This window comes from Bradyrhizobium japonicum USDA 6 (assembly GCF_000284375.1).
GTDB lineage: Bacteria > Pseudomonadota > Alphaproteobacteria > Rhizobiales > Xanthobacteraceae > Bradyrhizobium > Bradyrhizobium japonicum.
The window spans coordinates 2,259,798-2,316,214 of the sequence record NC_017249.1; the positions used below are offsets into that span (position 1 = coordinate 2,259,798).

The window sequence follows — 56,417 nt, forward strand, 5'->3', positions numbered from 1 at the left end:
CCTGATCGGCGAGAGCAGCGACGCCTCGCAACGCGCCAAGACGGCCGGCGAAGGCGCCCAGCAGATCTCCGGCATCATCTCGCGGGTCCAGCAGGGTTTTGCCTCGGTGGAAGCGGAGATCGACAGCGTCACGCGCGCCGCCACCTCCAATCTCGGCCATTGCGACACAGTCATCAGCGAGCTCAACGAACTCGCCAAGGGCGTCGACCTGTCCTCGCGCGATCTCAAGAACGCCGATCAGCGCGTGACAAAACTGCTCGACACGTCCGAAGCGCTGATCGCGATGATCGCCGACAGCGGCGTGGAGACATCGGATGCGCCGCTGATCCGCGTCGTCGTCGAGACCGCAAGGCGGATCTCGGACGAGTTCGAGGCCGCAATCGACCGCGGCGAGATCACGCTCGACCAGCTCCTGGACGAGAACTACCGGGAAATCCCCGGCACCGATCCCAAGCAATACAAGACCAGCTACGTCGACTTCACCGACCGCGTGCTGCCCGCCATCCAGGACCCGATCCAGAAGTCAGACCCCCGCATCGTGTTCTGCGTCGCCTGGGCCAAGGGCGGCTATCTGCCGACCCACAACCCGAACTACCGCCTGCCGCAGGGCAAGGACCCCGTCTGGAACAACGCCAATTGCCGCAACCGCCGCCTGTTCAGCGACCGCGCGGTGAAGAAGGTCGCGGCCAACACAAAACCGTTCCTGCTCCAGACCTATCGCCGCGACATGGGCGGCGGGCAGTTCGTGCTGATGAAGGACCTGTCCTCGCCGATCGTGATCCGCGGCAAGCACTGGGGCGCCTTCCGGATGGGATTTCGGCAGAGCTGACGCCCGCCGCGACGGCAGCCCTGGCGTCCCTGAATCAAAAATCCGGAAAACAACCCCATGCACAGTAGCCGGGGCGTGGGGAATCAATGGCTTGGATGCCTGATGAAGAGACTCACCTAGCGCGCCGACGGAGGTGCGTTCCCTCCCCCGCAAGGGGGGAACGGAGAGAGCTGCGCCTTGCCGCCGGCCGAGCCTGATCGGACTTCAACTCATCACGCTGCACGTGTTGAATGTGGCCATTGCTCCGTCGGGCAAAACAGGAGCATGATGTCATCATCACGCATGTCGGCCGTCCGGCCATTGGCCGTTGCAATTGATCCCGTGCCCGCGCGCGCTGCCGCCCGACTTTCCCAATCGCACGTATTTCATCATCGCATGAATTTTCGCATTCGCACGATCATCTGCGGCGATCAACGGTGCTGCGACGAAAATGCGTCAAAACATGACGCTTATCATATCAATTAGCCCAATTCCGTTGCAGCAATCGCCGCACAAATTCGTGAACGTCATGGCCTGACGCGCCGGCAGCGCAAATATGCATCGCCGGAAATTCTGGCGCTTCATCGTTTCGCATCGGTATGATTATTGTCGCGCACGAATTCGCCGACCTGATCGCCGCAAGCGATCAAGCGAGCAAGGGGATGCTTATGGCAACAACTCTCACCATCAACGGCGAAACCAAATCGTTCGACGCGCCACCGGAAATGCCGCTGCTGTGGGTGCTGCGCGACATACTCGGCATGACCGGCACCAAGTTCGGCTGCGGCGTCGCGCAATGCGGCGCCTGCACGGTGCATGTCGACGGCAAGGCGGTGCGGTCCTGCGTGCTGCCGGTCAGCGCGGTCGCAAACCGCGCCATCACCACCATCGAGGCCGTCGGCAACACGCCCTCGGGTGCGAAGGTGCAGAAGGCCTGGCTCGATGCCGAAGTGATCCAGTGCGGCTATTGCCAGTCAGGCCAGATCATGGCCGCGGCCGCACTGCTCGCGACAACGCCGCACCCTGATGATTCCGACATCGACGCCGCGATGGCCGGCAACATCTGCCGCTGCGGCACCTACGTGCGCATCCGCGAGGCCATCAAGCAAGCGGCCAACGGCCGGCAGTCGTGAGGTCCGCCATGAATGCACACAACAACGTCTCCCGCCGCACGCTTCTGACCGGCGGTCTCGCCACCGGTGTCCTGCTCGCCTTCCATCTGCCGCTGCGCGCCGCCGCCAACGAGCCGGTGCAGCGCGATGTGACCGACGGCAAGTTCGCGCCCAACGCCTTCATCCGGATCGACGAGACCGGCCGCACCATCCTGATGATGCCGCAGGTCGAGATGGGCCAGGGTACCTACACCTCGATCTCGGCCGTGATCGCCGAAGAGTTGGATGCCGACTGGAGCAAGGTCGAGGTCCAGCACGCCCCGCCGAACGACAAGCTCTATGCCAATCCGACCTTCGGTCTCCAGGTCACCGGCAACTCGAACTCGATTCGCGCCTGGTGGCTGCCGCTGCGCAAGGCCGGCGCCACCGCCCGCGCGATGCTGGTGCAGGCCGCGGCCAGCCAGTGGGGCGTCGATCCCGCAAGCTGCACGGCATCGAAGGGCGAGGTCGCGCATGCCGCGAGCGGGCGCAAGCTCGGCTATGGCACGCTGGCGCTTGCAGCCCAAGGCCAGACGCCGCCGAAGGATGTTGCCATCAAGGATCCCAAGGATTTCGTTCTCATCGGCCAGCCGCTGAAGCGGCTCGATACGCCTGACAAGGTCAATGGCAAGGCGCTCTACGGCATCGACGCGATCCTGCCCGGCATGAAGATTGCCGCGATCGCCAATTGCCCGGTGTTCGGCGGCAAGGTCGGCAAGGTCGACGACAGCGCCGCGGTGAAAGTCGCCGGCGTGCGCAAGATCGTCGTGCTCGACGACGCCGTTGCCGTGATCGGCGATCACATGTGGGCGGCGAAGAAAGGTCTCGAAGCGCTCAAGATCGAGTGGAACGAGGGGCCGAACGCCAAAATCAGCACCAGGGACATCTGGGACGACCTGCGCAAGGCCAGCGAGAAGGACGGGGCGGTCGCAAAATCCGACGGCGACATCGCCAAGGCTCTCGCCAGCGGCGACAGGTTCGAGGCGGCCTACGAGCTGCCGTTCCTCGCGCACGCCTCGATGGAGCCGATCAACGCCACCGTCCACGTCAGGCCGGATGCCTGCGAGATCTGGACCGGCACACAGATCATGACCCGCGTGCAGTCGGAGGCCGCCAAAGCCGCCGGCCTTCCCGTCGACAAGGTGATCGTCAACCAGCATTTGCTCGGCGGCGGTTTCGGCCGCAAGCTCGAGCCGGACATGGTGGTCGCGGCGGTCAAGATCGCCAAGCAGGTCGACTATCCCGTGAAGGTGGTGTGGACCCGCGAAGAGGACATCCAGCACGACGTCTATCGCCCGGTCTATCGCGACCAGATCACGGCATCGCTGGTCGACGGCAAGATCGCAGGCTGGAAGTACAAGGTCGCGGGCTCCGCCGTGCTGGCGCGCTGGCTGCCGCCGGCGTTCCAGAAGGGCATCGACATCGACGCGATCGACGCCGCCGTGGATGCGCCCTACGACTTCGCCAACTTCCATGTCGAATATGTCCGCGCCGAGCCGCCGGCGGTGCCGACCGGCTTCTGGCGTGGCGTCGGCCCGAACAACAACGTATTCGCAGTCGAATGCGCGATGGACGAGCTCGCGCGCAAGGCAGGCAAGGATCCGATCGAATTCCGGAAGTCCATGCTGACCAAGAACCCGCGCATGCTCGCGGTGCTCAGCCAGGTCGCCGAAAAATCCGGCTGGGGCCAGAAGCTGCCGCCGCGCGTCGGCCGCGGCATCTGCGTGCAGCCGTCCTTCGCAAGCTTCATCGCAACCGTGGTGGAAGCCGAGATCGACGACATCGGCGAGATCACGCTGCGCCGCATCACCTCGGTGGTCGACACCGGCATTGCGGTCAACCCCGACACGGTGAAGGCGCAGATCGAGGGCGGACTGATCTTCGGGCTCACCGCCGCGCTCTATGGCGAGATCACCATCGACAAGGGCCGCGTGCAGCAGTCGAACTTCCACGACTACCGCATGATGCGCATCAACGAGACGCCGAAGATCGAGGTCACCGTGGTCAAGAGCGGCGAGGCGCCCGGCGGCATCGGCGAAGCCGGCGTCAATGCCGGACCACCGGCGCTGCGCAACGCGATTTACGCCGCAACCGGCGTGGCGCTGCGGCGCCTGCCGATCGACCGGAAACTTCTGGCTGCGGGGAAGAAGGCATGAGCGGCAAGATGCGTATCCTCGCAAGCCTGGTCGTGATCGCCATCGTGGTGGCGGCGCTCGGCGTCTGGATCATCCGCGGGCCCGGCCCCCTCGACTTCGCCGGCGGCACCAAAGTGGCGCTGGCGGATTATCGCGCAGGCAAGCCGACCGGCGTACCGGCCAAGCTGGAGAAAGCGAGTCTGGTCGAGCGCGGCGAGTATCTCGCGAAGGCGGCCGACTGCATGGTCTGCCACACCAAGCCCGGCGAGAAGGAATATTCCGGCGGGCTCGGCTTCAAGCTGCCGTTCGGCACGCTCTATTCGACCAACATCACGCCGGACAAGGACACCGGCATCGGCAATTACAGCGACCAGGATTTCCTCAACGCGGTCCAGCGCGGCACGCGTCATGACGGCGCGCGGCTCTATCCGGCCATGCCCTACACGTCCTACACCTACATGACGGACGAGGACGTGCTGGCGGTGAAGGCGTATCTGTTCAGCCTGCCGGCGGTGCGCGCGAAAGCGCCCGACAACACGCTGTCGTTCCCGTTCAACCAGCGCTGGGCGATGATCTTCTGGTCGGCCGTGTTCAATCCGGACACGCGCTTCGCGCCGGATACCTCGAAGAGCCCGGAGTGGAACAGAGGTGCGTATCTCGCCGAAGCGCTGGCGCATTGCGGCGAGTGCCACACGCCGCGCAATCTCGGCTTTGCGCTCGACAACCGCAAGAAGTTCAGCGGCGCGATCACGGCGGGCTGGCGCGCCTTCAACATCTCCTCCGACAAGGCCACCGGCCTCGGCAATTGGCGCGACGAGGACCTGATCTCGTATCTGTCGCTCGGCCACGCACCGGGCCACGGCTCGGCCTCGGGTCCGATGGGCGAAGCGGTCGATCGCAGCTTCAGCCAGTTCGCCCCCGAAGACATCCGCGCGGTCGTCGCCTATCTGCGCAGCGTGCCGCCGGTGGCCTCGCCCGACCTGCCTGCCACCACGGCGCCGGCCGCGCCCGCCTCGCACAAGGACGGCGTCACGGCCGACGCACGCGGCAAGAAGGTGTTCGCCAGCGCCTGCGCCAGCTGCCACGGCTGGAGCGGCGAAAGCCCGGTCTCGCCGATGGCGACGCTGACCGGCACCTGGGCCGTCAACGACCCCGCCGCCACCAACGTCGCGCAGATCGTGCTGTCAGGCACCAAGCGACATACGCCCGACGGCGCGCTCTCGATGCCGGCCTTCGGCGATGCGTATAGCGACGACGAAATCGCGGCGGTGGCGAACTACGTCACGGCGCGGTTCGGCACCAAGGGCTCGAAGCTGACGGCGAAGGACGTCGCCGAGCTGCGGGAGCAGACGGCGGAGTAGGTGTCGCCGCGAACACCACTGCACCTTCTCCCCTTGTGGGGCTGTTGCGTAATTCGTCAATTGTGATTCCCTAGGGCAAAGCCTTGGAGGGTAGCGATGGCGGTCAAGCGGACGGGACAGCCGAGCTTTGTGGAAGCGCTGATGCCGAAGGGGGCCGGCGCCAATGCGGCGCTGGATCGGCTGGCTGGCCTGGTCAAGTGGTACCGGTTCGAGAAGCTGATCGGCCATTTGCGGGATGAAGGGAGCCCCGGTCGACCAGGCTATCCGGTGTTGGTGCTGTTTCGTGCTGTGCTGTTGCAGTCGCTGTATGGTCTTTCGGAGCGCGAACTCGAGGAAGCGCTGGGCGACCGGTTGTCGTTCAAGCGCTTCGTCGGTTTGAGCCTTGAGGATGCGACGCCCGACCACACGGTCCTGAACCGCTTCCGGAACCAGCTCGTTGAACAGGGCCTGCTGGAGAAGCTGTTTGGCGAATTGGATCGTCAGCTTGAGAATGCTGGCGTGATCCTCAAGCGCGGCACGATGCTGGATGCGACCTTGATCCAGGCAGTCTCGGCTCCGCCCAAGGAGGATCGCCCCTCAAACGACCCTGATGCCCGGTTTGCCAAACGGCAGGGCAAAAGCGGCTCGACCTTCGGTTACAAGGCCCATGTGGGTGTGGACGAAGGATCCGGCTTGATCCGCGCGGTGCTGACCACACCCGCTAACGTCAACGATACGACACCTGCGGACGCTTTGATCCGGGGCGATGAAGCTGCGGTGTGGGCCGATGCGGCTTACGACACCCATGCCCGACGGGCCCGGCTGAAGGCGGAGGGCAAGAAACCCCGCATCGCTCGTCGGCCCAACAGACATCATCCGGAACTGCCGCCCAGGCTCAAACGCTACAACCTCCTCATCGCGCGCCGCCGAGCCCAGGTCGAGACCACCTTCGCTACTCTCAAACGCCGCATGCGGCTGACCTGCATCCGCTACGTCGGTCTGATCAAGGCGACCGGGCAAGTCGTGCTCGCCGCGATCGCCTTCAACATGAGGCGGTGGGCCACAATCGCCGCGTGAGCCACCCTCCGAGGGCGACAACTACAGATCTTGGCAGGCAATTGCCGGGACCAAGGCCTTCGTTCCTGACGTCTTCAGCCTCAAGAGCTGATAACGCAACAGGCCCCCTGCGGGAGAGGGTGGCTCGGCGGCGAGACGGGTGAGGGGTATCTCTCTGCGAGTCCACTCTCACATGAGTGCGCCGACAGAGGCCCCTCATCCGGCGCCATAGCCGAAGCTTCGCTTCGGCGTTCCTAAGAACGGCGGCCGAAGGCCGCCTATGCCACCTTCTCCGACAAGGGGAGAAGGGCAGAGCCTGTGCGGTGAGCGCCGCGGACTACGGCGCCGCGCGCCGCGCCAGAAACCGCGTGATTGCCCCACCCAGCTTCGCGCTGTCCATTGGCTCCGCGAGCGACTCCCTCGCGGTCGCAACGACATCCTCCGGCGCCTTGCCGTCGCGCAGCTCGCAGCACACTTGCGCGAACCCCACGTCGAATTCCGGATGCGGCTGCACGGTCAGCGTGGTGCCGTTGGCGTAGAGCAGGCCGGCATGCGGGGTGAATTCGGACGAGAGGATCGTCAGCGCATCGATGGGCGGCTCGACCACCTGGTCCTGATGCGAGGCGGCGATCGCGACCGCTTCGCCTTCGACGACGCCGTTCTCGGGCAGCACCTGATAGACGTGCCGGCCGATGCCCCAGCCCTTCTCCGACTTCTGCACGGTGCCGCCGAGCGCCTGCGCGATCAGTTGATGGCCGAAGCAGACGCCGACCATCGGCGTCTTGTTGGCGTAAGCCGTGCGTACGAAATCTTCCAGCGGCGCGATCCAGTCGAGCCCGTCATAGACGCCGGCGGCAGCACCGGTGATCAGCACGGCCTCGAGCTTGCTCGGATCGGGCAGCGCATCGCCATTGGGGATGCTGACGACGTCCACCGTGGCCGTCGGGTCCTCGGCGCGGACCATGCGTTCGAACATGTCGGGAAACGAGCCATGCTGCTCGCGGTATTTCTGTGGGACTTGTCCGGTCTCGATGATGGTGATGCGTGCCATGTGCCCCCAAGGTCAAAAGATTGCGAAGCTCAGTCGCTTTCTGCCCCATGTTGCTGGTGTGGCGCTGTGCGCTCCAGCAGTGCGCTCTCTTTCCGGACCTCGTTGAGAAACGCCTTGGCAAGGCGCGACAGCGGTTCGGCTTCCGACCATAGCATATAGGCCACCGCATGCGTCGTGGGCGTGAACGGCCGCACCACGAGGCCGCTGCCGCCGTTCTGCCGCGGCGAGAACGGATCGACCACGGCGGCGCCGACGCCGGCGGCGGCGAGCACGCAGGCCGTGTTGCAGTAGCGCACCTCGACGGTCGGCTGGAACGGCGCGCCGGCGCGGGCAAAGCTGTCGCGCACGGCCTCACCGAGCCGCGTGCCGCGCTCGAGCCCGATGAAGGGCATGCCGGACAGATCGGCGGCCGAGATCACCGGCTTGTCGGCAAGCGGATGCCGCGGCGGCAGCACGCAGACCATCTCACCGGTATGCACCACCTCATGCGCGATGCCGGGATGATGCGTCAGCCCGAGCGCGAAGCCGAGCTCGGCGACGCGGCTGAGCACGCCTTCGATGATGCCTTCATAGCGCCGCACGTCGAAGAACACGCGCGTCTCCGGGCGGCGGCGAAGGAAGCTCGAGAGCGCCGACGGGATGATGCTGTAGGCCAGCGGCGGCGTCGCGACGAGAGCGAGATGGCCGGAGCGGTTCTCGCGCAGATCGCGGACGCGGTTCTCGAGCTTGGCGTGCAGCGCGAAGATCGCTTCGCTCTCCTTGTAGAGCGCCATCGCCTCCGCGGTCGGAAACAGCCGGTTGTTGACGCGCTCGAACAGCGCAAAGCCCGCCTGCGTCTCCATCGTCTTCAGCGCGTTGCTGACCGCGGGCTGCGACAGCGCCAGTTCGTCCGCCGCCGCCACCGTGGTGCGATGGCGGATGACGGCACGCAGGATCTCGAGCTGACGCAGGTTCATATCACTGCCGATTATACTCTGGGCCAAAACATCATAGCAGAACGAATTGATTTTGCAGCCCCGCTTGCGCGTAATGGCGGCGGATTTGCACGTCGCATCAAAGGGTTCATTCGCCCATTGAGGCAGCACTGCGCACATATTGGAGGCAATCTTGGTTCGTGTCCTTCGCGCCGCCGCCGCTCAGATGGGGCCGACGCAAAAAGCCGATACGCGCGAGCATACGCTGGCGCGGATGCTCGACATGCTGGAGCAGGCCGCCGGCCGCGGCGCCAGCCTCGTGGTGTTTCCCGAGCTTGCCTTCACCACCTTCTTCCCGCGCTGGCTGCTCGAAGGCGACGCGCTCGACCATTATTTCGAGCGCGGCATGCCGAACCCAGCGGTGGCAAAGCTGTTCGACCGTGCGCGCGCGCTGCGCGTCGGCTTCTATGTCGGCTATGCCGAGCTGACGCCGGACGGCCGCCGCTACAATTGCGCGATCCTGGTCGATCGCGACGGCGAGATCCTCGGCCGCTATCGCAAGGTGCATCTGCCGGGCTCGGTCGAGCCGCGCGAGGGCGCACGCTACCAGCAGCTCGAGAAGCGCTATTTCGAATATGGCGACCTCGGCTTTCCAGCCTTCCGCGCCGGATCGGCCTGGGCGCATGCGATCATGGGCATGATGATCTGCAACGACCGCCGCTGGCCGGAATCCTGGCGCGTGCTCGGCCTGCAAGGCGTTGAGCTCGTCTGCATCGGCTACAATTCGGCCGCCTATGATCCCAATGGCGGCGTCACCGAAGACGCGTCCTTGCGCACCTTCCACTCGACGCTGGTGACGCAGGCCAACGCCTACATGAACGCGACCTGGGCGATCTCGGTGGCGAAGGCGGGTGAGGAGGACGGCTCCGGGCTGATCGGCGGCTCCTGCATCGTCGATCCCAACGGCCGCATCGTCGCGCAAGCCCAGACTTTGGCCGACGAGGTGATCGTCGCCGATATCGATCTCGATCTCTGCCGCCAGGGCAAGGACAAGATGTTCAACTTCGCCGCCCACCGGCGGCCGGAGCAATACAGGGTGATCACCGAACGCGCCGGCGTCATCGAGCCGGCCGTTCTCGACGCGGACTGACTGGCACGGCGCTGGCAAAGGACTCAAAGCAAAACGTTGGCAAAGGAGCTGACATGATACGCCTCTCGCTCTCTCTCGGTCTCGCAATACTGGCTACCGTAACGTCGGCGCAAGCGGCGGAGCTTCCGGCGGAGATCAAGCAGGCTGGCGTGCTAAAACTCACGGTCAACTCCACCTACGCGCCGATGGAATATCGCGATCCCGCCACCAACGAGCTCGTCGGGCTCGACGTCGATCTGGCCAACGAACTTGCCAAGCGGCTTGGCGTAAAAATCGTCTGGAGCGAGACCCCGTTCGCCGAGCTGATCCCGTCGCTCCAGACCAGGCGCGCGGACTTCATCATCTCTGGCATCTCCGACCGCGCCTCGCGGCGCGAGACCGCCGATTTCGTCGACTACCTCGCGACCGGCCCGCAGTTCTTCGTGATGGCGGACAATGCGGCCAAGGACGCGACGGATCTCTGCGGCAAGAAGGTCGGCACCACCCGCAGCACCAGCTTTCCGGTCGAGATCGAGAAGTGGAGCAAGCAGAACTGCGAGCCGGCCAGCAAGCCGGCGATTCAGTACGTCCCCGGCGAGAACTCGATCGACGTCCGCAACCAGCTCAAGCAGGGCCGCATCGACGCCGCAGTGCAGGGCAGCGAGACGCTGCCTTACGCGCAGACGCAGGAGCCCGGCAAATACCGCGTCGTCGGCGAGCCCTTCGCCAAAGGCTATCAGGGCATCATGTTCCGCAAGGACGATGCGGCCTTGCGCGAGGTCGTGACGGAGAAGCTCACGGCGATGATCGCCGACGGCGCCTACAAGGCCGTCCTCGACAAATGGGGCCTAGGGGCCAACGCGGTGGCCCAGCCCATGCTGAACGCGGCACCGCAATGAAGCCGGTGCCGGCACTCGCGGAGGGTTTCCCTGATTTGTCGGGGATGCGGATCGCGCGCGAGCCGCATTGGTTTCGCTGGCTCAGCGCGGCCCTGATCGTCCTCGTGCTGGCGGCGATCGTGCGCGCCTTCGCTGGCGGTCAGATCGAATGGTCCTATGTCAGCCGCTTCCTGACCGCAAAAGTCATCCTCGAGGGCATCGTCAACACGATGGTGATGGCAGTGCTGGCCATGGCGCTCGGCATTGTCCTCGGCGTCGTCGTCGCGGTCATGCGGCTGTCGCCGAATCCGGTGCTGAAGACGGTCGCGGCCGGCTATACTTGGCTGTTCCGCGGTACGCCGCTGATCCTGCAGCTGCTGTTGTGGTTCAACCTCGCGCTGGTGTTTCCGACCATCGGCATTCCCGGCCTGTGGTCTGCGCGCGCGGTCGACGTCATGACGCCGTTCCTCGCCGCGCTTCTCGGGCTCGGCATCAACCAGGGCGCCTATACGTCCGAGGTGATGCGCGCCGGCATGCTGTCGGTCGACATCGGGCAATACGAGGCGGCGCAGGCGATCGGCATGGGGCGGCTGCGCGCGCTGCGCCGGATCATCCTGCCGCAGGCGATGCGGGTGGTGATCCCGCCGCTCGGCAACGAGTTCATCGGCATGGTGAAGGCGACCTCGCTCGCGAGCGTCATCCAGTATCCGGAACTGCTGCACAACGCCGAAAACATCTACTACGCCAATTCGCGCGTGATCGAGCTGCTAATCGTTGCCGGGCTCTGGTACCTGCTCGTGGTCTCGATCCTGACGCCGCTCCAGATGCTGCTCGAACGCCGTTTTGCCCGCGGCACATTGCGGCTCGCGCGATGACAAAGCCCCTCGTTGCGATCCGCTCCGTCAGCAAGAGCTTTGGAGAGTTCCAGGCTCTCAGAAGCGTCTCGCTCGACGTCTGGCCCGGCGAGGTGATGTGCCTGATCGGCGCCTCCGGCTCCGGCAAGACCACGCTGCTCCGCTGCATCAATCAGCTCGCCGCGATCGATGCCGGCGGCATCTGGCTCGACGGCGAGCTGCTGGGCGTGCGCGAGCAAAGCGGCAAGCTCTATCGTCTCAGCGAGCGGGAGATCGGGCGGCAGCGGCTGAAGACCGGCATGGTGTTCCAGCGCTTCAACCTGTTTCCGCACAAGACCGCGCTGGAGAATATCACCGAAGGTCCACTTCAGGTGCAGGGGCGCAAATCCGACGAGGTGCGCGCGGAGGCGCTCGAACTGCTCCGGCGCGTCGGATTGTCCGCCAAGGCGGATTGGTATCCCGCGCAGCTCTCCGGCGGCCAGCAGCAGCGCGTGGCGATTGCGCGCGCGCTCGCCATGAAGCCGATGCTGATGTTGTTCGACGAGCCGACCAGCGCGCTCGATCCGGAACTCGTCGGCGAGGTGCTCGCGGTCATGAAGGAGCTGGCGACGAGCGGCATGACCATGATGGTGGTGACGCACGAGCTCGGCTTCGCGCGCGAGGTCGCCGACCGCGTCGTCTACATGGATCAGGGCGCGATCGTCGAGCAGGGGCGCGCCTCGGACGTATTGGGTGCGCCGCGCGAGGAGCGCACCAAGGCATTTCTTTCGGCAGTGATCTGAAATGGGGGCGTGTTGATGAAGAGACTTTGGGTTGCGGCGGCGCTGTTCGGCGCTATGACCGTTTCGGCATTGGCGATCGAACTGCCGGCGGAGATCGCCAAGCGCGGCAGCCTCAAGGTGGCGCTGGTGCCGAACTATCCGCCGATGGAATTCCGCGATCCCGCCACCAACGCGCTGTCCGGCTTCGACGTCGATCTCGGCGAAGCCATCGGCCGCAAGCTCGGCGTCAAGATCGAATGGCAGGAGACGAGCTTTGCCGAGTTCATGCCGTCGATCTCGACCGGGCGAGTGGACGCCATCCTGTCCGGCTTCACGGACTACGCGAGCCGTCACGACATCGCGTCCTTCGTCGATTATCTCAGGAGCGGCCCGCAGTTCTTCGTGCAGCAGTCGCGCAAGGCCGAGTTCAAGGACGCGGCATCGCTCTGCGGCAAGAAGGTCGGCGCGAGCCGCCGCACCATGTTCCCGGCGCAGATCGCGGCGTGGAGCGAGAAGAATTGCGCCGGCAATCCGATCCAGTTCGTCGGCACCGACGGCTCGGCCGACGCGCGCACCCAGCTCAGGCAGGGCCGCATCGATGCCGCCGCCCAGGGCAACGAGACGCTGCCCTACATCATGGACCTCGAGCCCGGCGCCTATGCGCCTGTCGGCGAGCCCATCGCGCAGCAATTCACCGGCATTGCCCTGCCGGTCAAGGAAAAGGCATTGCAGCAGGCCATTCTCGAAGCGGTCGATGCACTGATCGCCGACGGCACCTACAAGACCCTGCTTGCCAAGTGGAAACTGAACGACAACGGATTAGAGAAGGCGACCATCAATGCTGGACAGTAAGGCACTCAAGAGCATCCCGCTCGTTCCGGCCAACACCGCCGATCCCGCGCCGGAATATCCCTGGCCGAAACCCTACACTTCGGCGATGTTCCTGTCGTTCGACGTGGACGCAGAGAGCGCCTGGACCAGCAAGGACGCGGTGCACGCGCAGCGGCTCATCACCATGAGCTATGGCGGCTATGAGGCGCGCGTCGGCACGCCGAAACTCTTAGAGCTGCTCGACCAGCTCGATCTCAAGGCAACCTTCTTCGTCACGGGATGGTCGGTCGACGCGCATCCGGCAATGGCGGAATCCATTCTCAAGGCCGGCCACGAGATCGGCCATCACGGTTATCACCATCTGTTGCCAGATCCCGGCGATCCCTGGATCGAGGAAGAGCTGGAGCGCGGCTTCGAGGCGCTGAAGCGCCGGCTCGGCGTCAGGCCGACCGGCTATCGCGCGCCCTATGGCGAGTTCACCGAGGAGCTGCGCGCAGCACTCGTACGTCACGGCATCGTCTACACGTCCTCGTTCCGCGACGACGTGCGGCCTTACCGCCATCGTCTCGCCGGCGGCAAGCCCGGCACGATCGAGCTGCCGGTCACCGCGAGCTATGACGACTGGATGCACGGCCTCTCCGCCCGCTTCAGTCCGCGCTCGATCTTCCCCAAGGAGCATGTGCTCTCGATCTGGAAGGACGAGCTCGACGAAACCAGGGATTGGGGCGCGATGGTGACGACCGTGCTGCATCCCCAATGCAGCGGCCGTCCGATGCGGCTGCGCCTGCTGCGCGAGTTCCTAACCTACGCAAAGTCGTGCCCTGACGTCTGGATCACGACCGGCGAGAAGATCGCGGACAACTTCCTGCGCCACGAAGCCGGTAACCGCTGAGCAGTGCCATGACCCGTCGTCGCATCCTCGTCATCAACCCCAACTCCTCGGCGTCGGTGACGGCGGCGATCGACGACGCGGTCGCGCCGCTGCGCATCGCCGGCGGGCCTGACATCGAGGTGGTCGGCCTCGCCGAGGGACCGCCGGGCATCAGCTCGCAGCGCGATGCCGACAGCGTGGTCATGCCGCTGGTCAATCGCGTCACGCGCGATGATGCGGATGCCTTCGTGCTCGCCTGCTTCAGCGATCCCGGCTTGCATGCGGTGCGCGAGGCGGCAGGCCGCCGTCCGGTGCTGGGCATCGCCGAATGCGGCATCTTTCGCGCGCTGATGCTGGGCGAACGCTTCGGCGTCATCGCGCTGTCGCCATCGAGCATCCGCCGCCAGCAGCGCATGGCACGGGTGATGGGCGTCGATAGCCGTTACGCCGGAAGCTGGTCGGTCGGCGCGAGTGCCGCGGAAACGGCAGGCGCCGATATCCGCGGCCGATTGATCGATGCCGGCCGCGCACTGGTCACGCAGTGTCGCGCCGATGTCGTGGTGATGGGCTGCGCCGGCATGGCGTCGCACCGCGCGGCGATCGCGGAAGCGATCGGCGTGCCCGTGATCGAGCCGGCGCAGCAGGCGGTGGCCGCTGCGATCGGCGCGGTCTTGTTGAATACGTAAGATCCGTCAGGAGCCTTTTGTCATGCCGATCTCCCGCCGCTCGCTCCTCAAGGTTGCCGCAACAGTGCCGGCGTTGTCGCTGCCGGGCATCGTCCGTGCCGAAGCGCAGAGCACCTTGCGCTTCATTCCCGTCATCGATCTCGCCTTCGTCGATCCCATCTATTCGACGGCGCAGGTGTCGCGAAATCATGGCTTCATGGTCTACGACACGCTCTACGGCATGAGCTCCTCGCTGCAGGTCTCGCCGCAGATGCTGTCGGGCCACGCCATTACCGGCGACCTGCTGCAATGGGATCTCAGCTTGCGCGATGGGCTGTTCTGGCACGATGGCGAACGCGTGCTCGCGCGCGACTGCGTTGCCAGCATCCGCCGCTGGGCCGCGCGCGACGGTTTTGGCGGCGAGCTGATGGACGCGACCGCGGAACTGTCGGCGGCGGACGACCGCACCATCCGCTTCCGTCTCAAGCGTCCGTTCCCGCTGCTGCCGCAGGCGCTCGGCAAGGCCGCGATCAATCCCTGCTTCATGATGCCGGAGCGGCTGGCGAGCCAGGATCCGTTCAAGCCGCTGACCGAAGTGATCGGCAGCGGTCCGTTCCGCTATCTCGCCGATGAGCGCGTGCAGGGCGCCCGCAACGCCTATGCCAGGTTCGATCGCTATCAGCCGCGTACCGACGGCAAGCCGGACTGGACCGCGGGTCCGAAGATCGTGCACTATGATCGCGTGGTCTGGACCACCACGCCCGACGCCGGCACCGGCGTCGCCGCGCTCCAGACCGGCGAGCAGGACTGGCAGGAGACCACGCCGCACGACCTGTTGCCGATCATCAAGGCGGCCGGCGACATCGAGACGCGGGTTCTCGATCCCCGCGGCTATGCCTGCATGCTGCGCCTCAATCATCTGCAGCCGCCGTTCGACAATCCCGCCGTCCGCCGTGCGCTGCTGGGCGCGATCGACCAGGCTGCATTCATGACGGCCGTGGCCGGCACCGACCCGGCCTTCCAGGTTTCACCGATCGGCTATTTCGCACCGGGTACGCCGATGGCAAGCGAGGTGGGTCTCGACGTGTTCCGCGGCCCGCGCAACTACGACAAGGTCAAGGCGGATCTGAAGGCCGCCGGCTACAATGGCGAGAAGATCGTGGTGCTCGTCCCCACCAACTCGCTGGCGCAGAAGCCGCTCGGCGAGATCGCCGTCGATTCACTGCGCAAGGCTGGCATGAACGTCGAATATGCCGGGCTCGATTTCGCAGTCGTGTTGCAGCGCCAGCTCAAGAAGGATCCGATCGGGCAGGGCGGCTGGAGCGCGGCGGTCGGTAACTGGCAGGGCATCGACTGGCTCAACCCCGCCGGCAACACCAACATCCGCGGCGAAGGCAAGGTCGCCGGCTGGTACTCCAGCGAGAAGATGGGGCCCTTGCGCAGCCAGTGGCTGGCGGCGTCCGAGCTCGCGGAGCAGCAGCGCATCTGCCGCGAGATCCAGGCGGTCGCGTTCGAGGAAATCCCCTATATTCCGATCGGCCTGTACAAGCAGCCGACCGCCTATCGCAAGGCCATCACCGGCATTCTCGACGGCACCGCCGTCTTCTGGAACGTACGCCCCGCATGAGCACCACAGCAATCTTCGGCAGCTATGTGCTGTCACGCAAGGACGGCGCGCAGGACGTGCTGCGCGACCACTGGGTTCTGGTCGAAGGCAAGAAGATCGCCGCGATCACACGCGACAAGCCCAGCGCGGATCAGGTCTACGACCGCCCCGGCCGTTTCGTGCTGCCGGGCCTGCTCAATCTGCACAATCACTGCTTCTCTGAAGCCGTGGCACGCAGCCACAGCGAAGACGGCAACGGCCGCAAGAACAACCAGAGCATCGTCTATACGGTGCTGCTCCCGCTCACCAAGCGCGGCGCCGAGATATTGTCGGCGGAGGAGCGCCTCGCGGTCGCGCGGCTCGGCATCCTCCAACTGCTCAAGGGCGGCGCCACCACGGTGATGGAGCCGTTCCGCAATTCGATTCCGGAGATGTTCGACGCCGCGGAGGAAATGGGCATCCGCTTCTACGGTGCGCCCTATCTGTTCTCGACCTCGGATGCCAAGGCCGGCGCCGACGGCGTGGTCCGCTATTCCGGTGACGACGGCACCGCCGACATGGCGACATGGGATGCGCTCTACCAACGCTGGAACAATCGCGGCGAGGGCCGCATCAGCCTCGCGATGAGTCCGCATGCCACCGACACCTGCGGTCCGGATCTGCTGAAAGCCTGCGCCACGCGGGCGCGCGAGCTCGGCGTTCCCATCACGACGCACATGGCGCAGAGTCGCGGCGAGGTCGAGACCATCGGCAAGCGCTACGGCGGACGCACGCCGGCAGAATATCTGGACTGGCTCGGCCTGCTCGCGCCGGATCTGATGGCGGCGCACTGCATGTTCAGCAGCGACGACGACCTCAAGCTGATGGCCGCGCGCGGTATGACCGTGCTGAACTGCCCGCGCGTGTTCGCGCGCGCCGGCGTCACCGCCGCGTTCAGCCGGTTCGCCGAGCATGGTGTCCGCACCGTGGTCGGCACTGACGGTTACAACATGGACCTGCTTGGCGAACTCAACGCGGCCTCGCTGATCTCCAAGGTCACGTCGCAGCGCGCCGATGTCGCCAACTCGCCCGAACTGATCGAGGCGAATACGGCCATTGCCGCCGACGTCATCAAACGGCCCGATCTTGGCCGGATCGAGCCGGGTGCGACCGCCGATCTCACCGTCGTCGATCTCACCCATCCGCATCTCCAGCCGCTGTTCGATCCGCGCCGCGCGCTGATCGCGCTCGCCAACCGCGCCAATATCGACCAGGTCATGGTCGATGGCCGCGTGCTGGTGGACGATGGGCGCTATCTCGGTGCGGACGAAGCTGCGATCACGGCGGCGGGCACAGCTGCCATCGGCAAGATCTGGGACCTGCCGGAAGCCCAGGCCGCGTTCAACGGCTGACGGTCATCCTGTAGAGAAGGTGCGCTCCCTCTCCCGCTTGCGGGAGAGGGCAGGGGAGAGGGCTCTTTCCACAGAGGGACGTCCTCTACAATCCTCAACAATCCCGATGCGGAGATACCCCCACCCCAACCCTCCCCCGCAAGCGGGAGAGGGAGCCTGCTGCCGATGCCGCCGCATCGTCTGCACCAAGTGCGATGGCCCTGCCCGCGCGCGGAGAGGTTGCAGCGGGCCCGTGGCCGGATTGTCCTAACTTGCGGCCTCGGGCAGGTCGTCGAATTCGGCGAGCGCCTTGCGCACGGTCTCGACGAAATCCAGCGCCATCGGCGAGGCGCTGCGCTGCGCCGGAAAGACCGCGGAGAATTCGAAGTCGATGCGCGGCAGGAAGCGGCGCACGACAACACCGCGAGTGGAAAATTCCTGTGCGGTGAAGGGATCGCAGATCGCGACACCAAGCCCTGACGACACCATGCCGCACATGATCTCCGACAGCGTGGTTTCGACCCTGAGCACGCGGCGGACATCGTGGCGGTGGAAGACCTGGTCGACGAGATGCCGGCTCGAAGAGCCCGCCGACAGCGAGATGAAGGTCTCGCCTTCGAAATCGCGCGGCTCCAGCACGGCCTTGTCCGCGAGGCGATGCCCGGTCGGCAGCACCGCGACGCGCGCCGGCGCGGGCAGCCTCTGGCTCGGCAGGCCGGAATGCGCGATCGGCACCTCGGCAAAGCCGACGTCGCATTGATTGTTCAGCACCCAATCGACCACGATCGGCGAGATCACACCGAAGAAGGCGAGGTTGAGGTTCGGCCGCTCCTTCAGGAAGTGACCGGTGAGCCGCGGCAGGTAGCCGTTCGACAGCGCCGGCAGCGCCGCGATCCGGAGCGAGCCGGTGCGGCGGCCGCGGATTTCTTCCGCCGCCGCGGTGATGCGTTCGAGGCCGACGAAGGAGCGCTCCACTTCCGTATAGAGCGCCATCGCCGCCGCGGTCGGCACGAGGCCGGTGCCGCGCCGTTCGAACAGCTCCATCTTGAGCAGCGCCTGGAGGTCGCGCAGCAACCGGCTCACCGCCGGTTGCGTCACCTTCATCAGCGCCGCCGCCTCGGTCACGCTGCCCGTCAGCATCGTCGCGCGGAAGGCCTCGACCTGCCGCGAATTGATCCGGACCATGCCGTGTCCATTCATAACATTTAGGCATGCAAAGCTTGCCATTATTCATTGGACGATGGAAGCTCCGGTTTGCGATCTTTTTCATCAGGACTGGAGACAGCCCGCTTTTTCGGCAGATTGGAGGGGGTGGAACCTCCAGATCGCGCCAAAACCCGCCGAACGGGGGCCGGAGCCCTGATCGGAGAGGGATTTGCGCGGAAGGAGATGCGGAAGGCGCTTCAGCCAGCGAGACTCGTCGGCACGTCACCTCATTCCGGTATTGGAGATCGGTCCAAATGAAGACACTTCGCCTTCTCACAGCGGTCAGCATCGCGGCGCTCATGGCCGTCCCCTCGGTCGCCTCGGCCCAGCAGAAAACGCTCTACGTCGCCGGCTACGGCGCCTCGTTCGAGAAGACGATCCGCGACGAGGTGATCCCGACCTTCGAGAAGGAGAACGGTGTCAAGGTCGAGTACGTCGCTGGCAACTCAACCGACACGCTCGCCAAGCTTCAAGCGCAGAAGGGCAACCAGCAGATCGACGTCGCCATCGTCGATGACGGCCCGATGTACCAGGCGATCCAGCTCGGCTTCTGCGGCAAGCTCGACGGACTGCCGGCCGATCTCTACGACACCGCACGCTTCAAGGACGATCGCGCCGTGGCGATCGGCATCGTCGCGACAGGGTTGATGTACAACACCAAGGCGTTTGCCGAGAAGGGCTGGGCGCCGCCGACCTCGTGGAACGATCTGAAGGACACCAAATACGCCAAGCAGCTCGTGATCCCGCCGATCAACAACACCTATGGCCTCGAAGCGCTGGTGATGCTGTCGAAGACGAACGGAGGTGGCGAGACCAACGTCGATTCCGGCTTCAAGATATTCAAGGAGCAGATCAATCCGAACGTGCTCGCCTATGAGCCGTCGCCCGGCAAGATGACCGAGCTGTTCCAGTCCGGCCAGGCCGTCATCGCGGTCTGGGGCACCGGCCGCGTGCAGAGCTTCGCCAATACCGGCTTCCCCGTGGATTTCGTCTATCCGAAGGAAGGTGCGGCGACGCTGTTGACCACGGCATGCCCGATCGCAAAGCCGAGCGCCTCGCCGCTGGCCGCGAGCTTCATCAAGAAGCTGCTCGAGCCCAAGATCCAGCTCGTGATGCTGAAGGAATATGGCTATGGCCCGGTGCTGAAATCGCTGGTGATCCCGCCGGAGTTCGGCAAGATGGCGCCGATCGGCGAGCGCGCCGCGAAGCTCTACAATCCGGACTGGACCGTCATCAACGAGAAGCGCGAGGAGTGGACCAAGCGCTGGAACCGCGAGGTCGAGCGCTGATCGGATCGTTCGCGGAGACAACGTGATGGCCTATCTCGAGCTCGATCGAGTCGCCAAGCAGTTCGGGGCGCAGACTGTGGTCGATGACTTCAGTCTGTCGGTGGGGAAGGGGGAGTTCATCTCCTTCCTCGGGCCCTCCGGCTGCGGCAAGACCACGACGTTGCAGATGATTGCGGGCTTCCTCGATCCCACGCGCGGCGCGATCCGCCTCGAGGGGAAGGACCTGACCGCGATTCATCCTGCCAAGCGTGGGCTCGGCATCGTGTTCCAGAGCTACGCGCTGTTTCCGCACATGACTGCGGCCGAGAACGTCGCATTCGGCCTCGAAATGCGCGGCGTGCCGCGCAACGAGCGGGCCGAACGCGTCCGTGCCGCGCTCGCGATGGTGGGCCTCGCCGGTTACGAGGACCGCCATCCGCGCCGGATGTCCGGCGGCCAGCAGCAGCGCGTGGCGCTGGCGCGCGCGCTGGTGATCAAGCCGAGCGTGCTCCTGCTCGACGAGCCGCTGTCCAACCTCGACGCCAAGCTGCGCGAGGAGATGCAGATCGAGCTGCGCCAGATCCAGCGCACCATCGGCACCACCACCATCCTGGTCACCCACGACCAGAACGAGGCGATGTCGCTGTCCGACCGCATCGTGGTGATGAGCCAGGGCAAGATCGAGCAGATCGGCACACCGCAGGAGACGTATGAGAAGCCGGCTTCGGCCTTCGTCTCGCAGTTTCTGGGCAAGACCAACGATTTTGCGGCGACGATCGATCGGGCCACCACGCCGGCGAGGGTGATGGCGGGTTCCTGGAGCGCGCCGGCGCCGGCGGGCCTCAACGGCTCCGTCACTGTCAGCATCCGCCCCGAGCGGATCGGCTTCGGCGAGGCCGGCCTCAGCGCCAAGATCGTCACGCGCATTTTCCAGGGCAATCACTGGCTGTTCCAGTGCGAGAGCCAATCCGGCCCGGCGATCGTGATCCGCCAGAATGACGGCAAGCCGCAGCCGGGTGAAGGCGACGCTGTTCACCTGACCTGGCGGCCGGAGGATATGAGCGTGCGCGCGAGGGCCGGCGCATGAGCGCGGTCGCGGAAGAACGGAGCTCGCGCACGCCCTGGGCGCTGACGGCGCCCGCCCTGATGCTGTTCGTCGGCGTGCTGCTGATTCCGCTGGCGATGACCGTGATGCTGTCGTTCCACGATTGGGGTCAGTACAAGGGCATCGATCCGGTCTTCATCCTGAAGAACTGGCATGAGATCGCGACCGATCCTTATTACGCCGAGATGTTCTGGCGGACGTTTCGCATCGCGATCCTGACGACGCTGCTCACCGCTCTGCTCGGCGCACCCGAGGCCTACATCCTCAACCGCATGGACGGCCGCTGGAAGAGCTTTTTCCTGCTGGTCATTCTCGGGCCGCTGCTGATCTCCGTGGTGGCGCGCACGCTTGGCTGGGCGCTGCTGTTCGGCGGCAATAACGGCCTCGTCAACAAGCTGCTGATGTCGCTCGGCGTGATGCGTTCCCCCATCCCCTTCATGTTCACCGAGACCGGCATGGTCGTTGCGCTCGCGCATGTGATGATGCCGTTCATGGTGCTGTCGGTGTGGGCGGCGCTGCAGCGGCTCGATCCGCAGATCGAGAACGCCGCGATGTCGCTCGGCGCAGGCCCCATGACCATCATCCGCCGCATCATCATGCCGCAGATCATGCCGGGCGTGCTGTCGGGGGCAATCATCGTGTTCTCGCTCTCGGCCAGTGCCTTTGCGACACCCGCGATCATCGGCGGCCGCCGGCTCAAGGTCGCAGCAACCCTCGCCTATGACGAATTCCTGAATACGCTGAACTGGCCACTCGGCGCGGCTGTCGCGACGCTGCTGCTGGTCGCGCTGGTGCTGATCGTCGTCGGCAGCAACGCGCTGATCGAACGCCGCTATGCCGAGGTGTTCCGATGAGGCAGAACGGCCCGCTCGCGCTGATCTTTCACACCATATTCGTCATCGTCATGGTGGCGCCGATCCTGGTGGTCTGCCTCGTCGCCTTCACGCCCGAGGGTTTTCTGTCGCTGCCGACCAACGGCTTTTCGCTGCGCTGGTTCAGGGCGATCGGCAATTATCCCGAATTCATCCACGCCTTCTGGGTCAGCCTCGGGTTGGGCGCGCTGTCGTCCTTCGTCGCGCTGCTGTTCGCGGTGCCGGCGGCGCTGGCGATCGCGCGCTATCGCTTCCGCGGGCGTGATGCGCTGGCGGCGCTGTTCCTGTCGCCGCTGATGATCCCGCATGTCGTGCTCGGCATCGCCTTCCTGCGCTTCTTCACGTCGGCCGGGCTCGGTGGCAGCTTCGCCGCGCTGATCATCGCGCATGTCATCATCGTGTTTCCGTTCGCGCTGCGGCTGACGCTGGCGGCCGCGACCGGCATGGACCGCACGGTCGAGATGGCGGCGGTCTCGCTCGGCGCCGGCGGCTGGACGCTGTTTCGCCGCGTCACCCTGCCGCTGATCCTTCCCGGTGTCATCAGCGGCTGGGCGCTCGCCTTCATCCAGTCGTTCGACGATCTCACCATGACCGTCTTTCTCGCGGCACCCGGCACCGAGACGTTGCCGGTGCGCATGTTCCTCTACATCCAGGACAACATCGATCCGCTGGTGACGTCGGTCTCGGCCTGCGTGATCGCCATCACCATGACTGCCCTCATTGTGCTCGACCGCTTCTACGGGCTCGACCGCGTGCTCGCCGGCAAGGGCGATACGGGACGATAGGAGAACTCATGTCTAAAGCGTTTTCGAGCGAGGTGGACGCCGGTTCGCGTGAAGAAAACGCGTCAAGACAAAAGTCAGAGTATGACGTCGCCGTCGTAGGCGGCGGATTGCTCGGCTCCGCCATTGCCTGGGGCCTCGGCCGGCTCGGCAAGAACGTGGCCGTGCTCGACGAAGGCGACATCACCAAGCGCGCCTCGCGTGCGAATTTTGCGCTGGTCTGGGTTCAGAGCAAAGGTCTGGGCATGCCCGCCTATACCGTCTGGACCGTGCGGGCGTCGGAAGCCTGGGGCCGGCTCGCCTCGGAGCTGAAGCAGCAGACCGGACTGGACGTCTCGCTCCAGCAGAATGGCGGCTTTCATCTCACGCTCGGCGATGACGAGTTCGGCCAGCGCACCGAGCTGGTCAAGCGCATGCACAACCAGACCGGCGCTGCCGATTACAAGATGGAGATGCTCTCCGCATCCGAGGTGAAGAAGGCGTTGCCGCTGATCGGGCCGGAAGTCTCCGGCGGCAGCTATTGTCCGCTCGACGGCCACGTCAATTCGCTGCGGACCTTCCGCGCCTTCCACACCGGCTTCAGGGCATTCGGCATCGACTATTTTCCGGAGCGCCCGGTCTCGGCGATCAGCAAGAGCGGTGGCGAATTCCGCCTGACCACGCCGAGGGGCGAATTGCGCGCCGCCAAGATCGTGCTCGCGGCCGGCAATGCCAACCAGACGCTGGCGCCGATGGTCGGCCTCCACGCGCCGATGGGCCCGACCCGCGGCCAGATCGTGGTGACCGAGCGCACCATGCCGTTCCTGCCGCATCCGCTGACCACGATCCGCCAGACCGACGAGGGCACGGTGATGATCGGCGACAGCAAGGAGGACGAGCTCGACGATCGCGCCCTGAAGCATTCGGTCAGTGCCGTGATGGCCGATCGCGCGCAAAGGATGTTTCCGCATCTGTCGCGGCTCAACGTGGTCAGGAGCTGGGCCGGCATCCGCGTGATGCCGCAGGACGGCTTTCCGATCTACGACCAGTCGGAGACGCATCCCGGTGCCTTCGTCGCCTGCTGCCATTCCGGCGTGACGCTCGCCTCCAACCACGCTTTCGAGATTGCGCGCATGGTCGCAGCTGGCGCGCTCGAGCCGGAGCTGGTCGGCGCGTTCTCGGCCAGCCGCTTCGGCGCTGCCGGTGCTGCGAACAACAGCGGCTATTAGAGATATCTAAAGGAGCCAAGAGGCATCCCATGTTTAGACGATCCGAGCAGGACAAGCGACCGCAGGTCCAGATCTTCGTGGATGGCACGGCCATCGCGGCGCGCCAGGGCGACACCGTCTCCGCCGCGCTGCTGGCCTCCGGCCGCGACGCGCGCCGTTCCACCGCCGTGAGCGGCGCGCCGCGTCTGCCTTATTGCATGATGGGCGTGTGCTTCGACTGCCTCGTCACCATCGACGGCGTCGGTAACCGCCAGGGCTGCCTCGTGCCCGTCGCCGAGGGCATGCAGATCGAGATTCAGATGGGCAAGCGGGAGATCGGAAAATGACTGTGGCTCCCAAGCGCGAAGCCTATGACGTCGTGGTGATCGGTGCCGGGCCCGCCGGCCTCGCGGCCGCTGCGACGTCCGCCGAAGCCGGCCTGTCGACGCTGCTGCTCGACGAGAACATCGGCCCCGGCGGCCAGGTGTTTCGCGCCATCTCGTCCACGCCGGTCACCGAGCGCAACCAGCTCGGCGCCGATTATTGGGTCGGTGCGGATCTCGTCCAGGCGCTACGCGCGAGCAATGCTGAAGTCATTCATCGTGCAACGGTCTGGAGCCTCGACCGCAACCTCGAAATCGCTGTCTCCATCGGTGGCGCGTCCGCCTTCGTCAAGGCGAAGCGCGTGATCCTAGCGACTGGCGCGCTGGAGCGGCCGTTCCCGATTCCCGGCTGGACCTTGCCGGGCGTGATGACCGCAGGCGCCGCGCAGACGATGCTGAAATCATCGGCGCTGGTGCCTGACGGACGCACGGTGATCGCGGGGCAGGGGCCTCTGCTCTGGCTGCTCGCCGCGCAGATATTGCGGCTGGGCGGCCGCATCGACCGCATCCTCGACACCACCGAGCGCGGCAATTACTTCGCCGCGTTGCCGCACGCCGTCGCCTTCCTGACCTCGCCCTATTTCACCAAGGGCCTGTCGATGATGCGCGAGGTCAAGGCGAAGGTGCAGGTTGTCTCGGGTGTGACCGAGCTAGCTGCGGCTGGCGAGGGCCAACTCGCGAGCGTGAGCTATGTCGCCGGCGGCAAGCGTGAGACGATTCCGGCGGACCTGTTGCTGCTGCATCAGGGCGTCGTGCCCAACGTCAATCTGGCGATGTCGGCGGGAATCGAGCATCGCTGGGACGATCTGCAACTGTGCTGGTCGCCCGTGCTCGACGCGAGCGGCAATTCATCGGTCGCGGGCATCGCGATCGCTGGTGACGGGGCCGGCATCGGTGGTGCCAATGCGGCCGTGGTCCGTGGCCGCATCGCGGCGCGCGCGGCGGTGGAGGCATTGGCGCCTGCGGTTGCGACAAAACTTGCGCCGATGGCGACGCTCCGCGCCGATCTCGCCAAGGCCGAGCGCGGCCGCGTCTTCCTCGACACGCTGTTCCGCCCCGCGCGGCAGTTCCGCATTCCCACGGGCGACACCATCGTGTGCCGCTGCGAGGAAGTCACCGCGAAGGACATTCTCGATGCCGTTGCCATCGGCGCGACCGGCCCGAACCAGCTCAAGGCCTATCGCCGCACCGGCATGGGCCCGTGCCAGGGCCGGCTCTGCGGCCTCACCGTGACCGAGCTGATGGCGCAGGCGCGGGGCAAGACGGCACAGGAGATCGGCTATTACCGGCTGCGCGCGCCGGTCAAGCCGATCACGCTCGCCGAGCTCGCCGCCGTCCCGAAGAGCGAGGCCGACATTAAGGCCGTGGTGCGCGGATGACGATAAACGTGGATGCGATCGTCGTCGGCGGCGGCATCCACGGATGCTCGACCGCGCTGCATCTGTGCCTCGCCGGCATGAAGCCGGTGCTGATCGAGAAAGACTACGCCGGCCGCCATGCTTCCGGCGTCAACGCCGGCGGCGTCCGCCAGCTCGCGCGGCACGTGCCCGAAATCCCGCTCTCGATCCGCTCGATGGGGATCTGGGAGAAGATCACCGATCTCCTCGACGACGATTGCAGCTTTGAGAGTTACGGTCAGGTTCTCGTCGCGGAGAACGAGGAGGAGCTCGCGGTCTGCCGCGCGCGTGTCGCTGAGCTGAACGCGCTCGGCTTCACCCATGAGGAGCTGATCGACGCGACTGAATTGCGGCGGCTGGTGCCGGCGGTGGCTGAAACTTGCCCCGGCGGGGTCGTCTCGCGGCGCGATGGCGCCGCCAATCCGGCGCAGACGACGACGGCGTTCCGGCGCAAGGCCGAGCAGCTCGGCGCGACCGTGCGCGAGGGCGTGGCTGCCAGCAACATCCGTCAGAGCGGCGGCCTCTGGCACGTCGATGTCGGCGCCGAGACTTATGCCGCGCCGGTGCTCGTCAATGCCGCCGGCGCCTGGGCCGGGAACATCGCCGCTGCGCTCGGCGAGCCCGTTCCGGTCGAGACCGTGGCGCCGATGCTGATGATCACCTCGCGCGTGCCGCACTTCATCGACCCCGTCGTGATCCTGCGCGGGCGCAAACTGTCCTTCAAGCAATTCTCCAACGGCACCGTGCTGATCGGCGGCGGCCATCTGGCGACGCCCTATCAGGATCGCAACGAGACCGTGCTGGACTGGAAGAGCCTCGCGATCAGCGCGCGCACCGTGTTCGAGCTGTTCCCGGTGATGCGCAGCGCGACGATCGTCCGCGCCTGGGCCGGCATCGAGGCGAAGATGAAGGACGATATTCCTGTGTTCGGTCCGAGCAGCCGGCACAAGGGGCTCTATCACCAGTTCGGCTTCTCGCTGCATGGCTTCCAGCTCGGCCCCGGCGCCGGCGCCGTGATGGCCGAGCTGATCGTCAACGGAGGCTCCCAGACCCGTGTCAGCGATCTCGGCATCGACCGTTTCCATCCTTCCACGCTCTAAGAAGAGGACATCATGAGCATCACCCGCAGCATCCGCACGCCCATCATGCACCGCGCCGTCGAGGCCAACGGCTTCGTCTTCATCGGCGGCACCATCGCCGACGACACCTCGGTCTCGATGGGCGATCAGACCCGCAACATCCTCGGCAAGATCGCCGGCTATCTGAAGGAAGCCGGCACCGACAAGTCGCGCGTCGTCAGCACCTCGATCTTCGTCACGGATCTGTCCAAGAAGAAGGAGATGGACGCGGCCTGGACCGAGTTCTTCGGCGACAACCTGCCGACGCGCGCCACCGTCGGCGTCGCCGATCTCGGCGGCGGCGCGCTGATCGAGGTGGTGGTCACCGCGCTCAAGGGCTGATGGCGCTCTTGCCTCTTCTCTCGGCCCTCCTCACGGATCCGTGATCGAAACATGACGAAGATATAATGATCGGAATCGGCTGCGACACTTTGACGCGCGACCGGTTCCGTTTATCAGTAGGGCATCTGGCGGAAATGCCCATGTCCTCGCAGACCAACAATAACAAGCTGACGATCAAATTTCGCTGCCCCGGAGAGCTGGAGGGACTGCTGCCGCAGCCAACCCCGGCAAATCTTGGCGTTCCCGACTGGCTCAAGTCGATGCCGGCGACGGCCTTCAGTGCCCTCAATCAGCAGGACGACGAGACGATCAAGCGCTGTCCGCCCTTCATCGATGCGATGACATGCGGTTTTCTGATTCCGCTGATCTGCGATCTGCGGGTCGAAGACGGCGAGGTTAGCTGGGACAACGACATCCCGCCGGGCGGCGAGATCGATTTTCCGCGCTCCCCGATCAGCTTTCACGATCAGGGGCAGCTGACGGGCTCGCCGCTGTTCGAGGCCGATCGCTTCGTCATCAAGTTTCACAATCTCTGGACCATCGAAGCACCGGAGGGCTACGCGTTGTTCTTCACGCATCCGGTCAATCGCTTCGATCTGCCCTTCACGACGCTGAGCGGTCTCGTCGATTGCGATCGCTATCGCGACAGCTGGATTCACTTTCCGGCCCACTGGCACAACACCAGCTTTCGCGGCGTGCTGCCCAAGGGCACGCCGATCGCGCAATGCATTCCGGTCAAGCGTGAGGATTGGAGCAGGCAAACCTCGGCCTTCACCGAGGATGAAGCGCAGAAGGTCCACGCCCTGCGCGCCGCGCTGAAGCGCGAGCCGGGTCTGTACCGGCGGAAATTCAGGGCGTAGCCCGCTCGGGCCTGGCTCCCAGGAATTTCGCCGCCTCGCTCGGGCGGAAGAAGAAGCGGCCGTGCGACGAGGCGGCGAGCGTGAGGGCGGCGCGGCTGAGCATCTGCGGCCGTCCGCCATACACGGACCGCAGCGCCGCCTCGCCGCCATCGCGTTCGCCCATCTCCATCAGGCAGATCGCGAGATTGGCGCGGGAGAGAGTGTCGTCCGGACGAAGCCCGAGCGCGTGGCGATAGGTGTCGGCGGCCTCGGCATAGGCGCCGTCGAGAAGCTCGGCCCAGGCAAGTTCGGTCAGAATATCGGTGCGTCCCGGCGCGATCGCGCGCGCCGCGGTCAGCACGGTACGCGCTTTGGCGCGATTGTTATTCCGGACATGCATGCGGCCAAGGTCGAGTTGCAGATCGACGCTGGCCGGGGCGAGCGTCAGGGCTTGCTCGATCATCCCGACCGCCTTGCCAACCTCGCCGGCGTTCGCAAGCTGGCCCGCCAGCTCCTGGAACGCGGGCAGATAGGGCGGACGGCGCGCCGCGGTTCGCCGCAGTTGCGCCAGTCCATCGCTTCTGCGCCGTGCGGCACACAGCACATGGCCGAGCAACGTCTCGATCTCTGGATCGCCATTGCGCTTCGCGGCTTTCTCCAGCGGCGCAATCGCCTCCTCCGCACGCTCCTGGCCGAGCAGGGCGTGGGCGAGGATCAGCACGGCATTCCGGTCGGTGCGATTTGATTTCAGGGCTTCGGTCGCAAGCTGCCTTGCAATGTCGAACTGCTTTGCACGTAGCGCAAGAAAGGCTTGCTGAAGCAGTTGGGCGAGGGGGCTATTCGGCTTGCCGCTCAAGAGATGGCCTCTTGGTTGAGACACGTTGTTTTTTGCCCCTTACCGCATGCCTCATGCAGCGTCCATCAACAGCTTCGTGATGCTTTGCTGATTGGCCCGGACGCGTCGCACAGAATGCGCCTTGATCTCGGCGCCCGGCGGGATTATCAGCGAGACATCAATCAGGAGTTTCGCATCCATGGATTCCACCCCGACCGCAACGCCCATCCGCCTTGCTCACGGGGAATTCCATGCCTGCATCGATCATTCTGTCGAACCTCTCGCTGTCCACGCCTGACGGCCGTCCTCTCCTTTCCGACCTCAACCTGACATTCGGCACTGAGCGAGCCGCCCTCGTCGGCCGCAACGGCGTCGGGAAAACGACGCTGCTTGCGTCGATTGCCGGGGAGCGTGGTCCCCAGTCCGGACGCGTTCTGGTCAACGGCACCATCGGTCTGCTGCGCCAGGATGTGCAGTCGCCTGCGGGCGCGACCGTGGCCGATCTGTTCGGTGTGCGGCACGCCCTCGAGCTGCTGCGCAGTGCCGAACGTGGCGATGCTTCGGCCGACGATATCGCCGCGATCGACTGGACGCTCGAAACGCGGTTGGAGGCTGCGCTGGCGCGCCTCGGCTTCGATGCGTCTTCCGATACGGAGCTATCGTGCCTTTCCGGCGGCCAGATCACACGCGTTCGTCTCGCCGCACTGGTCTTCGCCGAGCCGGACTTTCTGCTGCTGGACGAGCCTACCAATAATCTCGACCGGGATGGGCGCAAGGCGGTGACTGATCTCCTTGCCGCCTGGCGCGGCGGCGCGATTGTCGTCAGCCATGACCGGGGCCTGCTCGACACGATGGATGCGATCGTCGAGCTGACATCGCTCGGCGCCACGCGATACGGCGGCAACTGGACCAGCTACCGCGCGCAGAAGGCAGTGGAGCTTGCGGCTGTGAGGCACGACCTCGCGCATGCCGAGAGGCGCCTGTCCGAGATCGACGGCAAGGCGCAGGAGGCCGCTGAGAAGAAAGCGCGCAAAGACAGCGGCGGCAGGAAGAAGCGTGCCAAGGGTGACATGCCGCGAATCCTGGCCGGCGCGCGCAAGGACCGTAGCGAAGACACCGGCGGCAAGACCGCACAGATCGCCGAGCGGCGGCGCGGGGAGGCTCTCGAAGCCGTCGACACCGCGCGCCAGCGGATCGAGATCCTTCAACCGCTGTCGGTGAAACTGCCAGCGACGAAACTGCCGGCGGGCAGGGAGGTGCTTTGGCTTGACGAGGTCAGAGCCGGCTATCAGCCGGAGCAGCCGGTTCTGCGCGATCTCTCGCTCACGCTTGTCGGTCCGGAGCGCGTCGCGCTGGTCGGGCCTAACGGCTCCGGCAAGACGACGCTGCTGAAGCTGATTGCCGGCGAGTTGCGCCCGTTCGCGGGCACCGTGCGGGTCAGGCCGGACTTCGCGCTGTTCGACCAGAAGGTCAGCCTGCTCGACCCTGAGATCTCCATCCTGGAAAACTTCCGGCGTCTCAATCCGAAGGCGGGGGCGAATGAATGCCATGCCGCGCTCGCGCGCTTCATGTTTCGCGCCGATGCGGCCCTGCAGATCGTCGGGAGCCTGAGCGGCGGGCAGCTGTTTCGTGCGGGCCTTGCCTGCGTTCTAGGCGGGTCGACGCCGCCGTCCCTGCTCATCCTGGACGAGCCGACCAATCATCTCGACATCGAGTCCATCGAAGCCGTCGAGGCTGGCTTGAGGGCCTATGACGGCGCACTGCTCGTGGTCAGTCACGACCAGGCGTTCCTGCAGGCGATCGATATCACGCGCAGGGTCGAGCTGGTCGCCAGCTCGGCTCTCTAAGGCTCGTTGGTCGACGACAAAAACCCGACGCCCTGCCCCCAGCGCGTCGGGTGGAAAGATAGATTATCAATCGGTGATCCCAACGCCATTGTTGTGACGCGTGCCTCGCCAATTCTCCAGTCCGGGAGACTACCGGCTGCGTGGCGCGGCCTACGAGGCCGCGCTGCCGCCCGGTTCCAGCGCCTCGCCCATCTCCAGCGGATGAGCCATGGTTTCGTGCAGCGCCTCGCGATCGAGCTCGCCTTCGGAGATGCTGATGACGACGCAGGCGACGCCGTTGCCGATCAGGTTGGTGAGCGCGCGGCATTCGCTCATGAACTTGTCGATCCCGACCAGGATCGCGATCGACTGGATCGGAATGTCGGGAACGATCGAGAGCGTCGCGGCAAGCGTGATGAAGCCGGCGCCGGTCACGCCCGAGGCGCCCTTCGAGGTGATCATGGCGATGCCGAGAATGCCGAGCTCCTGCCAGATCGTCAGATGGGTGTTGGTCGCCTGCGCCAGGAACAGCGTCGCCAGCGTCATGTAGATGTTGGTGCCGTCGAGGTTGAAGCTGTAGCCGGTCGGAATGACCAGGCCTACCACCGAGCGCGAGGCGCCGAGATGCTCCATCTTCTGGATCATCTGCGGCAGCACCGTTTCCGACGAGGAGGTGCCGAGCACGATCAGGAGTTCGTCCTTGATGTAGGCGATGAAGCGCAGGATCGAGAAGCCGGAGAGCCGCGCGATCGAGCCCAGCACGATCAACACGAACAGGATGCTGGTGAGATAGAACGTGCCGATCAGGGCGGCGAGGTTGAGCAGGGAGCCGAGGCCGTAGGCGCCGACGGTGAAGGCCATCGCGCCGAACGCGCCGATCGGCGCCACGCGCACGATGATGCGGATGATGCCGAAGAACATTTTCGCGGCCTTGTCGATCGCTTCCGCGATCGGCTCGCCGGCCTTGCCGAGGAAGGCGATGGCGAAGCCCGACAGGATCGAGATCAGCAGCACCTGAAGCAGGTCGCCGCGCGCGATCGCGCCCACATAGCTGTCGGGGATGATCGCCATCAGATGGGCGACGATGCCCTCTTCCTTGGCCTTGGTGACGTAGGTCGCGACCGACTTCGGATCGATCGTGGCGGGATCGATGTTGAAGCCGTGCCCGGGCTGGAGAATCTCGCCGACCAGAAGGCCGATGGCGAGCGCGACGGTCGAGACCGTCTCGAAATAGATCAGCGACTTCAGCCCGACCCGGCCGACGCGCTTGAGGTCGCCCATCGAGGAAATGCCGTGCACCACGGTGCAGAAGATCACCGGCGCGATCATCATCTTGATCAGCGCGATGAAGCCGTCGCCGAGCGGCTTCAGCTCCTTGCCGAGATCGGGATAGAAATAGCCGATGAGCACCCCGAGCGCGATCGCGATCAGCACCTGGATGTAGAGGATCTTGTACCAGGGTTGATGCCGGCGATGGATGGCTGGCTGGATCGCGACTTGTGTCATAGTGTGTGCCCCGGAGCGCCTTGATTTTTGATTCTGCAAGATCTGGATTTTGCAAGCTTTGAATCTTGCATGACTCGCATCATGTGATGGTCGCCGCAGAAGCGACAATCACATTTTTGTCGGATCGCACGAAGATCGGTCGCTGCACCGCAACGGGGGGAATATGACAACCACGATGGGCTCGGACGAGCAGCCGCAGAGCTATTTTCCGCGCTGGAAATTCAAGGCCTCGGGCGTGATCATGCCGGAGGAGCGGCTGTCATGGGGCCAGACCGTCGTCTCCGGTCTCCAGCATTGCGTCGCAATGTCGGGCTCGACGATCATCGCGCCGCTGCTGATGGGGTTCGATCCCAACGTTGCGGTCCTGTTCTCCGGCATCGGCACGCTGATATTCTTCGTCATCGTCGCCGGGCGCGTGCCGAGCTATCTCGGCTCGAGCTTCGCGTTCATCGCCGTCGTCATCGCCGCCACCGGCTATGCCGGGCAGGGGCCGAATCCAAATCTCTCCGTCGCGCTCGGCGGCATCGTTGGTGCCGGCGTGCTCTACGGCGTGATCGCGCTGATCGTGATGTGGTCGGGCGTTGGCTGGGTCGAACGCCTGATGCCGCCGGCCGTCACCGGCGCCGTGGTCGCCGCGATCGGCCTCAATCTCGCGCCCGTGGCGGTCAAGGCGGTGAGCGCAGGCGCGTTCGACACCTGGATCGGGCTCGCGACGGTTCTGATCATCAGCGTGGTTGCCGTTGCCGCGCCAGGCTTGTGGCGCCGCCTGCCGATCATCCTCGGTGCGATCGGCGGATATCTGCTGTACCTGCTGTTCGCGAATGGCCTCGGCTTCGGCAAGCCGATCGACTTCGCGCAACTCGCGGCCGCGCCGTGGCTGGGCATGCCAAGCTTTACCACGCCGACCTTCCAGCCCGATGCAATCTTTCTGATCGCGCCGGTTGCGGTCATCCTCGTCGCCGAGAACCTCGGTCACATCAAGGCCGTCGGTGCCATGACGGGCCGGAGCCTCGATGCCTATCTCGGCCGCGCGCTGTTCGCCGACAGCCTCGCGACCATCGTGGCGGCCTGCGGCGGCGGCACCGGCGTCACCACCTATGCCGAGAACATCGGCGTCATGGCGGCGACGAAGGTCTATTCGACACTGCTGTTCACGTTTGCTGCGACGGTCTCGATCCTGCTCGGCTTCTCGCCGAAATTCGGCGCACTGATCCTGTCGATTCCCGGTCCCGTCATCGGCGGCCTTTCGATCGTGCTGTTTGGATTGATCGCCGCGATGGCGGGCCGGATCTGGGTCGAGAACAAGGTCGACTTCGCCAATCCGGCCAACCTGATCACCGTCGCCGTGGCGCTGACCGCGGGCGCGGGTGATCTCACGCTCAAATTCGGCGCGTTCACGATCAGCGGGATCGGCACGGCGACCTTCGGCGCCATCATTCTCTACCAGATCCTGACCTCGCCGCTCGCGCGCCGCGCCGAGTGAATCCCAGCGATGCGCCAGCGGGATGGAACAAAACGCCGGTTCCGTCCATGATGAAGCATCCCCGGAGAAAGCTCATGCCGCAGACCGATCGCTCGACCCCGTTTTCCTCCCGCCTCGTCGGCCAATACGCGCTGGTGACCGGCGCCTCGCAAGGCATCGGCCGCGCCGTCGCCATCCGGCTCGCGCAGGAGGGCGCGACCGTCGCCATCAATTATGTCGATCACCCCGAGAGGGCCGAGGAGACGCTCGCGCTCGCAAGGACAGGATCGGCTGATCGCGGCCACGGCAAGCTCGACCATGTCGTCGTCAAGGCCGATGTCAGCAATGAGCGGGAGGTCGGTGCGATGTTCGAGACGGTGCTTTCGCGCTGGAAGCGGCTCGACTGCCTTGTCAACAATGCCGGCTTCCAGCGGGAGTCGCCGAGCGAGGCGCTCGACATCGAGACCTACCGCCGCATCATCGACGTCAATCTCAACGGCGCCGTGCTCTGCGCGCAGAAGGCGCTCGCCCACTTCGTCGCGCGCGGCGGAGGCGGCAGCATCATCAACTGCTCCAGCGTCCACCAGATCATTCCGAAGCCCGGCTATCTCGCTTATTCGATCAGCAAGGGTGGCATCGCCAATCTGACGCGCACGCTGGCGCTGGAATTCGCCGGCCGCGGCATTCGTGTCAATGCGGTAGGTCCCGGCGCAATCGACACGCCGATCAACGCGGCGTGGACGGGTGATCCCGCCAAGCGCGGCGTCGTCACCAGCCACATTCCGCTGGAACGGGTCGGCACGCCGGAAGAGATTGCCGCCGTGTTCGCCTTCCTCGCCTCGGATGACGCCAGCTACATCACAGGCCAGACCATTTACGCCTGCGGAGGCCTGACGCTGTTCCCCGAGTTTCGGGAGAATTGGGCGAGCTAGATTTGACCAGCTTCGACTGCGGGCGGCTGGTCACGTTGGCGCGGCGGACATCTGGCAAAAGCGATCGGCGCAGACTACATCTGCGCCATGCCAAACCCTCCGCAAGCAAACCGTTCGCTCGAAGATTTCGTCGGCCGGCACGAACGTCTGTTCGTGCTGACCGGCGCCGGCTGCAGCACCAATTCGGGTATTCCCGATTACCGCGACAGCCATGGCAATTGGAAGCGGACCCAGCCGGTCAATTTCCAGGCCTTCATGTCGGAAGAGCCTACGCGCCAGCGTTATTGGGCGCGCAGCCTGATCGGCTGGCGGCGGTTCGGCCAGGCGAGGCCGAACGATGCGCATCATGCGCTGGCCCGGCTCGAGGCGAGCGGGCGCTGCGAGATGCTGCTGACCCAGAATGTCGACCGGCTGCATCAGTCCGCCGGCCACCGGCAGGTGATCGATCTGCATGGCCGGCTCGATCTGGTGCGCTGCATGGGCTGCGGGGCGAAGACCCCGCGCAACGAATTCCAGGACAGGCTCGGCCGTGCCAATGCGGAATGGCTGACGCTCGATGCCGCCGATGCGCCTGATGGTGACGCCGATCTCGAGCATGCGGATTTTTCGTCGTTCAAGGTGCCTCCTTGCGAAGCCTGCGGCGGCATCCTCAAGCCCGACGTGGTGTTCTTCGGTGAGAACGTGCCGCGCGATGTCGTCGCCGCCGCGCAGGATCATCTGGCGCAGGCCGACGCCATGCTGATCGTCGGCTCCTCGCTGATGGTCTATTCCGGCTTCCGCTTCGTGCAGGCGGCTGCGCGCCGGGAAATTCCGATCGCGGCGGTCAATCTCGGACGCACCCGCGCCGACGATCTCCTCACGCTCAAGGTCGAGGAGCGCTGCGAGGCGGCGCTTGCATTCCTGCTCTGATCAGGCGCGAGACGAACACGTCTTGCCTATTGCATAGGTGCCAAGCAGAATAGCCGGGCGCAGCGCTTTCGGCGTGCTCGATGGCATGGAAATTGCTGCGTTTTCGCCCTGAGTTTCGACGATCTGCCGGAGAATTTTGGAATGCTTGAAGGAGCCGAGGTGCGCCTTGCCGTTGATATCGGTGGCACGTTCACCGACATCGTGCTGGACGTGGGGCAGGATCGCAAGACGCGCAAGGTGCTGACGACGCCGCAGCGGCCCGAGGAGGCGGTGCTGGACGGCATGCGTCTCATTCTCACTGACGCGCGCGCGCATATGAGCGACATCGACGTCTTCATTCATGGCACGACGCTCGCGACCAATGCGATCATCGAGCGCCGCGGCGCCAAGACCGCGCTGATTGCGACCGACGGCTTTCGCGACGTGCTCGATATCGGCACGGAGAGCCGCTATGACCAGTACGATCTCGGCATCGACAAGCCGAGGCCGCTGGCGCCGCGGTCGCTCCGCTTCACCGTGCCGGAGCGGATCGACGCGCATGGCGCCGTTCGCCTCCCGCTGGACGAGACAGCAGTGCGTGCACTCGCGCCGAAATTGCGCGCGCTGAACGTCGAGAGCGTCGCAATCGCCTTCCTGCACTCGTATGCCAATCCCGAGCACGAGCGCCGCACGGCGGCGATCCTCAACGAGGAGATCCCCGGCATCTCCGTGACCGTGTCTTCTGCGGTGTGTCCTGAGATCCGCGAATACGAGCGCACCTCCACCGCGGTCGCCAACGCCTATGTGCAACCCCTGATCGACGGCTATCTCGCCCGCATGGCGGATGCCTTGCAGGTCGAGCAATTCCGTGGCGCGATCTATCTCGTCACCTCCGGTGGCGGCGTCACCTCGATCGAGACGGCGCGGCGATTTCCGGTGCGCCTCGTCGAATCCGGTCCCGCCGGCGGTGCGATCTTCGCGGCGCAGATCGCAGCGCGGCTCGGCGAGAGCAAGGTGCTGTCCTTCGACATGGGCGGCACGACCGCAAAAATCTGCCTGATCGAAAAATACCAGCCCGAGACCTCGCGCGTGTTCGAGGTCGATCGCGCGGCGCGCTTCCTGAAGGGCTCCGGCCTGCCGGTGCGCATCCCCGTGATCGAGATGGTCGAGATCGGCGCCGGTGGCGGCTCGATCGCGCATGTCGATGCGATGAAGCGTGTCACCGTCGGCCCCGAGAGCGCCTCGTCGGAGCCGGGACCTGCTTGCTACGGCCGCGGCGGCCAGCGTCCGGCCGTGACGGATGCGGACGTCGCCCTCGGTATGATCGATCCTGATGCCTTTGCGGGCGGCACGATCAAGCTCAGCCCGGAGCTTTCGAAGGCGGCGCTGTTGCGCGCCGTCGGCGAGCCGCTGGGGCTGTCGGCGGAAACCGCGGCCTATGCCGTGCACGAGGTCGTCTGCGAGAACATGGTGAGCGCGGCGCGCGTGCATGCGGTCGAGCGCGGCGAGATCGTCGGCCAGCACACGCTGATCGCCTTCGGTGGTGCCGCGCCGCTGCATGCGGCGCGCGTCGCCGAGAAGATCGGCGTCTCGCGGGTCATCGTGCCCTCGAATGCCGGTGTCGGCTCGGCCGTCGGCTTCCTGGCTGCTCCCATTGCCTATGAGCTGGTGCGCAGCCGCCATGTCCGCCTCGATGATTTCGACACCGAGGCGGTCTCGGAGCTGCTCCAGGAGATGGTGACTGAAGCCCGCGCGCTGGTGGAGCCGGGCGCGGCCGGTGCGCCGGTGCGCGAACGCCGCGCGGCCTTCATGCGCTATGTCGGCCAGGGCCACGAGATCTCGGTCGAGCTGCCGAACCGGCGGCTGACATCGGCCGATCTCGCCGGGCTGCGCCAGAAGTTCGAAGCCGACTATTCGGCGATGTTCGAGCGGCCGATCCCGGGTGCCGCGATCGAGGTCCTGAGCTGGTCGGTGCTCGCGACCACCGATGCGCACAATCCTTCTGTCGTCGCTTCCGTTGCCCGCAAGCCCGCCGGCAAGGCCTCGGGCAGCCGCAAATTCTTCGACGGACGCGCGGGGGAAGTGATCGAGATCCCGCTCTATCGCCGCGAGGACATGGCACCGGGCGCGACCATTGCGGGTCCCGCCGTGATCGCCGAGGACGAGACGTCCACCTTCGTCTCCAACAGTTTTGACGCCCATATCGACGGTGCCGGCAGCATCGTCATGGAACGAAAGGCGGCCTGATCATGAGCAAGGCAAATGGCGCGAGCCTGATCGACCTTCAGATCATGTGGCATCGGCTGATCGCCGTGGTCGAGGAGCAGGCGCAGGTGCTGCTCCGCACCGCCTTCAGCCCGATCGTGCGCGAATGCGGCGACCTCTCCGCCGGCGTGTTCGACCTCAGGGGACGGATGCTGGCGCAGGCGGTGACCGGCACGCCCGGCCACGTCAACTCGATGGCGGAATCGGTCAAGCACTTCATTGCGCATTTCCCGATCGAGACGATGAAGGAAGGCGACGCCTACATCACCAACGATCCCTGGATGGGCACGGGTCACCTCAACGACTTCGTCGTCACCACGCCCTGCTTCAAGGATGGCAAGCCGGTCGCGCTGTTTTCCTGCACCAGCCACCTCATGGATATCGGCGGCATCGGCTTCGGCCCTGACGCCACCGACGTGTTCATGGAGGGGCTCTACATCCCCATGCTCAAGCTGATCGACCAGGGCGTCGTCAACGAGACGCTGATGGCGATGATCCGTACCAACACGCGGCTGCCGATCGACACCGAGGGCGACACCTATTCGCTCGCCGGCTGCAACGATGTCGGCTGCGAACGCCTGGTCGAGATGATGACCGAGTTCGAGATCGACACGCTCGACGAGCTCGGCGACTACATCTGCGACCGCTCGCGCGAGGCCGTGCTCGCCGAGATCGCAAAGCTGCCGAAGGGCAGCTGGCGCAACAGCATGGTTGTGGACGGCTACGATGCGCCGGTGACGCTCGCCGCGACGCTGACGATCTCGGACGAGGGTATCCACGTCGATTTCGACGGCACCTCCGCTGCCTCGAAATTCGGCATCAACGTGCCCTTGTCCTACACCACGGCCTACACCGTGTTCGGCCTCGGCTGCGTCGTCGCCTCGCAGATCCCGAACAATGCCGGCTCGCTCTCGCCGCTGACAGTGTCGGCTCCCCCTGGCGCGATCCTGAACGCACCGAAGCCCGCGCCGGTCGCCTCGCGCCACATCATCGGCCAGATGCTGCCCGACGTGGTGTTCGGCTGCCTGCGCCAGATCATTCCCGAGCGCGTGCCCGCGGAAGGCACCTCCTGCCTGTGGAATCTCAACGTGCGTGGACAGACGCGAAGCGGCGTCGGCGGCAATTACGGGTTCTCGATGGCGGTGACTTCGAACGGCGGCACCGGCGCGCGCTTTGCGAAGGACGGGCTGTCGGCGACCGCCTATCCGAGCGGCGTGCGCGGCACGCCGGTCGAGATCGCGGAGACGCAGACGCCTTTGATCTTCTGGCGCAAGGAGCTGCGTCCGGATTCCGGCGGGGCAGGGCGCACGCGCGGCGGCCTCGGCCAGATCATCGAGGTCGGCAGCGGCGTCGATGCGCCGTTCGACATCCTGGCTGCGTTCGACCGCATCGATCATCCGCCGCGCGGACGCGACGGCGGCCAGAACGGCGAGGCCGGTTATGTCGGCCTGAAATCCGGCAAGAAGCTGCGTGGCAAAGGCTTTCAGCAGGTGCCGCCGGATGATCGCCTCGTTGTGCTGACGCCCGGCGGCGCCGGCATCGGCGCGCCCGCCGAGCGCGATCGCGCGGCGGTCAAGGACGACATCGAGAGCGGCCTCGTGTCCGCCGACAATGCAGTTGGGGTTTATGGCTACGCGCGGTGATGCGTCAGCGCGCTTGATAGACGGAGGGGCTCAATGATCACGCGACGGAACTTCACCGCGGGCGCAGCGACGCTGCTGGCCGCCGGTCACATCTCGACCCGCGCGCGGGCCGCGACGGTAAGCTGGGACATGTCGACGGTGTGGCCCGACGGCAATTTCCACACCCAGAATGCGATGGCCTTCGCCGAAGAGGTGAAGAAGCAGAGCAGCGGCTCGGTCGCGATCACCGTGAAGGCGGGCGGCCAGCTCGGCTTCAAGGGCCCCGAACATCTCCGCGCCGTGCGCGACGGTCTGGTGCCGCTCGCCGACGTCCTCAACATCCAGCAGGTCGGCGACGAGCCCTTCATGGGCGTCGAGAGCATTCCCTTTCTCTGCGGCTCGATGGACGAGCTGAAAGTGCTGCACAAATACGTGCGGCCCGAATACGAGAAGGTCGCCGCGCGCAACAACCAGAAGATCCTCTACATCGTGCCGTGGCCGACGCAGTATCTGCATCTCAAGACCAAGGTTGCCGACGTCGAGGGCCTGAAGAACATCAAGATCCGCGTCCCCGACAAGAATGCCGTCGACATGCTGGCCGTGGTCGGCATGGCGCCGGTCATGATCCCCTGGGGCGAGACCATCCCCGCGCTCGCGTCCGGCGCGGTCTCCGGCGTCTCCACCTCGGCGGTGTCGGGTGTCGACGGCAAGTTCTGGGAGTTCCTGAAATACATCTATCCGACCAATCATGTCTGGTCGTCGCAGATGCTCACCGTGAATCTCGATTCCTGGAAGATGCTCAGCCCCGATCAGCAGCAGCTCGTCACGGGCGTCGCCGCCAAGATGGAGCCGGGCTTCTGGGCGAACTCGCTCAAGGCCGACGTCGACAGCCTCAACCGCCTCAAAGAGGGCGGCATGGAGGTGGTGCCGGTCTCCGAGGCCATGATCACTGACATCCGGGCCAAGACAGCGCCGCAGCTCGACGCGTTCCTCAAGCGCGTGCCGGCGGCCGACAAGCCGGTGCGGGCCTATCTCGCCGAAATGAAGCGCTGAGAATTGGGTCATGGTCAGCGTTTCGCCAGCGGCTCCGCAAAGTCTCAACGCAGCGGCGCCGGGGCCGCTGCGTATCCTGCTCGACGGCATCGACCGTCTCGGCCGGCTCGACGGCTGGATCGGCGGCGGCTGCCTGCTGACCCTGACTCTTCTGATGCTGTGCGAGGTCGCAACCCGCTTCCTCTCGAACTTCCTGCCGTTCTTTCCCCCGTCGATCTCGATTGCGTGGGAATATTCGTCTTACCTGATGGCGGCTTCGTTCACGTTCGGCGCCGCCATGACCCTGCGCGTCGGCGGCCACATCCGCGTCGTTCTGCTGCTGAAGAACGTGCCGGCACCGCTCCAGCGCGCGCTGGAGATCCTCTCGGCCGCTGCCGGCTTCGCCTTCATGGCGTTCCTGACCTCGGCGATGGCGAAGTTCGCCTTCGGCGCCTATGTGCGCGGCCAGGTCTCGACCTCCAGCGACACGCCGCTGTGGTTTCCGGAGGCTGTCGTCACTTTCGGGATGCTGCTGCTGACGCTTCAGTTCCTGGCGCGCGCGATCCAGGCCGCGCTCGGCCTGCCGCTGGAGGATCACAGCATGAAGGCTAACCCCGTCGAATGACCGCCTTGCTCGCTTCCGGATCTGAGATCGTATGACCATCGAAGTCGTCGCCCTGTTTGCGATTCTGTTTGCGCTGCTGGCCTGCGGCGTGTGGATCGGCCTCACGCTTGCGCTCACTGCGACGCTGCTGCTCGCGATGTTCCGCTCCATTCCGCTCGACAAGTTGCTGCCGCAATACGCCTGGAACATTCTGACCACGCAGGAGCTGCTGGCGCTGCCGCTGTTCATCCTAATGGGGGAGCTGCTGTTCCGCACGCGTCTATCGCGCTCGCTGTTCCAGGGGCTCGCGCCCTGGGCCGGTCTTCTGCCCGGCCGCCTGCTGCATGTGAACGTGATCGGCTGCACCATCTTCGCGGCGATCTCGGGATCGTCGGCTGCGACCACGCAGGTGATTGGGCGCATGTCGCTCAACGAGCTCACGCGCCGCGGCTATTCCCGCGACATTGCGATCGGCTCGCTCGCCGGCGCCGGGACCCTCGGCTTCCTGATCCCGCCATCCAACATCATGATCATCTACGGCGTGCTTGGCGACGTTTCCATTCTCAAGCTGTTTACGGCCGGCGTGCTGCCCGGCCTGCTCTTGGCCGCCACCTTCATGGGTTGGGTGATGCTGCACACGACGCTCAAGCCCGCGATGGTGCCGGAGACGGAAGCAAAACTCTCGCAGGTGCCGTGGGGCGAACGCTTCGCCGCTTTGAAGGACCTGGCGCCGGCGCTGTTCCTGATCGCCTGCGTGCTCGGCTCGATGTATGGCGGGCTCGCGACGCCATCGGAGGCCGCCGCCGTCGGCGTGCTCGGCGCCGGGCTGGTCGCCTGGGCGCAGGGCTCGATGTCGCGGCAGGTGATGCGCGACGTGCTGATCGGTTCGGTCGTGACCTGCTCGATGATCGCGCTGATCGTGCTCGGCGCCTCGATCCTCGGCAATGCCGCAGCGTTCCTCGGCATTCCTCAGGCAGTGGCCGCCTTCGTCAAGGGCCTCGGCCTGTCGCCCTTCATGCTGATCGTGGCGCTGATCATCTTCTACCTGATCCTCGGCTGCTTCCTCGACGGCTTCTCGATGATCGTGATGACGCTGCCGATCGTGCTGCCGATCGTGAAGGGCGCGGGCTTCGACGAGATCTGGTTCGGCATCTTCCTCGTGCTCGCCGTCGAGATGGCGCAGATCACCCCGCCGGTCGGCTTCAACCTGTTCGTGATCCAGGGCCTGACCGAGGACGGCCTCGGCTACATCGCGCGCGTCACGATGCCGTATCTCATCATCATGGTCGGCTTCGTGCTGCTGCTGACGCTCTGGCCTGGGATCGTCACGATCCTGCCGCGGGTGCTCTACGGGTAGCGAGCCTACGCGCCGCAGTCATTCGGCGCGGGCTTCCCGGTAAAGCGGTCGGTCATCCAGTTCACCGCGGCCATGGTGCTCGCCTGCGCGGCGCGGCCGTGTCCGATGTTGGGAAGGGTGACCATTTTCACGGGACTGCCCGCCTTGCACAGCCGGCCCATATAGGCGCGCGTTACCGCGGGCCGGATGATCTGGTCGACGGTCCCTTGAGCGAGGAACACGGGCACGCCGGCGGGCAATGTGCCGGCGCTGTTCTTCTCCAGTAGTGAGCGCCACGGCTCGGCCTTGGTCGGGTCGGGCACGGTCAGGAAATGTTGCTGGAGCGGCCGCTCGGTCCGTTGGCGGATGAAGATGTCGAATGGACCCTCGATGCATTCGCGTGCCAGCCGGTCGATCACCGGCAGCGCGCGCGGATCGAGGACGCCGTCGAGCGCGGCGTCGTAGACGCGATGCCACGACCATAGCGTCATCGCCGTGATGTTCTTGCCACCGACGGAGTTGATATCGTCGCTCATCAGCGTGGCAAGATCAGTTGCGGGCGCTGCAGCCGCGACGCCCAGCAGACGGAGATCGGGAGCGTAGGTCGGCGCCAGCTGTCCTGCGAACAACACGGCCTGTCCACCTTGCGAGTGTCCCCACAAGGTAAAATCCTTAGCCCCGCCGCCAAGCTCGCGCGCCACGCGCGCGATGTCGAGCACGGCACGGCCCTCGCTCTCGCCGACGAGATAGGGATGCGGGCCCGGCGTGCCGAGCCCGGGATAGTCCGTCGCCGCGACGATGTAGCCGCGCGCGACCATCGAGCGCAGCCCCTGGATCTGCTGGAACAGGAAGATCGCTAGCGACGGCGCGCAGCGCGGCACGATGCCCGAGGTCGGATGCGCCCAGGCCACGATCGAGCGCCCGCCCGGTGGCGGCGGTCCTTGCGGCACGACGACGACGCCCGAGACGAGAATGGGCTCGCCCTTCAATCCGGTTGAGCGATAGAGCACGCGAAAGGCCGATGCGCCGAGCGGCGCGCCATCCATCGGCTCTTGCCGCACCAGACTGCCAGGCGGTCCGTCCGCAAGCGATGCCGGTGCGTCGTAAAATGCCGATTGCGCGTGGGCAGTCGCGATACCTGCGACGAACATGACGAGTGCGGCCATCAGAGCGCGGGCGGTGACAAGCATCTGCGATCCGATCCAGCGCATGATCACATCCCGTACAGGATTTTCAGCTCGCCGCTCGCGCGCAACGCGAGCGTGATCCCGTCGGCAAGCAGCAAGGCCTTGTCGAACTGCACCGAGGAGAGCTTGCCTTCCATGCGGAAGCCGTCCTTGAGCGGACGCGTCAGCCGCTGGTTCGCCGCCATCAGCAGGTTCTGGTAGGAGATGCCATAGTCAATATTCACGGCTTGCTTCAACTGCGCGGCGATCGACTGCAAGCCGGGGTTTGCCCCTCCGTCCTGCGCGGCGAGATCGAGATCGGCAAGCGCGACGCTCTTGCTCGCATCGTCCACCTTCAGAGCGCCGGAGAGATAACTCCATTGGTCTGCATCGGGGTTGCCGTCCGACGTCTTCGCAAGACGCAGGCCGATCACAAGCTTGCCCGCGGACGGATAGACCTGAACCTCGCGCAACGCGCTGTCCTGCGCCGGCAGCGCGGCGATCGCCTGGCTGATCTTGTCCTTGATCGCGTCATAGCCGAGCCGGACCGGAAGGATGACGTCGAACGTTCCCGGCGCGGTCACGTCGGTGCCAAGCGGCGGCAGCGATGTCGGGGTGACGCTCGCACCCTGCTGCCCGATCGACGTCACGGCACTGCCGGAGAGTTCGAGCGAGCCGGACAACATCTTGTCGTTGGCCCGCACGCCGGCAAATGCGGCGGCTTGCGGCGTTACTTGCAGCCACACCGGCGGCTCGTCGGCGAGCTTCACCGGCTCGAACGCTTTAGCCCAGGCCGCTGTCGCCTTGTCGCGCAGATTGAGCTTCTTCGCCGCCGCCAGCGCACGTGATCGCACGCGGGCGAGCTGGCTGCGGATGCGCGGCTCGACGTAAGGCGCAAGATCGACCTCGCGGCCGAGCACGTGCAGATAGGGCGCCTCGCTCCAGTGGAAAGAGTCGCTGAAATTCAGGTCGAGCGACCAGTCCTTGCGCAGCGCGGGCCGCGCCTCGGCCTCGATCGTCGCGCGTGCCTCGGTCTCGCCGCGGATGCGCGAGGTGAAGCGGTTGGCGCCCTGGCCCTCGGCCGCGCCGTAGATCGAGACCGCGCCATAAACGCGGTCGCCGCGGCCGTAGAGCGAGACGCCGCCGGTGCGGTTGACGAAGCCGAACACGTCGCAATTGGCGTTAACGCGAAACATCAGCACGCGGCGGTGCACGCAGTTGACCCGCTCGTCGATCGTGGCAAGCCGCTGCGGGATACCCTGCTCGATCGCCTTGGCGAGTGCGGGCAGGCCGAACTCGATGGTCGCGGAGACGCGCGAGATTGTGGCGAGCGGCGTCGGAGGATCGGGACTAAGCGGCGGCTTGTCGGCGGCGAGCGCCGTTTGCGCGAGGAAGGTGAGGGCGAGCACTGCAAACGCGGCACGGTTCGTCGAACGAACAATTCGTAAAGGAACGGGCATTCTTCTTATTCCAGCTTGGCCCTGCTTCGCGCCCAGGCCGCCGGCAGCGGTGCCGTTTGGCCTTCAGAGCAAAATCGCGGAAGGAGAGGGCAGTCAGTTGGTCAATTATTGCTTGTATTCAATGGTCACGTATCGCAGCACTTGTATGGCGCGGCATCGCGCTTTGAGCAAGGCTTTGTATATCGGTCCGGTATGATGGTCGTTCTTGAATTGCCCAAAGGAGATTGACGCCGCCCCGGTCCAAATGATCGCGCGACGGGGCTTCTGCGCGGGCGCTGCGATGCTTGAGCCTGAGGATCTCCGACCGAGACGAAACGGTCAGCGTCACTGCCGTTTCGAATTGTCCCCGTGCGTCAAGTTCACACCGCGCGCGCATTCCGTCTTTGCACTCCCCGTGATCAGGCGTACTCTGTGAGGGCGAGCAGAAGTGCAATATCAACCACTCCAGTGAACGTAGCTCCTTTGGCGATATGCGCCGAGAGAGGGGGACATCTGTTGGCAGCTCATCCTCGATAGAGAACAATCGACGCGCACTGAACTGCAAACATCCCTCGCGGCGTCTGCGAGACGCGAGTTCAACAAACACAAAAGCGGGAGGAACGGATGAAGAAGCGTTGGTGTAATTCTGGTCTACCTCTTTTTGCCGGCGCGACGCTGATCGTGTCGTCGGCGTTGGCCCAAACCGTGGATACGGCCCGGATCGAGAACGCCGGTCAGAACGATTGGCTCACCTATCACGGTTCGTACAAATCCCATCACTACAGCCCGCTCGCGCAGATCAATGCCAACACCATCGGCAATCTGGGCGTAGCCTGGACGCATATTCCCGGACGATCGACGCGCGGCCTGCAGTCAATGCCGCTCGTGGCCGATGGCGTGCTTTATTATTCGGGTTCGTACAGCCGAGTATTTGCGCTGAACGGCGCGACCGGCGAGGTCATCTGGTCGTTCTTTCCGGAACTCGACGAGGCGCTCATCAGCCGACAGACCCACTCGCCCTACAATCGCGGCGTAGCCCTTGGTGAAGGCAAGGTCTTCGTCGGTACGATGGATGGTCGTCTGTTCGGGCTCGATGCGAAGTCGGGAAAGGTGCTCTGGGAAACCAGGCTGATCGACTCGCAGAAGCTCACGGTCGGCTTCACCGGCGCGCCGCTTTACGCGAAGGGGAGCGTCATCATCGGCTCGCAGGGCGGTGAATGGCCGGGTCGTGGCCCGATCTTCGCTGTCGATGCCACCACCGGCAAGAAGAAGTGGGAGTTCCTGACGGTCGCGGGCACCGACGAGGCCATGAAGACCTGGGGCAACGATTCATGGCGCACGGGCGGTGGCGGCGGCTGGATGCCGGGCACCTACGACTCCGAGACCAACTCCATCCTGTGGGGCACCGCAAACCCGGCGCCGCTCTACGATTGGTCGGGCGCCGACTACAAGACGCAAGGTGCGCGTCCCGGCGACAATCTCTATACGAGTTCGGTCATCGCTCTCGATATCGATACCGGAAAGCTGAAATCCTACCATCAGGAACTTCCGCACGACGCCTGGGACTTCGACAGCGCCGTCGGTGAGTTCGTGATGCTCGAGCGCGACGGCCAGAAATACGTGGTTCATCCGAACAAGGGTGGCTTCGTCTTCGTCTACGACCGTAATCTTGGCGTGAAGAACGTCTGGCGGCTGGTCGAGAACATCAACTTCGTCAAGGATATCGATCCCAAGACAGGTGCGCTGATCGGCCGTCGCGATTTCCCCGTCGGGAAGGTCACTGAAGTACCGCTGTGTCCCTTCATTGGCGGCGGCATCAGCTGGAATGCCGGCTCGTACAACCCGAAGACCGGTCTTTACTACAAGATCGGCCAGGAATGGTGCATGACGCTGGATATTCAGAAGACGACGCCGGTCACCACGCCCCAGGTCCAGCTCAACATCGGCGCCGATTTCAAGATGGTGCCGCCTCCGAGCGGCGAGATATACGGACATCTCGACGCGCGCGACCCGATAACGGGCGCTAAGAAATGGGAGGTTCGCTTTCCCGAGCCGCCGCTTGGGAGCGTTTTGTCGACCGCGGGTAATCTCGTGTTCGTGCCCGACTCCCGCGGCATCCTTCACGCCTACGATGCCGAAACCGGGGCCGAGTTGTGGAAGCACAACAACGGCACCGGCCACCAGGGCGGTATCATCAGCTACTCCGTCGGCGGCAAGCAGTATATCGCCGTGACAGCCGGCTTCGGCGGTATGCTGGCGGACGAATATGCGCCAAATTTCGGCGGCGTCTACAAGAGCATGCCGCGCGACGACGGCGCTCTCGTCGTCTTCAGCTTGAAATAGTCTGCCTCAAACGATCTGCCGAGAAGCGGGTGCAAGCCCGCTTCTCGGTCGATTGCGGCGGCCGCGCGTGATTCAGGAATGGAGCAGACGTGTTGAAACTGCATTCGATGTCGCTTCCGGCGGTGCTAGGGGCTTCGTTGCTGTGCGTTGTGGTGGCTCGAGCTCAATCTGCCACGCCGGCGCCGGACAACGGGTCGTTGGACGTCGAGCAATTGTTCGCGGGGACCTGCGGCTTTTGCCACTCCGACGGCGGCCGGGCTGCCGGCAGGGGACCGCAACTGATGAATTCGCAACGAGACGACGACTTTCTGCACAACCGTATCAAGACCGGCAAGCAAGGTGCGATGCCGGCATTCGGCGAGAGCTTCAGTGACGCGCAGATCGACCAGATCGTCAAATATATCCGCGCCTTGAAGCCGCGCGAAGGCTGACCCTCCGGAACCTGATCCATCCAGATGAGGACGCGGCATGAAGGCAATTGTCCTGGTTATCGTCGGTGCCGCCATCGGGCTGTCGGGACCGGCGCAGGCGCGAACCCTGGACGCGATCCGCGCGAGTGGCGCGCTCGGACTATGCGCGCATCCCAACTCGCTTCCTTTTGCGCGCAAGGGCGGCGATCCGCCCGGTTTTCAGGTCGAGTTGGGACAGGCGTTGGCACGCGAGCTCGGTGTCCCGCTGCGGCTCGACTGGATCATCACGCAGTATCAAATGCGCAGCGCCAATTGTGACATTCTCCTGGATGTCATCGCCGATCGCGAAGCGCAAGGCGAAACCCGCTTGAGGATATCCAAACCGTACTATCGCACGGGCGTCGCGCTCGCGGTGCCGTCATCCAGCGCGCTCACATCGTTCAAGAGCCTCAGCGAGCATACCAAGGTGGGCGTGCAGGTCGGCTCTATCGCCGCCATGATCATCGGTCAGCGGCACGTGCCCACATCGACCTTCGGCTTCGAGACCGACAGCCTCGACGCCGTATCAAACCATGAGATCGATGCGGCTGCGGTCACGCCCACCGCGGCGCACTATTTCAATCTGACGCATCCCGACAAGGCGCTCCGGATCCTGGATCGCGACGAGGGCGTGGCCGACCTCAACTGGAATGTCGCCGTCGGCATGGTCCGCCCGGATGATGCGTTGCGCGAGGCGATCGACGGGGCGCTGCAACGGCTGCGCAACGACGGCACGATCGATCGGATATATCGCCGTTACGGTATCGTCCTCGAGGCGCCGAGATAGCCGTGCGTCTCGGCCCCGGCAGCCCAAAGGGCTCGATCAATCGAGGCGTGGCACTCAGCAGGCGCAATGTCCTGCAATGTCTGGCCGCCGGAATGGCAATGGGAGCGGCTTCGGTATCCGCGAGCGAGAAACGCAAGATCGGTCTCCAACTCTATACGCTCCGCGACCTCCTAAAGAACGACTTTGAGGGCACCCTGCGCAACGTTGCTCGCTTCGGCTATAGCGAGGTGGAGTTCGCCGGCATTCTCGGCCCTGACGTGAGGCGCACCGGCGAGCTTTTGCGCAGCCTCGGTCTCGGCGCGCCGTCGTTGCATCTCGAATATGGCAACCTGCGGGACAAGACCGGATCGTCGTTCGACCTCGCCCATTCGCTTGGCAGCCGGTTTGTCGTCTGTCCATGGCTTGATCCACCGCAGCGACAGACAATCGATGACTGGAAGCGGATTTGCGACGAGTTGAACAGGATCGGTGAACTGGCGGCGCGCGCGGGGTTGACGCTCGCCTATCACAATCATGATTTCGAGTTCGCAGACCTCACTGGCGGCATCCTGCCATACGACGTTCTGCTCAGCCGCACGGACGAGCGCTTCGTCAAGTTCGAGCTCGATGTCTACTGGGCAGCCAGGGGCAATCTCAACTCCGCGCGTGTTCTGAGGGCGCATCCATCGCGATTTCGCCTGCTTCATCTCAAGGACATGGCGACGGATGGATCAACCACCGAGTTGGGGCGCGGCACGATCGATTTCGCCGGGATACTCGACGCTGCGTTTGAGAGCGGCGTACAGCATGTGTTCGTAGAGCAGGACATTTCCGCCGAGCCCTTGCGAAGCATAGAGATCAGCATCGCTTTCCTTCGCCGCCAACCGCATTTTGCGCAGGGCAGATGATGCTGCCGTCCCGGCCCGGAGCCGGGACGACAATGCCTCGACCGTTCGCTACGCTGCCGCCTTCTTCCGCGCCTGCTCGGCCTTGTACAGCTCGAACTCTTCGGCGATCGCCTTCGCGACCGACGGCCGCTGGCGCAGGCGGTCGTGGTACGCCTTCACGTTCGGCCATTTGGCCAGCTCGATCGGCGGGGTCGCCATGGTCCAGTTGATGACCGTGACGAGATAGGCGTCGGCCACGCTGAAATGGTCAAGCAGGAAGTCGCGCCCCTTCAGGTAATTGTCGAGATAGTCGAGCCGCGACAGGTTCTTCTCCAGCGCATAAGCCTTGGTTTCCTGCGGCGCCTTGCGGTCGAGCAGGGGGATGAAGAGGCCTTTGTGCAGCTCGGTGCCGATGAAGCAGAGCCATTGATGCAGCCGCGTGCGATCGATGCCGGCTGCGGCGCCGAGCCCGGATTGCGGAAAACGGTCGGCGACATATTGCAGGATCGCCGCGTTCTCGGTCAGCACCACGCCCTCGTCGGTGCGCAGCGTCGGCACCAGGCCGATCGGGTTGATCGTGCGGAAATCGGTGCCGTCGTTGAGCACCTTCTTGGTCGGCGGATCGACTTCGAGATAATTCGCTTCGGCGCCGGCTTCGTACAGCGCGACGCGAGTCGCCATCGAACAGGCGAGCGGCGAGAAATAAAGATCCATCTTGGGCCTCCTTGGGCAATTCCTCGGTGTGACTCTTGGCGTGTCGCTCAACCTGGCCAGATTGATTTTTGTACTGTCTTGCATAGAATGGGTGCGGTCAAGGATTAATTTGCGAGATGGTACAAAAATCGAAACCGCCAGCTGCTGCCAATCCGCCGAAGCGCCGCGGTCGACCGCGCGCCTACGAGCCCGAAGTCGCGCTCGGAAAGGCGCTCGACCTGTTCCGCCGGCAGGGCTTTGCCGCGACGTCGCTGGACGATCTCAGCGAAGCGACCGGCATGAACCGGCCGAGCCTCTACGGCGCTTTCGGCGACAAGCGCGAGCTCTACATCAAGAGCTACCAGCGCTACCGCGAGGAGGCGCGCGCGGCGATGGTCGAGATCTTTCGCCAGGAGATGCCGGTGCGCCAGCGGCTCGAGCGCATCTTCGCGTCCGCGCTGAACATCTATCTCTCCGGCGAGACCGGTCCGCGCGGCTGCTTCACGGTGGTGACCGCGGCGTCCGAAGCCGTCGGCGATCCCGAGATCCGTGCCATGGTGCTGGATGGACTGACCGAGCTCGACAAGGCCTTTGCCAGTTGCTTTCGCCGCGCCAAGGAGAAGGGCGAGCTGCCCGCGAGCGCCGACCCGGCCGCGCTGGCGCAGCTCGCCTCCGCAACCGTGCATTCGATCGCCATCCGCTCCCGCGCGCGCGTGTCGCGCAAGGATCTCGAGGCGATCGTGAAGGGGGCGATTGACGTGATGGTGGGGGCCAAGCCCTAGCTGTCGTCCCCGCGTTCGCGGGGACGACACCGGGGGTGAGGCGAGATCGTGGCCTCGCTACGCCGCGCGAATATGTGCGAGGAAGCGGTCCACCTCGTCCCGCAGCCGCTGCGACTGCTTCGACAGCTCGATCGCCGAGCCCAGCACTTCCTCGGCCGCCGTACCGGTCGCGGCGATGCCGGCGGTGACGCCGGAGATGTTTTGCGAGACCTCGCCGGTGCGGGCGGCCGCCTGCTGGACGTTCTGTGCGATTTCCTGCGTTGCCGTGCCCTGCTGGCCGACGGCCGCGGCGATCGCGGCCGAAATCTCGTCGACCTGCTGGATTGTCGCGCAAATGGACTGGATGCCGTCTACTGCGCCTGTCGTCTCGCCCTGCACCGCCGTCACCTGCGCGCCGATCTCCTCGGTCGCCTTCGCGGTCTGGGTTGCGAGCGCCTTCACCTCGGAAGCAACCACAGCAAAACCGCGCCCGGCTTCGCCGGCGCGCGCCGCCTCGATCGTCGCGTTGAGCGCGAGCAGATTGGTCTGCCCCGCGATGCCATTGATGAAGGAGACGACGTCGCCGATCTTCTGCGCGGCGTCTGCGAGGCTCTGGACCCGCGCGTTTGACTGCCGGCCGTCGCTTGCGGCCCTGCCGACGACTTCGGTCGCGTGGGCGAGGCGGCGGCTGATCTCGGTCATCGACGAGGACAATTCCTCCGCGGCGGCCGCGACCGTCTGCACGTTCTCCGAGGCCAGCGCCGAGGCCGACGACACCGCGCGGGTCTGCTGCCGCGATCGTTCGACGATGCCGGACATCGAGCGCGCGGTGTGCTCCATCTCGACCGCGGCCGCGGACACCGTGGTGACGACCTCACGGATGCTGGCCTCGAAATTGTCGGCCAGCGCGGCGAAGGCGCGGCGCTTCTCCGCTTCGGACCGCGCCTGGATGTCGGCTTGCTCCGCCTGAAGCTTGTTGAAGTTGACCGCATTGTCGCGGAACACCGCCACCGCCCTCACCATGGCGCCGACCTCGTCATTCGCCCTGGTGGCGGGAACGGCGACGTCGAGCCGGCCGTCGGCGAGCTCGCGCATCACCGATGTGATCGAGAGAATCGGGCGCGAGATGCTACGCGCGATGAGATAGCCGACGAGCGCCGCCAGCACGAGGCCGAGCGCGGCAATTCCGATCGCCAGCAGCCAGGCGCGGTCGGCGGAGGCCTCGTAATCGGCGTTGTCCATCACCAGTTCGACCGCGCCCAGCGGCTTTCCGGAAAAGTCCTTGATCGGTCCGAGCAGCGCGGCGACCGGCGTGTTGTCGAGCCGGGCCTGCCGCACGGTGAATCCGTCGCCGGCAGCGCGGCTGTAGTCAGCCGCATCGAAGAAGCTCCTGCCCTTCAGCGTGCCGCCGAACAGCTTGAAGCCCGCGCCGTCGGCGAGATGGAAGGCGACGTCGACATGGCGGCTGGCCTTGAAATCGTCGAGGAAGGGCTGGCCGAAGGTCAGGCCGAATTCGACCGTGCCGAGATGCTTAGCCCCTTGCGCGATCGGCACCACGCCGCGGATGCCGAGCCCGGCCACGCCACCTTCCAGACCGACCACGACCTTGTGGTCCTGGTTAGCAACGACGACGGTCTTGCGGAAGCCCGAGAGGTCGTCGCCGAACTTGGCCGGCTGGTGGACCCGCAGGTAGGAGGTCGCCGGCGGCACGTGGAACTGGAATTGATCGACGCCGTAGTCCGATTTGATGGCGGCGAATACCGGTCCGAACAGGCGCACCAGCGCCTCCCGGTCCTGCTTTGCCATCGCCTCCTGGGTCGCCGGCATCGCCGCCACCACGGCGCTCATCGCGGCGGCGCGGTGCGATTCCTCGGCGATGCGCGACTGCAAGGCATCGTAATGGCTGCGCAGCTCCCGCTGGTCGGCCCGGTCGATGATCCCGGCGATGATCCACATCGCTCCGAGCACTGCAAACAGCGCGGTCGCCGCCGCAGTCACCGCCAGCGCAACCGTGATCCGCATCCTGAGGCCGAGCGATGCCCGCATGTCCGACTCGTTGTTTGAGCGTTGGTTAACAACGCCTATCAACTTCTCGCTAAGAGAGGGTGAACGAGGACGGGACGACAACCGAGGGTGAAGAGCCCTAATACCCCCGTGCGCGGTCCACCACGTTCTCCAGCGCACCGCCGGCCTCGAACTTTGCGATTTGCTCGGCGACATAGGCCGAGATTGCATCCGCATCGGTGTCGGCCGCGTTGTGCGGCGTCAGCACCACCTTCGGATGGGTCCAGAACCGGCTGTCGGCCGGCTGCGGCTCCTGCACGAAGACGTCGAGCGAGACCGCGCCCAGCGTGCCGTCGTCGAGGCAGGCCAGGATGTCGGCTTCGTTCTGCAGTCCGCCGCGGCCGGCATTGATCAGCACGGGCGCGCCGAGCGGGCTGTTGCGATTGAGCTTGGCGAAGACCTCGCGGTTGAGGATGCCGTGCGTATCGGGCGTCAACGGCAGCAGTGACACCAGGATGTCGGTCTTGCGCAGGAACGCATCCATGCCCGCGGTGCCGTGGAAGCACTCGACGCCCTCGATCGTGCGCGGGCTGCGGCTCCAGCCGGCAACGCGGAAACCGAGCCGGCGCAGCACGTCGGCGGCATCGGCACCCAGCGTGCCAAGCCCCATCACGCCGACGGTGACGGCGCTCGCCGGCCATTGATATTGCGGCTCCCAGCGTTTCGCGCGCTGCGAGTCCCGCAGGTACAGCTCCTGGCGGTGGTGCATCAGCACGTGCAGCACGACATATTCGGTCATGCGATTGGTGAGATCAGGCACGGCGACGCGCACCAGCGGCACGTCGGGCAGGCTCCTGTCGGCCATCAGCGCGTCGACGCCGGCGCCCAGATTGAAGATCGCACGCAGATTGGGGAAAGAGCCGAGGTCGCCCGGCACCGGCTTCCACACCGCGGCATAGTGCACCTCGGCCGGATCGAGCCCGGCGTCGGGCAGCAGCACCACGCGGCGGCCGCCGCAGACCGCGTCGAACCGGGCCTTCCAGCGCTCCGGCAGCCAGTTCTGCTGCGTGCTGTTGATCAGGACGGCCAGTGTGCCCATGCTCATTCGAAGTGCCTCGTCGGTTCCGCTTTGAAAACCCTCCTTGGCACGATCCGACGGATTTTTCTCGCAAATTTTTTCCGCAGTCCTGTCGGGGCGGGGCATATTGGATCGTCTTGAAAACAAGCGTTCAGGAAGGTGCTGCCCATGCTTTATGCGATCCTCTGCTATCACGACGAGGACTTCGTCGGCTCCTGGAGCAAGGACCAGGACGAGGCCGTGATGAAGAAGCTCGCCGTGGTGCAGGACAAGCTCACACAGCAGGGCCGGCTGGGTCCGGTGGCGCGGCTGCTGCCGACCACGGCGGCGGCGACGCTGCGCAAGGAAGACCCGCCGCTGGTGCTCGACGGCCCCTATGCCGAGACCAAGGAGCAATTGCTCGGCTTCTACATCGTGGATTGCAAGAATCTCGACGAGGCGCTCGACGTGGCGCGCGACCTCGGCGCGGCCAATCCCGGCGGCGCCTATGAGGTGCGCCCCGTCGGCGTATTCCGGCCCGGAGGAATTTCGGCGTGAGTGACACCGACACCGCCTGGATCGAGACCGCGCTGACCTCGGCGCGACCCCAGGCGGTCGGCGCGCTGCTGCGCTATTTCCGCGATCTCGACACCGCCGAAGAGGCCTTCCAGAACGCGTGCCTGCGCGCGCTCAAGACCTGGCCGCAGAACGGGCCGCCGCGCGATCCCGCGGCCTGGCTGATCATGGTCGGCCGCAACGTCGCCATCGACGAGGTCCGCCGCGCCCGCAAGCAGCAGCCGCTGCCGGACGATGACCAGGCCATCTCCGATCTCGACGACGCCGAGGGCGCGCTCGCCGAGCGGCTCGACGGCTCGCACTACCGCGACGACATCCTGCGGCTGATGTTCATCTGCTGCCATCCGCAGCTGCCGGCGACCCAGCAGATCGCGCTGGCGCTGCGCATCGTCTCCGGCCTCACCGTGAAGCAGATCGCGCGCGCCTTCCTGGTCTCGGAAGCCGCGATGGAGCAGCGCATCACCCGCGCCAAGGCGAAGGTCGCCGAGGCCGGGGCGCCGTTCGAAACGCCCGGCGCGGTCGAACGCTCCGAGCGGCTCGCCGGCGTTGCCGCAATGATCTACCTGATCTTCAACGAAGGCTATTCGGCCAGCGGCGACACGGCGGAGATCCGAAAGCCGCTCTGCGAGGAAGCGATCCGGCTGGCGCGGTTGCTGCTGCGGCTGTTCCAGAGCGAGCCGGAGATCATGGGGCTCGCGGCGCTGCTGCTGTTGCAGCATGCGCGCAGCGCCGCGCGCTTTGCCGCGGACGGCGCGGTGATCCTGCTCGACGACCAGGATCGTACGTTGTGGAACGGCAACATGATCGCGGAAGGCCTCGCGCTGATCGACAAGGCGATGCGCCATCGCCGCAGCGGCCCCTATCAGGTCCAGGCCGCGATCGCCGCGCTGCATGCGCGCGCGTCGACGCCCGAGGAAACCGACTGGACGCAGATCGACCTGCTCTACGGCGCGCTCGAACTGATGCAGCCGTCGCCGGTGGTGACGCTCAACCGCGCGGTTGCGGTCTCCAAGGTGCGCGGGCCGCAAGCGGCGCTCGAGCTGATCGAGCCGCTGGCGCCGAAACTCGCCAACTACTTTCATTTCCACGGCGTGCGTGGTGCCTTCCTGATGCAGCTCGGCCGTAACGACGAAGCCCGCATCGCCTTCGACCGCGCCATCGCGCTCGCCAATACTTCGGCGGAAGCCGCCCATATCCGCATGCACATTGATCGCCTGATCCGGGACAGCCAGCCGAAAGGCGGTAACGGGAGCGCCAGGCAGGGCGCAAAGGCAAAGTGACGGCCAAAATTTCGTCCCGCCGATTGTCGGCTCCCGCCGTTCCCCTTCGTCTTAATCCCATATCCAGGGAGTCCAATCATGCTGAAAGCCATTGCCATCATCGCCGTCGTGCTCGCCGTCGGCATAGCCGCGGTCCTCGTCTTCGCATTGACAAAACCCGATACGTTCCGTGTCGAGCGCTCGCTCGCCGTGAAGGCGCCGGCCGATGCGATTTATCCACACGTTGCCGATTTCCATTTCTGGATGAGCTGGTCGCCCTATGAGGATCGCGACCCCGCCATGAAGCGTACCTTCGGCAGAACCGCGTCAGGCAAGGGCGCGACCTATGCCTGGGACGGCAACAACAATGTCGGCGCCGGGCATATGGAGATCCTCGAGGCGAGCACGCCGTCGAAGCTTCGCATCAAGCTCGATTTCGAGCGCCCGTTCGAAGGCCATAACACCGCCGAGTTCACCTTTGTGCCGCAAGGCGATGCCACACTGGTCACATGGGCGATGTACGGTCCGGCGCCGTTCATGTCCAAGGTGATGCAGGTGTTCATCAACATGGACAACATGATCGGCAAGGACTTCGAGGCCGGCCTCGCCAGCCTGAAGAAGCTCACCGAGAAGTAACCAGGCTTGCTGCCCAAGGCGCAGCTGAGGAGCTGCCAAGAAACTGCAAGAAACTGCAAGGAACTGCCAGGGAATCGACAAGAAAACGAAGAGAAGAGGAGAGAAACGATGATCAATGCCTATCTGTTCTATCAGGACACCTGCGAAGCGGCGT

Annotated in this window: 53 protein-coding genes (2 of these 53 cut by a window edge); 42 read left to right on the forward strand and 11 right to left on the reverse strand. The window is 65.3% G+C overall.

Going from position 1 to position 56,417, the window contains the following annotated elements; genetic code table 11:
* The 5 genes from BJ6T_RS10555 to BJ6T_RS10575 all read left to right on the forward strand — a co-directional run.
* On the forward strand, positions 1-829 hold the 3' portion of the coding sequence (locus BJ6T_RS10555; protein ID WP_014492336.1) for a methyl-accepting chemotaxis protein. 596 nt of this gene lie to the left of the window's left edge; the window shows 829 of its 1,425 coding nt (coding positions 597-1,425); the start codon falls outside the window, past its left edge; the stop codon is at positions 827-829.
* A gap of 647 nt (positions 830-1,476) precedes the next feature.
* Positions 1,477-1,941 carry a (2Fe-2S)-binding protein gene (locus BJ6T_RS10560; protein ID WP_014492337.1) on the forward strand — a complete coding sequence of 155 codons (465 nt, stop codon included), beginning with the start codon at positions 1,477-1,479 and terminating at the stop codon, positions 1,939-1,941.
* Positions 1,942-1,949: 8 nt separating this feature from the next.
* The gene (locus BJ6T_RS10565) at positions 1,950-4,115 is read left to right on the forward strand and encodes a xanthine dehydrogenase family protein molybdopterin-binding subunit (RefSeq protein ID WP_014492338.1); all 2,166 of its coding nucleotides are present in this window, start codon (positions 1,950-1,952) and stop codon (positions 4,113-4,115) included.
* Positions 4,112-5,455 (forward strand): c-type cytochrome, encoded by a 1,344-nt coding sequence (locus tag BJ6T_RS10570; protein WP_014492339.1) that lies wholly within the window; start codon positions 4,112-4,114, stop codon positions 5,453-5,455. Before BJ6T_RS10565 ends, BJ6T_RS10570 begins: the two co-directional genes overlap by 4 nt.
* A 96-nt stretch (positions 5,456-5,551) precedes the next feature.
* Complete coding sequence (locus BJ6T_RS10575) at positions 5,552-6,511, forward strand: IS5 family transposase (RefSeq protein ID WP_014491453.1); 960 nt, start codon at positions 5,552-5,554, stop codon at positions 6,509-6,511.
* Positions 6,512-6,827: 316 nt separating this feature from the next.
* On the opposite strand, the gene BJ6T_RS10580 is transcribed toward BJ6T_RS10575, so the two are convergent.
* Together BJ6T_RS10580 and BJ6T_RS10585 are read right to left on the reverse strand one after the other, a co-directional pair.
* Positions 6,828-7,541 (reverse strand): type 1 glutamine amidotransferase, encoded by a 714-nt coding sequence (locus BJ6T_RS10580; RefSeq protein ID WP_014492340.1) that lies wholly within the window; start codon positions 7,539-7,541, stop codon positions 6,828-6,830.
* 29 nt (positions 7,542-7,570) lie between these two features.
* Positions 7,571-8,497: a LysR family transcriptional regulator gene (locus tag BJ6T_RS10585; protein ID WP_014492341.1), complete on the reverse strand. Its 927-nt coding sequence runs from the start codon at positions 8,495-8,497 to the stop codon at positions 7,571-7,573.
* Between the two features lie 151 nt (positions 8,498-8,648).
* Between BJ6T_RS10585 and BJ6T_RS10590 the strand changes: the two genes are divergently transcribed.
* The 9 genes from BJ6T_RS10590 to BJ6T_RS10630 are packed head-to-tail and all read left to right on the forward strand — an operon-like array spanning position 8,649 to position 17,441.
* Positions 8,649-9,605 (forward strand): N-carbamoyl-D-amino-acid hydrolase, encoded by a 957-nt coding sequence (locus tag BJ6T_RS10590; RefSeq protein WP_014492342.1) that lies wholly within the window; start codon positions 8,649-8,651, stop codon positions 9,603-9,605.
* Between the two features lie 53 nt (positions 9,606-9,658).
* Positions 9,659-10,483 carry an ABC transporter substrate-binding protein gene (locus tag BJ6T_RS10595; RefSeq protein ID WP_014492343.1) on the forward strand — a complete coding sequence of 275 codons (825 nt, stop codon included), beginning with the start codon at positions 9,659-9,661 and terminating at the stop codon, positions 10,481-10,483.
* Positions 10,480-11,337: an amino acid ABC transporter permease gene (locus tag BJ6T_RS10600; protein ID WP_014492344.1), complete on the forward strand. Its 858-nt coding sequence runs from the start codon at positions 10,480-10,482 to the stop codon at positions 11,335-11,337. Before BJ6T_RS10595 ends, BJ6T_RS10600 begins: the two co-directional genes overlap by 4 nt.
* Positions 11,334-12,098, forward strand: coding sequence for an amino acid ABC transporter ATP-binding protein (locus BJ6T_RS10605; RefSeq protein WP_014492345.1), 765 nt, complete (start codon positions 11,334-11,336; stop codon positions 12,096-12,098). Before BJ6T_RS10600 ends, BJ6T_RS10605 begins: the two co-directional genes overlap by 4 nt.
* Before the next feature lie 15 nt (positions 12,099-12,113).
* Complete coding sequence (locus BJ6T_RS10610) at positions 12,114-12,929, forward strand: ABC transporter substrate-binding protein (protein WP_014492346.1); 816 nt, start codon at positions 12,114-12,116, stop codon at positions 12,927-12,929.
* Positions 12,916-13,800 carry a polysaccharide deacetylase family protein gene (locus tag BJ6T_RS10615; protein ID WP_014492347.1) on the forward strand — a complete coding sequence of 295 codons (885 nt, stop codon included), beginning with the start codon at positions 12,916-12,918 and terminating at the stop codon, positions 13,798-13,800. The genes BJ6T_RS10610 and BJ6T_RS10615 overlap by 14 nt, the downstream gene beginning before the upstream one ends.
* Before the next feature lie 8 nt (positions 13,801-13,808).
* The gene (locus BJ6T_RS10620; RefSeq protein WP_014492348.1) at positions 13,809-14,465 is read left to right on the forward strand and encodes an aspartate/glutamate racemase family protein; all 657 of its coding nucleotides are present in this window, start codon (positions 13,809-13,811) and stop codon (positions 14,463-14,465) included.
* A gap of 22 nt (positions 14,466-14,487) precedes the next feature.
* The gene (locus tag BJ6T_RS10625) at positions 14,488-16,071 is read left to right on the forward strand and encodes an ABC transporter substrate-binding protein (RefSeq protein ID WP_014492349.1); all 1,584 of its coding nucleotides are present in this window, start codon (positions 14,488-14,490) and stop codon (positions 16,069-16,071) included.
* Entirely contained in the window at positions 16,068-17,441 is a 1,374-nt protein-coding gene (locus BJ6T_RS10630) for an amidohydrolase family protein (RefSeq protein WP_014492350.1), read from the forward strand. The genes BJ6T_RS10625 and BJ6T_RS10630 overlap by 4 nt, the downstream gene beginning before the upstream one ends.
* 246 nt (positions 17,442-17,687) lie before the next feature.
* On the opposite strand, the gene BJ6T_RS10635 is transcribed toward BJ6T_RS10630, so the two are convergent.
* Positions 17,688-18,605 carry a LysR substrate-binding domain-containing protein gene (locus BJ6T_RS10635; protein ID WP_014492351.1) on the reverse strand — a complete coding sequence of 306 codons (918 nt, stop codon included), beginning with the start codon at positions 18,603-18,605 and terminating at the stop codon, positions 17,688-17,690.
* 275 nt (positions 18,606-18,880) lie between these two features.
* On the opposite strand from BJ6T_RS10635, the gene BJ6T_RS10640 reads away from it, so the two are divergent.
* From BJ6T_RS10640 to BJ6T_RS10685, 10 genes are all read left to right on the forward strand, one after another.
* A complete protein-coding gene (locus BJ6T_RS10640; protein WP_014492352.1) occupies positions 18,881-19,915 on the forward strand; it encodes an ABC transporter substrate-binding protein in 1,035 nt (344 codons plus the stop codon).
* 25 nt (positions 19,916-19,940) lie between these two features.
* Positions 19,941-20,981: an ABC transporter ATP-binding protein gene (locus BJ6T_RS10645; RefSeq protein ID WP_014492353.1), complete on the forward strand. Its 1,041-nt coding sequence runs from the start codon at positions 19,941-19,943 to the stop codon at positions 20,979-20,981.
* On the forward strand, positions 20,978-21,853 hold the full coding sequence (locus BJ6T_RS10650; RefSeq protein WP_014492354.1) for an ABC transporter permease: 876 nt from the start codon (positions 20,978-20,980) through the stop codon (positions 21,851-21,853). The genes BJ6T_RS10645 and BJ6T_RS10650 overlap by 4 nt, the downstream gene beginning before the upstream one ends.
* Complete coding sequence (locus tag BJ6T_RS10655; RefSeq protein WP_014492355.1) at positions 21,850-22,656, forward strand: ABC transporter permease; 807 nt, start codon at positions 21,850-21,852, stop codon at positions 22,654-22,656. The genes BJ6T_RS10650 and BJ6T_RS10655 overlap by 4 nt, the downstream gene beginning before the upstream one ends.
* Positions 22,657-22,664: 8 nt before the next feature.
* Entirely contained in the window at positions 22,665-23,861 is a 1,197-nt protein-coding gene (locus BJ6T_RS10660) for an NAD(P)/FAD-dependent oxidoreductase (RefSeq protein WP_014492356.1), read from the forward strand.
* Positions 23,862-23,890: 29 nt separating this feature from the next.
* The gene (locus BJ6T_RS10665) at positions 23,891-24,187 is read left to right on the forward strand and encodes a (2Fe-2S)-binding protein (protein ID WP_014492357.1); all 297 of its coding nucleotides are present in this window, start codon (positions 23,891-23,893) and stop codon (positions 24,185-24,187) included.
* Positions 24,184-25,602, forward strand: coding sequence for an FAD/NAD(P)-dependent oxidoreductase (locus BJ6T_RS10670; RefSeq protein WP_014492358.1), 1,419 nt, complete (start codon positions 24,184-24,186; stop codon positions 25,600-25,602). The genes BJ6T_RS10665 and BJ6T_RS10670 overlap by 4 nt, the downstream gene beginning before the upstream one ends.
* A complete protein-coding gene (locus BJ6T_RS10675; RefSeq protein ID WP_014492359.1) occupies positions 25,599-26,720 on the forward strand; it encodes an NAD(P)/FAD-dependent oxidoreductase in 1,122 nt (373 codons plus the stop codon). The genes BJ6T_RS10670 and BJ6T_RS10675 overlap by 4 nt, the downstream gene beginning before the upstream one ends.
* Before the next feature lie 12 nt (positions 26,721-26,732).
* Positions 26,733-27,080, forward strand: coding sequence for a RidA family protein (locus BJ6T_RS10680; RefSeq protein ID WP_014492360.1), 348 nt, complete (start codon positions 26,733-26,735; stop codon positions 27,078-27,080).
* 134 nt (positions 27,081-27,214) lie between these two features.
* Positions 27,215-27,940 carry a hypothetical protein gene (locus tag BJ6T_RS10685; protein WP_043900174.1) on the forward strand — a complete coding sequence of 242 codons (726 nt, stop codon included), beginning with the start codon at positions 27,215-27,217 and terminating at the stop codon, positions 27,938-27,940.
* On the opposite strand, the gene BJ6T_RS10690 is transcribed toward BJ6T_RS10685, so the two are convergent.
* Entirely contained in the window at positions 27,930-28,775 is an 846-nt protein-coding gene (locus BJ6T_RS10690; protein ID WP_014492362.1) for a tetratricopeptide repeat protein, read from the reverse strand. The two genes, BJ6T_RS10685 and BJ6T_RS10690, sit on opposite strands and share 11 nt — an antisense overlap.
* 51 nt (positions 28,776-28,826) lie before the next feature.
* A complete protein-coding gene (locus BJ6T_RS49110) occupies positions 28,827-28,955 on the reverse strand; it encodes a hypothetical protein (protein WP_259266218.1) in 129 nt (42 codons plus the stop codon).
* A gap of 50 nt (positions 28,956-29,005) precedes the next feature.
* Here BJ6T_RS49110 and BJ6T_RS10695 point away from each other — a divergent pair, with 50 nt between their 5' ends.
* Entirely contained in the window at positions 29,006-30,601 is a 1,596-nt protein-coding gene (locus BJ6T_RS10695; RefSeq protein WP_014492364.1) for an ABC-F family ATP-binding cassette domain-containing protein, read from the forward strand.
* Positions 30,602-30,751: 150 nt separating this feature from the next.
* Here the strand turns inward: BJ6T_RS10695 and BJ6T_RS10700 are convergent, their stop codons facing one another.
* Positions 30,752-32,086 carry a dicarboxylate/amino acid:cation symporter gene (locus BJ6T_RS10700; protein WP_014492365.1) on the reverse strand — a complete coding sequence of 445 codons (1,335 nt, stop codon included), beginning with the start codon at positions 32,084-32,086 and terminating at the stop codon, positions 30,752-30,754.
* Positions 32,087-32,249: 163 nt separating this feature from the next.
* Here BJ6T_RS10700 and BJ6T_RS10705 point away from each other — a divergent pair, with 163 nt between their 5' ends.
* From BJ6T_RS10705 to BJ6T_RS10740, 8 genes are all read left to right on the forward strand, one after another.
* Positions 32,250-33,569, forward strand: coding sequence for a solute carrier family 23 protein (locus BJ6T_RS10705; protein ID WP_028170364.1), 1,320 nt, complete (start codon positions 32,250-32,252; stop codon positions 33,567-33,569).
* Positions 33,570-33,643: 74 nt separating this feature from the next.
* On the forward strand, positions 33,644-34,480 hold the full coding sequence (locus BJ6T_RS10710) for an SDR family oxidoreductase (protein WP_014492367.1): 837 nt from the start codon (positions 33,644-33,646) through the stop codon (positions 34,478-34,480).
* An 87-nt stretch (positions 34,481-34,567) separates the two neighbouring features.
* Positions 34,568-35,389: an NAD-dependent protein deacetylase gene (locus BJ6T_RS10715; protein ID WP_014492368.1), complete on the forward strand. Its 822-nt coding sequence runs from the start codon at positions 34,568-34,570 to the stop codon at positions 35,387-35,389.
* A 141-nt stretch (positions 35,390-35,530) separates the two neighbouring features.
* On the forward strand, positions 35,531-37,615 hold the full coding sequence (locus BJ6T_RS10720; protein WP_014492369.1) for a hydantoinase/oxoprolinase family protein: 2,085 nt from the start codon (positions 35,531-35,533) through the stop codon (positions 37,613-37,615).
* A gap of 2 nt (positions 37,616-37,617) precedes the next feature.
* On the forward strand, positions 37,618-39,276 hold the full coding sequence (locus BJ6T_RS10725; protein WP_014492370.1) for a hydantoinase B/oxoprolinase family protein: 1,659 nt from the start codon (positions 37,618-37,620) through the stop codon (positions 39,274-39,276).
* A 33-nt stretch (positions 39,277-39,309) separates the two neighbouring features.
* Positions 39,310-40,308, forward strand: a complete 999-nt coding sequence (locus BJ6T_RS10730) for a TRAP transporter substrate-binding protein (protein WP_014492371.1) — start codon at positions 39,310-39,312, stop codon at positions 40,306-40,308.
* A 10-nt stretch (positions 40,309-40,318) separates the two neighbouring features.
* Positions 40,319-40,912 (forward strand): TRAP transporter small permease subunit, encoded by a 594-nt coding sequence (locus BJ6T_RS10735; protein WP_014492372.1) that lies wholly within the window; start codon positions 40,319-40,321, stop codon positions 40,910-40,912.
* 31 nt (positions 40,913-40,943) lie between these two features.
* Positions 40,944-42,248 (forward strand): TRAP transporter large permease, encoded by a 1,305-nt coding sequence (locus tag BJ6T_RS10740; protein WP_014492373.1) that lies wholly within the window; start codon positions 40,944-40,946, stop codon positions 42,246-42,248.
* A gap of 5 nt (positions 42,249-42,253) precedes the next feature.
* Here BJ6T_RS10740 and BJ6T_RS10745 read toward each other — a convergent pair whose 3' ends face one another.
* Together BJ6T_RS10745 and BJ6T_RS10750 are read right to left on the reverse strand one after the other, a co-directional pair.
* The gene (locus tag BJ6T_RS10745; RefSeq protein ID WP_014492374.1) at positions 42,254-43,438 is read right to left on the reverse strand and encodes an alpha/beta fold hydrolase; all 1,185 of its coding nucleotides are present in this window, start codon (positions 43,436-43,438) and stop codon (positions 42,254-42,256) included.
* Between the two features lie 2 nt (positions 43,439-43,440).
* A complete protein-coding gene (locus BJ6T_RS10750) occupies positions 43,441-44,853 on the reverse strand; it encodes a DUF4403 family protein (RefSeq protein WP_141379309.1) in 1,413 nt (470 codons plus the stop codon).
* Between the two features lie 603 nt (positions 44,854-45,456).
* On the opposite strand from BJ6T_RS10750, the gene BJ6T_RS10755 reads away from it, so the two are divergent.
* From BJ6T_RS10755 to BJ6T_RS10770, 4 genes are all read left to right on the forward strand, one after another.
* A complete protein-coding gene (locus BJ6T_RS10755; RefSeq protein WP_014492376.1) occupies positions 45,457-47,175 on the forward strand; it encodes a pyrroloquinoline quinone-dependent dehydrogenase in 1,719 nt (572 codons plus the stop codon).
* Between the two features lie 107 nt (positions 47,176-47,282).
* The gene (locus BJ6T_RS43225; protein ID WP_080583908.1) at positions 47,283-47,606 is read left to right on the forward strand and encodes a c-type cytochrome; all 324 of its coding nucleotides are present in this window, start codon (positions 47,283-47,285) and stop codon (positions 47,604-47,606) included.
* Positions 47,607-47,643: 37 nt separating this feature from the next.
* Positions 47,644-48,411 carry a substrate-binding periplasmic protein gene (locus BJ6T_RS10765; protein ID WP_014492378.1) on the forward strand — a complete coding sequence of 256 codons (768 nt, stop codon included), beginning with the start codon at positions 47,644-47,646 and terminating at the stop codon, positions 48,409-48,411.
* 2 nt (positions 48,412-48,413) lie between these two features.
* Positions 48,414-49,298 carry a sugar phosphate isomerase/epimerase family protein gene (locus BJ6T_RS10770; protein ID WP_014492379.1) on the forward strand — a complete coding sequence of 295 codons (885 nt, stop codon included), beginning with the start codon at positions 48,414-48,416 and terminating at the stop codon, positions 49,296-49,298.
* A 48-nt stretch (positions 49,299-49,346) separates the two neighbouring features.
* On the opposite strand, the gene BJ6T_RS10775 is transcribed toward BJ6T_RS10770, so the two are convergent.
* Positions 49,347-49,991 (reverse strand): glutathione binding-like protein, encoded by a 645-nt coding sequence (locus BJ6T_RS10775; protein ID WP_014492380.1) that lies wholly within the window; start codon positions 49,989-49,991, stop codon positions 49,347-49,349.
* A gap of 116 nt (positions 49,992-50,107) precedes the next feature.
* On the opposite strand from BJ6T_RS10775, the gene BJ6T_RS10780 reads away from it, so the two are divergent.
* On the forward strand, positions 50,108-50,752 hold the full coding sequence (locus tag BJ6T_RS10780; RefSeq protein WP_014492381.1) for a TetR/AcrR family transcriptional regulator: 645 nt from the start codon (positions 50,108-50,110) through the stop codon (positions 50,750-50,752).
* Positions 50,753-50,809: 57 nt separating this feature from the next.
* Here the strand turns inward: BJ6T_RS10780 and BJ6T_RS10785 are convergent, their stop codons facing one another.
* Both BJ6T_RS10785 and BJ6T_RS10790 read right to left on the reverse strand, forming a co-directional pair.
* The gene (locus BJ6T_RS10785; protein WP_014492382.1) at positions 50,810-52,777 is read right to left on the reverse strand and encodes a methyl-accepting chemotaxis protein; all 1,968 of its coding nucleotides are present in this window, start codon (positions 52,775-52,777) and stop codon (positions 50,810-50,812) included.
* Between the two features lie 97 nt (positions 52,778-52,874).
* Positions 52,875-53,840, reverse strand: coding sequence for a 2-hydroxyacid dehydrogenase (locus BJ6T_RS10790; RefSeq protein WP_014492383.1), 966 nt, complete (start codon positions 53,838-53,840; stop codon positions 52,875-52,877).
* Between the two features lie 141 nt (positions 53,841-53,981).
* Between BJ6T_RS10790 and BJ6T_RS10795 the strand changes: the two genes are divergently transcribed.
* From BJ6T_RS10795 to BJ6T_RS10810, 4 genes are all read left to right on the forward strand, one after another.
* Positions 53,982-54,350 (forward strand): YciI family protein, encoded by a 369-nt coding sequence (locus BJ6T_RS10795; protein ID WP_014492384.1) that lies wholly within the window; start codon positions 53,982-53,984, stop codon positions 54,348-54,350.
* Positions 54,347-55,648 (forward strand): RNA polymerase sigma factor, encoded by a 1,302-nt coding sequence (locus tag BJ6T_RS10800; RefSeq protein WP_014492385.1) that lies wholly within the window; start codon positions 54,347-54,349, stop codon positions 55,646-55,648. Before BJ6T_RS10795 ends, BJ6T_RS10800 begins: the two co-directional genes overlap by 4 nt.
* Positions 55,649-55,726: 78 nt before the next feature.
* Positions 55,727-56,263, forward strand: a complete 537-nt coding sequence (locus tag BJ6T_RS10805; protein WP_014492386.1) for an SRPBCC family protein — start codon at positions 55,727-55,729, stop codon at positions 56,261-56,263.
* 108 nt (positions 56,264-56,371) lie between these two features.
* Positions 56,372-56,417: the 5' portion of a VOC family protein gene (locus tag BJ6T_RS10810; RefSeq protein ID WP_014492387.1), read on the forward strand. The gene runs 368 nt beyond the window's last position; the window shows 46 of its 414 coding nt (coding positions 1-46); its start codon is at positions 56,372-56,374; the stop codon falls past the right edge of the window.

Coding starts and splice junctions, on each gene's coding strand:
- BJ6T_RS10635 (WP_014492351.1), bottom strand. CDS start 18,605: ATGGTCCGGATCAATTCGCGGCAGGTCGAGGCCTTCCGCGCGACGATG.
- BJ6T_RS10700 (WP_014492365.1), bottom strand. CDS start 32,086: ATGACACAAGTCGCGATCCAGCCAGCCATCCATCGCCGGCATCAACCC.
- BJ6T_RS10640 (WP_014492352.1), top strand. CDS start 18,881: ATGAAGACACTTCGCCTTCTCACAGCGGTCAGCATCGCGGCGCTCATG.
- BJ6T_RS10645 (WP_014492353.1), top strand. CDS start 19,941: ATGGCCTATCTCGAGCTCGATCGAGTCGCCAAGCAGTTCGGGGCGCAG.
- BJ6T_RS10620 (WP_014492348.1), top strand. CDS start 13,809: ATGACCCGTCGTCGCATCCTCGTCATCAACCCCAACTCCTCGGCGTCG.
- BJ6T_RS10755 (WP_014492376.1), top strand. CDS start 45,457: ATGAAGAAGCGTTGGTGTAATTCTGGTCTACCTCTTTTTGCCGGCGCG.
- BJ6T_RS10670 (WP_014492358.1), top strand. CDS start 24,184: ATGACTGTGGCTCCCAAGCGCGAAGCCTATGACGTCGTGGTGATCGGT.
- BJ6T_RS10740 (WP_014492373.1), top strand. CDS start 40,944: ATGACCATCGAAGTCGTCGCCCTGTTTGCGATTCTGTTTGCGCTGCTG.
- BJ6T_RS10605 (WP_014492345.1), top strand. CDS start 11,334: ATGACAAAGCCCCTCGTTGCGATCCGCTCCGTCAGCAAGAGCTTTGGA.
- BJ6T_RS10735 (WP_014492372.1), top strand. CDS start 40,319: ATGGTCAGCGTTTCGCCAGCGGCTCCGCAAAGTCTCAACGCAGCGGCG.
- BJ6T_RS10750 (WP_141379309.1), bottom strand. CDS start 44,853: ATGCCCGTTCCTTTACGAATTGTTCGTTCGACGAACCGTGCCGCGTTT.
- BJ6T_RS10765 (WP_014492378.1), top strand. CDS start 47,644: ATGAAGGCAATTGTCCTGGTTATCGTCGGTGCCGCCATCGGGCTGTCG.
- BJ6T_RS10785 (WP_014492382.1), bottom strand. CDS start 52,777: ATGCGGGCATCGCTCGGCCTCAGGATGCGGATCACGGTTGCGCTGGCG.
- BJ6T_RS10560 (WP_014492337.1), top strand. CDS start 1,477: ATGGCAACAACTCTCACCATCAACGGCGAAACCAAATCGTTCGACGCG.
- BJ6T_RS10680 (WP_014492360.1), top strand. CDS start 26,733: ATGAGCATCACCCGCAGCATCCGCACGCCCATCATGCACCGCGCCGTC.
- BJ6T_RS10730 (WP_014492371.1), top strand. CDS start 39,310: ATGATCACGCGACGGAACTTCACCGCGGGCGCAGCGACGCTGCTGGCC.
- BJ6T_RS10630 (WP_014492350.1), top strand. CDS start 16,068: ATGAGCACCACAGCAATCTTCGGCAGCTATGTGCTGTCACGCAAGGAC.
- BJ6T_RS10655 (WP_014492355.1), top strand. CDS start 21,850: ATGAGGCAGAACGGCCCGCTCGCGCTGATCTTTCACACCATATTCGTC.
- BJ6T_RS10685 (WP_043900174.1), top strand. CDS start 27,215: ATGCCCATGTCCTCGCAGACCAACAATAACAAGCTGACGATCAAATTT.
- BJ6T_RS10585 (WP_014492341.1), bottom strand. CDS start 8,497: ATGAACCTGCGTCAGCTCGAGATCCTGCGTGCCGTCATCCGCCATCGC.
- BJ6T_RS10775 (WP_014492380.1), bottom strand. CDS start 49,991: ATGGATCTTTATTTCTCGCCGCTCGCCTGTTCGATGGCGACTCGCGTC.
- BJ6T_RS10565 (WP_014492338.1), top strand. CDS start 1,950: ATGAATGCACACAACAACGTCTCCCGCCGCACGCTTCTGACCGGCGGT.
- BJ6T_RS10795 (WP_014492384.1), top strand. CDS start 53,982: ATGCTTTATGCGATCCTCTGCTATCACGACGAGGACTTCGTCGGCTCC.
- BJ6T_RS10615 (WP_014492347.1), top strand. CDS start 12,916: ATGCTGGACAGTAAGGCACTCAAGAGCATCCCGCTCGTTCCGGCCAAC.
- BJ6T_RS10675 (WP_014492359.1), top strand. CDS start 25,599: ATGACGATAAACGTGGATGCGATCGTCGTCGGCGGCGGCATCCACGGA.
- BJ6T_RS10600 (WP_014492344.1), top strand. CDS start 10,480: ATGAAGCCGGTGCCGGCACTCGCGGAGGGTTTCCCTGATTTGTCGGGG.
- BJ6T_RS10650 (WP_014492354.1), top strand. CDS start 20,978: ATGAGCGCGGTCGCGGAAGAACGGAGCTCGCGCACGCCCTGGGCGCTG.
- BJ6T_RS10610 (WP_014492346.1), top strand. CDS start 12,114: ATGAAGAGACTTTGGGTTGCGGCGGCGCTGTTCGGCGCTATGACCGTT.
- BJ6T_RS10715 (WP_014492368.1), top strand. CDS start 34,568: ATGCCAAACCCTCCGCAAGCAAACCGTTCGCTCGAAGATTTCGTCGGC.
- BJ6T_RS10710 (WP_014492367.1), top strand. CDS start 33,644: ATGCCGCAGACCGATCGCTCGACCCCGTTTTCCTCCCGCCTCGTCGGC.
- BJ6T_RS10570 (WP_014492339.1), top strand. CDS start 4,112: ATGAGCGGCAAGATGCGTATCCTCGCAAGCCTGGTCGTGATCGCCATC.
- BJ6T_RS10705 (WP_028170364.1), top strand. CDS start 32,250: ATGACAACCACGATGGGCTCGGACGAGCAGCCGCAGAGCTATTTTCCG.
- BJ6T_RS10780 (WP_014492381.1), top strand. CDS start 50,108: ATGGTACAAAAATCGAAACCGCCAGCTGCTGCCAATCCGCCGAAGCGC.
- BJ6T_RS10720 (WP_014492369.1), top strand. CDS start 35,531: ATGCTTGAAGGAGCCGAGGTGCGCCTTGCCGTTGATATCGGTGGCACG.
- BJ6T_RS10695 (WP_014492364.1), top strand. CDS start 29,006: ATGCCTGCATCGATCATTCTGTCGAACCTCTCGCTGTCCACGCCTGAC.
- BJ6T_RS10660 (WP_014492356.1), top strand. CDS start 22,665: ATGTCTAAAGCGTTTTCGAGCGAGGTGGACGCCGGTTCGCGTGAAGAA.
- BJ6T_RS10805 (WP_014492386.1), top strand. CDS start 55,727: ATGCTGAAAGCCATTGCCATCATCGCCGTCGTGCTCGCCGTCGGCATA.
- BJ6T_RS10580 (WP_014492340.1), bottom strand. CDS start 7,541: ATGGCACGCATCACCATCATCGAGACCGGACAAGTCCCACAGAAATAC.
- BJ6T_RS10665 (WP_014492357.1), top strand. CDS start 23,891: ATGTTTAGACGATCCGAGCAGGACAAGCGACCGCAGGTCCAGATCTTC.
- BJ6T_RS10625 (WP_014492349.1), top strand. CDS start 14,488: ATGCCGATCTCCCGCCGCTCGCTCCTCAAGGTTGCCGCAACAGTGCCG.
- BJ6T_RS10595 (WP_014492343.1), top strand. CDS start 9,659: ATGATACGCCTCTCGCTCTCTCTCGGTCTCGCAATACTGGCTACCGTA.
- BJ6T_RS10575 (WP_014491453.1), top strand. CDS start 5,552: ATGGCGGTCAAGCGGACGGGACAGCCGAGCTTTGTGGAAGCGCTGATG.
- BJ6T_RS10790 (WP_014492383.1), bottom strand. CDS start 53,840: ATGAGCATGGGCACACTGGCCGTCCTGATCAACAGCACGCAGCAGAAC.
- BJ6T_RS10725 (WP_014492370.1), top strand. CDS start 37,618: ATGAGCAAGGCAAATGGCGCGAGCCTGATCGACCTTCAGATCATGTGG.
- BJ6T_RS49110 (WP_259266218.1), bottom strand. CDS start 28,955: ATGGATGCGAAACTCCTGATTGATGTCTCGCTGATAATCCCGCCGGGC.
- BJ6T_RS10745 (WP_014492374.1), bottom strand. CDS start 43,438: ATGCGCTGGATCGGATCGCAGATGCTTGTCACCGCCCGCGCTCTGATG.
- BJ6T_RS43225 (WP_080583908.1), top strand. CDS start 47,283: ATGTCGCTTCCGGCGGTGCTAGGGGCTTCGTTGCTGTGCGTTGTGGTG.